Here is a 50,605-nt window from a genome sequence, read left to right on the forward strand (position 1 = left end):
AGTAAGAAATGGATTTATTGGCCATCTAAACTATATATCGATTTATTCCGTGGAACACCGATGCTTGTACAAATCTTGTTAATTCACTTAGCAGTTATTCCAACAATTTTTGGTCATTCTTTAGGTTATATGGTATCAGGGATTACAGCGCTTATTTTAAACTGTGCTGCTTATAATGCGGAAATTTTCCGTGCAGGGATTCAAAGTATTGCAAAAGGGCAAATGGAGGCTGCTCGCTCTCTTGGATTAACGCATAACCAAGCGATGCGTAAGGTCATTTTGCCTCAAGCTTTTAGACGTATGATTCCGCCATTGGGAAATGAATTTATTGCATTATTAAAAGATTCTTCACTCGTAACTGTAATTGCAGCACCAGATATTTTATACGCTAGTAAGGTCGTAGCTGGTGCAAGCTTCCGCTTCTGGGAACCGTATATCGTTGCAGCATTATTATATTTAGTGTTGACATATGGTGTAACGAAGATTGTAGCATTTATCGAGAAACGATTTAGCAATAGTTATGTCCCTCGTAAAGCTAAGGTAGAAGGGCGGGAAGCAAGATGATAAAAATTGATAACCTACACAAATACTTTGGCAAGCTTGAAGTATTAAAAGGAATCGATTATGAAATTCAAGAAAAACAAGTTGTCTGTGTTATTGGGCCATCTGGTTCAGGAAAAAGTACATTTCTCCGTTGTATCAATATGTTAGAAGAAGTAACGGATGGTGCTATTTATATTGAAAATGTAAAAATTAATGATCCAAAAACGAATATCAATGAAATTCGTGCTGAAGTGGGTATGGTGTTCCAACAATTTAACTTATTCCCGCATATGACTGTTATCGATAATGTCACGATGGCACCTATGCAAATTCGTAAAATGAGTCGTACAGACGCAGAAGCTCTAGGACATGAGCTATTAAACAAGGTTGGGCTCGACAGCAAAGCCTATAATTATCCTGAGCAGCTTTCTGGTGGTCAGCAACAGCGTGTGGCGATTGCTCGTGCCTTAGCAATGAAGCCAAAAGCTATTTTATTTGACGAACCAACTTCAGCCCTTGACCCTGAAATGGTAAAAGAGGTGCTCGATGTTATGAAAAATCTAGCAGCTGAAGGGATGACAATGGTTGTTGTGACACATGAAATGGGCTTTGCTCGTGAAGTAGGCGATCGAGTAGTCTTCATGGATGGGGGCTATATTGTAGAAGAAGGGTCTCCAGAGGAACTATTCGGTAATCCACAAAGCGACCGTACGAAAGCGTTTTTAGGAAAAGTATTATAAAGCAGAAAAAGCGAACGACATGCTCGTTCGCTTTTTTGTGCTAAAAACAGCAGAGCATGGTGAATATTCACCATGTTCTGTTCTTATTTAATGAAGGGGATTAGATGTTGTGTCGAATGCATTCAGCATCGTTTGCATATCCTGTTGAGAATACTGAGGCACCTGATAATAGCCGTGTTTGTTTTGATAAATGGATAATTCGTATCCCATTTCAATGCAGTTAGGAATACTATCTGCAACAACGCGACGAACTACAGGGTTTGTTGTCTCCAACGCAGCAGTTGTCATACATTTTGCTGCTCCTTTTTGAGCACCGAGTAAAAATCCAGAGATAGCTTCATCATTAATTTCATTAGCGTTTTGCATTGGCTTTTTTGGTTGACCAGGGTTTAGGCCATATTTGAAATCATTTCCTGTTTCCATCTGGTAGCGTCCTGTTGGAACAGATGGATCGTGTCCTGTTTTAAAGGACTCAACGATCGTATTGTACATACCAAGAGTGAAATTATATTGGCGATCCAAGATGTTGAGTAATTCAGGATCTTTTACATGGGGACGCAAAATAATCGCTTGGTTCATACCTGCAATAATTTCGCCAATTGTTTCATGCATGTCCATCATTTCATGTCCACCATGATTTAGGCTATGTTGTTGATTTAAATTTGTTTGGTTTGATGATTCATTGTAAAACGATTGTGACAAAAAAAACGCCTCCTCAATAATTTTTTGTTGCAGTATTTAGTATGGCGCGTCAATTCGATTTCATACGGTATAAATGTAAAGGTAAAAATGTAGACTAAAGATAGAAGGAAAAGCAAGTCAAGGAGGCTTAAAATTGAAAAAGTTACTTGGACCAATTGGAATAATTGTCATCATTCTTGTTGTAATCGCCTTATTATTTATACCTAAATATAATAGCCTGGTGACAGCTGAGGAAAATGTTGATTCTAAATGGGCACAAGTTGAAAATCAGCTCCAACGTCGCTATGATTTGATTCCCAATCTAGTGGAATCTGTGAAAGGCTATGCGAATCATGAGCAAGAGGTGATAGCAAATATTACGGAGGCACGTGCACAAATGGGAAATGCAAGCTCACCAGAGGAGCAAGCTGTTGCCAATGATGCTTTAACTGGCGCTCTTAGTCGTTTACTAGTAGTTGTAGAAAATTACCCAAACTTAAAGGCAGATGCAAACTTCCGCCAGTTAATGGATGAGCTAGCAGGTACCGAAAATCGTCTGGCTGTAGCACGTGAGGATTACAATAATGAGGTGCAGCAATTTAATAAACAGGTTAAACGTTTCCCAGGGAATTTAATGGCAGGGATGTTTGGCTTTGAACAAAAACAATACTTTAAAGCCGCAGCAGGAGCTGACAAAGCACCATCTATCGATTTTAGTCAATCGGGTACACATTAATGAAACGTTGCATTATACAGATGATCATCGTTTGTTCGGTGCTTCTTTTTTTCTCGAATCTAGCAGAAGCAACGATGCCATCACCGATGAAAAATACGTATATACATGACTTTGCCAATGTAATTTCTGTCAATGTCAACGAAGAGCTAAATCATTATTCCGAGCAGTTGGATCAAGGCACTGGTGCTGAAATCATGGTAGTCACAGTTGATAGTCTTCATGGACAAGAGCCGAAAATGTATGCGACAAAATTGATTCGTTCATGGGGCATTGGTGACAAGGAAAAAAATAACGGTGTCTTGATTTTAGCTACCTTTGGTCAAGGGGAAGGAAATAACGACGTTGTAATTGCCGTGGGCCAGGGATTAGAGGGAGTATTACCAGATGGTAAATTAGGACGCATTTTAGATAATGCATTTTATCCCTCAGCAAGTACTGGTAATTTAGATCAAGCTTTTCAAGCAACCTATTCTGAAGTTTTTCGCGCTGTTGCCCAAGAGTATAATTGGAGCGGTGATTTGCCAGCGCAATCAAAAGAAGAGGATGACATACCCACTTGGTTATTTATCCTAATCATTATCGTTGTTATTATTATCTATTCATTCTTTTCGAAAGGTGGCGGAGGTCCTCGCTCTGGAGGCTATGGCGGTTATCCAGGTAGTTTTGGTGGTGGACATTCGAGTAGAGGGGGCTTTGGCGGATTTGGTGGCGGATCTTCTGCTGGTGGGGGAGCAAGCAGGAAATTTTAATAGAGGTAATGGCGAACTATTCTATTTAGTTCGCTTTCATTTTGGCTGAATAAAAAAACTCTCAATTATTGACAAAAATGCTAGAATTGTTATAATTTAAATATATCGACAATCGATATAACGTAAACTGATATAGGGAGGAATCATTTTGAAAAAAAGATTTTTATCTGCATCGTTAGCGATTATTTTAACAACCTCTGTGGTTATTCCTGCAACCATGCAAGATGTTCGTGCTGCCAATGAAACAAATAGCAGTGTAATAGCACAAGAAGAACGTGTATCAGCGCAGGAATTTTTGAATTTAGCTGTAACAACTTTAACATTCCAGCACGGATCAGATTCAATGCGTCAACAAATTATTGATAAATGGGTAAAGGCTGGAGAATTCACAGATTTAAGTTTGACTATTAAACGTGATGAAGTGGCTCGTATTTTAGTTAGAGCGTTAAATAAAGAAGAAAAAGAGACTTCACTTGCTGAGTATTTAGAGAAGGCCAATAAGATTGGTTTATTTAATGGTTTATCATTAAATACAGAAGCAATTTCAAAACAAGATGCAGTAAAAATTTTAAACAATGCAAAACAAATAAAAAATGGTTCTAATCATGAAGGTGTAAAGGAAATTTCAGTTGAAGACTTCATGAAAAATCCTGGAAATTTCGGTTATGAACTTTCGCCAGATGGCAATTACATTACTTTTTCTTCTGCTTGGGAGAACAGATCCAATGTTTTCGTGAAAAAGATGAATGATGATAGTGAGCCTGTTCGTGTTTCGAATTCAAAAGATCGGGACGTTGCAGGATTTTTCTGGAAGGATAATAATTTACTATACGTAAAGGATAAAGGTGGAGATGAAAACTTCCATATTTATTCTACAACATTTAATGGCTCTGAGGAAAAAGATCTAACACCATATCCAAACGTCACAGTTGGGATATTAAGTGGCCTACAAGGTGTTAAAGATGAAATACTTATCATGATGAATAAGGAAGATGCAACAGTTTTTGACGTCTACAAGCTGAATGTAAAGACTGGTGAAACAACTCATGTTGCAAAAAATCCAGGTAATATTACAAGCTGGCTAGCAGATCGCAATGGAAATGTGCGAATTGCCATAGCCTCAGATGGTGTGGAAGGAACGATTCTTTATCGAGATTCTGAAAAGGATGAATTCAAGCCATTTATTGAAATGGAAGCTGGAGATGAAGTAATGCCACTAGCATTCTCAAAAGACAATCAATACATTTATGCTACATCAAACAAAGGTAGAGACAAAGTAGAAGTTGTGAAATACGACTTAAAAGGTAATGAAGAAGTAATTATGTCTAATGATCAGGTAGATGTTTCGGGTGTCTTATATAGCGCCGAACACGATAAATTGCTATATGGTGCATATATAACAGATAAAACACATTACCAATTCTTTGACGAGAACTTTGAAAAGCTTTTCCGTAAAATTCAAAGCAAGCTGAATGTGCATGAAAGTGAGCTTGGTATCAATGATTACAATAAAGAAATGACAAAATTTATTGTGAGTGTTTCAAGTGATACTGTCTATGGAAAATATTATTATTACGATTCTACGACAGATGAATTAACCGAGTTGGCCACTTTAAGCCCTTGGTTAAATCCGAATGAACTTGCAGAAATGCATCCAATTTCATATAAGAGTCGAGATGGTTTAACAATCAATGGCTATTTAACTTTACCGAAAAATAAAGAAGCGAAAGATCTCCCTCTTATTGTCAATCCTCATGGTGGGCCGTGGGCACGTGATATGTGGGGCTTCAATCCAGAAGTACAATTATTAGCTAATCGTGGCTATGCAGTGCTACAGGTGAATTTCCGTTCGTCAACTGGATATGGTAAAGAGTTCCTTCAAGCTGGTAATAAGCAATGGGGTCTGAAGATTCAAGATGACATCACTGATGGTGTCCAATGGGCAATTGACCAAGGCATTGCAGACCCTGATCGCATCGGTATTTATGGAGCATCCTTTGGTGGTTATGCAACATTAGCGGGTATTACGTATACACCTGATTTATATGCTGCTGCAGTTGATTATGTAGGGGTATCTAACATATTTACATTATTAAATACCATCCCTCCTTACTGGGAAACTATGCGTAACATGTTTTATGAGCGCGTAGGCCATCCAGAGAAAGACAAAGAATTGTTAACTGCTGTTTCACCTGTTTTCCATGCAGATAAAATCAAAACACCATTATTTGTCGCTCAAGGAGCAAATGACCCGCGTGTGAACAAAGCAGAATCCGATCAAATTGTGGAAGCCTTACGCGCTAGAGGTGTGGATGTAGAGTACATGCTAAAAGATAATGAAGGACATGGCTTTGCAAATGAAGAAAATAGAATTGAATTCTATAATGCCATGGTAAAATTCTTCGATAGTCATTTAAAATAACTTAAAACGAAAGGCATTGATGTGTAGCTTACTCACAATCAATGCCTTTTTTAATTACAATAGGTGAATGGGCTTTGGATAGCGCGTTTTACGTTCAAATGATGAAATGCACAGTGCTAGTTCCTCAATACCAGTATAAATGAATGGTTCATCAACCTGAGAAATACTTAAACGAATAAGATTATCCTTTTTAAATTCTGATAGAAACATTCTAGCAGCGTCATCCATCAATATATTTTTTTCCTTTAATAAATGAACTATCTGCCTAGCACTTACATTATCAGGAAGAACAATGGAAAGATAAAAGCCTGATACTGGTTTCGTATAGTTAGTAGGGGGAGGAAGTAATGATTCACAAGCCTCCTGTAAAATGCTCATTTTTCTTACATAAAGCTCTTTAATCTTTTTAATATGACTATTAAACATACCGCTTTTTAAATAAATGTCTAAGGCACCCTGCGAGAGAACAGAGCTATTGAAATCAGCACTAAATTTATATCGTAGGAAATGATTTGTCATTAAAGTGGGAAGGACGACTGTTGCTACTCTTAAACCTGGAAGAAATACCTTTGAAAAGCTTTTAATATAAATAACCCTGCCAGAGGGATTAAAAGAAAACAACGGATCCGCTTTTGTGTCAGGATCTAAATCTCCTAAAAAATCATCCTCCACAATATAAACATCATATTTTTCTGCTAATTCCACAATCTTTCTTTTTTCGTCATTTGTATAGCTATGACCAAGAGGATTATGGAATCTCGGCACAGTATAAAAAAACTTAATGTCATTATTGCGAAAAATATAGTCAAGACGATCTAAATCAATGCCCTTCATTGTTAAATCAATCCCAAAAGTTTTAACTTTTTGCAGATGGGCAGATTCTATAAAACCAAAATAGGTAGGCTGTTCTATTAATATATTATTTTTACCATTCGGAAATGGCATCGTCGCTAGCAAATGTAATGCTTGCTGTGAGCCCGAGACAACAAATAATCGATCAGGTTCAGTAAAGACCTGTAAGTTCTGCAGATACTTAGCCAATTGTACACGTAGTGAGTAAAGCCCTTGCTGATCACTATAACTAAATAATTCTTCTTTATATGTGTCAATAGCTTGATTGATGCAATGCTGAAATTCAATATAGGGCATAATGCTTTTGTCTGGACCAGCAGATAAAAAATCAATAACTTGTTGGTGTGTACTCGGTTGCTCTATATTATTCACAACATAGTAGCCACTTTTGGGTTTGGAAAAAATAAGATGCTCCTTTTCTAACTCATTATACGCTCTTATCACTGTATTTTTACTGCAGGAAAATTGCTCAGATAGTTGTCGTACGGAAGGTAGTTTACTGCCTGCAATGAGCACACCGTTAGCAAGCTGCTCTTTAATGTCCTCTATAACCTCTAAATATTTTGCAATCATCATCTTTCCTCCTTTATCTGTACCAGGACAGTTGGTAGAAAATTCTGTTTATTTTTTAGGTAGCACCACTTACTATGGATTATACCAGGGACAGATGGAGAGGAAAATGAAAGGATGAGAACATGCAGGAAAAAAGAAAAGAAAAAATAGGTTTGCTGTTAGGGTTTGTGGGCGTAATTTGCTTTAGTCTAACGTTACCCGCAACAAGTACAGCTGTACCATATTTTGGGGCGACAATTGTAGGATTGGGGAGAGCTGTCATTGCGGCGTTCATCGTAGCCATTGTTTTACTTGTAAGAAAAGAAAGACTACCTACTGCTAGACAATTTAAAAGCTTGATAATAGTATCCTTTGGGGCTGTATTAGGGTTTCCTTTACTTACATCTTGGGCAATGACAAGGTTACCAGTTTCTCACGGAGCGGTAGAATTAGCACTTTTACCTTTAGCGACTGCGGGCTTTGCTTTATTCAGAGCAGGTGAACGTCCCTCATTTAAGTTTTGGTTATCGAGTGTTATTGGGGCTTTAGCCGTTATTATTTATGCTAGCTTTTTAGGCTTAGGCCAATTACATATGGCAGATCTAGCATTATTAGCAGCAGTTGTAATATTAGGTCTTAGCTATGCAGAAGGAGGACAGTTAGCGAAGGAATTAGGGAGCTGGCAGGTGATTGCTTGGGCTATTTTGATGGCGGCTCCTTTTTTTATTGTCCCTGTCATTTCCCATTTTTCCTTGGAAATGCTACATGCCCCTCTTACAGCGTGGGTTAGCCTGTTATATTTAGCTGTTGTCAGTCAGTTTCTAGCATATGTCGCTTGGTATGGTGGAATGGCTTTAGGAGGTATTGCAAGAGTTAGTCAGATCCAATATTTACAGCCATTTTTAATGATTCTTTTTGCTACGCTATTTTTAAATGAATCCATCTCTTGGTTTACAATTGTCGTGGCAATGATTGTCGTGATTTCCGTCATTGTTGGCAAAAAAACAACCATTACAAATAAGGAAGATAAGACAGCACAAATAAACATCATTAAAGAATAGCAGGCATTTCTTCAATACTACATCGTTTATAATAAAAGAGGAGGTGCTATTTATGAAGATTCAATTTTTTAGTCGGGCGAATTGTCCTTTATGTGTAGAAGGATTACAGACATTAAAGCTTGTTCAGGAAGATGTTCTATTTGATGTTGAAATAATTGATATTGAGCAGGATGATCGCATACATGAAAAATATATGCTAATGATTCCGGTAGTTGAAAAAGATGGTGATGTCATTCAGTATGGTCATTTAGATTATGCCACGTTAATGGAGCGATTAGGCAGTTAATCTGCTTAAGGTATAAAGAGTTATTAACGGTATAAAAGACTTTATTATTTAGGTATTAATCTCACAATTCACAAATTGTTCAATGAAAGCGGTTTGAATTTGAACAGTTTGTGAAGACCTTCACATTAGTCTTTCTTTTACTAAAAATCGGAGTAGAATAGGTATCAAGTAAGAAGTTGTTATAAAACAGTTTAACGAATAGATCACAAATTTTAGTGGTTGTTATATTACAAAAATGAATGATGTGAAGGGAGATTTTACAATGTGGGTTATTACAGTATTTGAGAAAAAGGACGTTCGAATTTTTGAGTTTACTAATAAAACCGAAGCAACAAAAGCTTTAGAAGGTTTTAAAAAGAATGCGATTTTATCCTTTACTAAATAAATACAACAAAGTCTTGTAGCTGTTTTTATAGCTATGAGGCTTTTTTTTATCCAGAACAATACAACTACTTGCACTTTAAAACAATGCATATTATAATAAAACCATAAGTGGGACACAAAATAATTAAGTGGGATAAAAAATAACCCAATACTATTAATTAGGGGAGTAGATAGATATGTTAACTGTTCCAGAGGCACAGCAAAGGCTACTTCCTGAAATGTATCCGCTTCTACAAGCAAGATATCGAATATTGCAAGCCGTTCAACTCATGCAACCAATCGGACGACGTACACTAGCTGATTCACTGAAAATGACAGAAAGAGAAATACGCAAAGAAACTGATATTTTACGTGAACAAGGGTTATTAGATGCGCAAAAGTCGGGTATGGTATGTACAGATGATGGTGAAATAGTCATTGAAAAATTAAGAGCCATCGTTTATGAATGGTCTGGTTTAACCCAGCTTGCAAAAGTGCTTGAAAGACACTTTGGCATCCAACGTGTAGTCGTAGTTCCTGGTGATTACAATGAGGATCATACAATCCTAACCATGCTAGGCAAAGAAGCAGCATTGCAATTTATGTCAACTGCTTTTGAAGAGCAAGTTGTAGCTGTCACTGGCGGAAAATCTGTTGCCTCTCTTGCGCAGTTTTTACATCCTTTAGACGGACAAAAGAATATTACTTTTGTAGCTGCACGCGGGGGGATTGGACATGAAATGCAAATGCAGGCCAATACACTTGTTGCAACATTTGCCATGCAAATGGAAACACAATACCGTACTCTATTTTTACCAGAGCATTTAAGTGAGCAAGCGTATCAAGCGATGCTAACAGAGCCGATGGTTACAGAAATGATGGCCTTCTATGATCAAGCAGATTGCGTCATTCATGGGATTGGCTCCGCAGAGGAAATGGCTATTCGTCGTAACTCATCTCCTGAGGATTTGCGAATTCTTGAGGAAAAAGGTGCTGTGAGTGAGGCTTTTGGCTATTATTTCAATGCCGATGGAGAAATAGTACATCGTATACGCACAATTGGTATCCAGCTTGAGCAGGTACAAAACAGTGAACAGGTCATTGCAGTTGCAGCAGGAAAACAGAAGGTCAATGCAATGCTTTCTTATTTTAAAGTAGCACCTAAGCAAACTATATTTGTAACAGATGAAGCAGCGGCCAAAGCAATTGCTGCTAAAATATCTTCTATAGAAAATAAGCATCTTGAATGATGGAAAAGTTGTAAACATGTCACTCGATCTCAGAAAGTGCTAAAGCATTTTTTGAATGAGCATAAAGTAAATTTTGATGTCTCTACTCATAGAGACAGACATCACACATTATTGGAGGAATTAACAATGGCATTAAAATTAGCGATTAATGGATTTGGACGTATTGGACGTTTAGTATTTCGTGAGGCAATGAAGCATGATGAATTTGAAGTAGTAGCCGTAAACGACTTAACAGATGCTGGTCAGCTTGCGCACTTATTGAAATATGATTCAGTACACGGTATCTATGATGCTGAAGTCAATGCAGATGAAGATTCTTTCGTAGTAAATGGTCAACGTGTAAAAGTATATGCTGAAAAAGATCCTGCACAATTACCATGGGGCGAATTAGGCGTAGATGTAGTGCTTGAATGTACGGGTCGATTCCGTTCAATGGAAGAAGTAGGCAAGCATATTGAAGCAGGGGCGAAAAAAGCGATTCTATCAGCACCAGCAAAAGGGGCAATGCCTACATTTGTAATGGGTGTAAACCATGAGGATTATAACCCAGCAACTGACGATGTGATTTCCAATGCTTCTTGTACAACAAACTGTCTAGCACCAGTAGCTAAAGTGCTTGATGAGAAATTTGGCATTGAACGTGGTATGATGACAACAATTCACTCTTATACAAATGACCAACGAATTCTAGACTTCCCACACTCTGATCCTCGTCGTGCACGTGCTGGAGCGGTGTCTATGATTCCAACAACAACAGGTGCAGCAGTAGCTGTATCAAAAGTATTGCCACAGTTAAAAGGTAAGCTAGATGGATTCTCTATGCGTGTGCCAACACCTAACGTATCATGTGTTGACTTAGTTGTAGAACTAAAAGCAGATGTATCGAAAGAAACAATTAATGCAGCATTAAAAGAAGCTTCTGAAAATGAATTAAAAGGCATTTTAGATTACAATGAGCTACCATTAGTATCAATTGATTATAACGGTAACCATTATTCTTCTACGGTAGACGGCCTTTCAACAATGGTGTTAGAAAACAAAATGGTGAAGGTTTTAGCTTGGTATGATAACGAAATTGGTTACTCTACTCGCTTAATGGACCTAGCTTTATACATTGCTGAACAAGGCTTAAACCATAAATAAGTATCATATTTCGACATTTTGAGTAAAAAGTGTGACATATTACTGCTTTTTATGCACAAAAAGTATAGCCTTTATAATATCGAATAGATATAATATACAAGGGTATTGGGAGTAAGGGATAACCCTTACTCCTTTTTTCTAGATTCAGGAGAAACGCCCACATCTATAGATGGTGATTCATTGATGTAAAATCACCGACTGAATTAAGGTAAAAGCCTCAGCGATTGTCACAGATTTTGAAGAGGAACAAGTTCGGAAAAATCGGGAGGCAAATACACTGAGGCGTAATTGATACATGTTGATTGCAAGACATCGCAGTTAACTTTTGCTACTATAAAAACAAGTATTAGGGTTCATTATCAAAAGTTGGAGAATCATCCTTACACGAGATAGTGACGCTGAAAAAGTACCAAAATGACTATTCAATTTAGTAAGCATGGTGTAGAGCCAAGATGGGTAAAACACAAGAGTGTAAGACTAAAACAAACTTTGAAGGGAGTTTCTTCATGTTAAATAAGAAAACAATGAAAGATATTGATGTAAAGGGTCAACGCGTTTTTATACGTGTAGATTTTAATGTGCCAATGGCAGATGGGGCTATTACCGATGAAACGCGTATACGTGCAGCGATTCCTACAATTGAGTATTTAGTAGAGCAGGGTGCTAAAGTTATCTTAGCTTCTCACTTAGGTCGTCCAAAAGGTGAAGTAAAAGAGGATATGCGTTTAACAGCTGTTGGCATTCGCTTAGCAGAATTAATGGGCAAGCCTGTTACGAAGCTTGATGAATCCATCGGGCAAGCAGTGGAAGAAGCCGTTGCAAACATGCAAGATGGAGACATACTACTGCTTGAAAATGTACGCTTCCATGCTGGTGAAGAGAAAAATGACCCAACATTAGCACAGCAATTTGCTCAGCTAGCAGATATTTATGTTAATGATGCTTTTGGTGCAGCCCACCGAGCTCATGCTTCTACAGAAGGAATTGCTAAGCATATTCCAGCTGTATCTGGATTCTTAATGCAAAAGGAATTAGATGTACTAGGTAAGGCCTTGTCTAACCCTGAGCATCCGTTTACAGCCATTATTGGTGGTGCCAAAGTAAAAGATAAAATTGGTGTCATTGAAAGCCTATTAGAAAAAGTAGATCACTTAATTATTGGTGGTGGTTTATCCTTTACATTTATTAAGGCACAAGGCCACGATATCGGTAAATCATTGCTAGAGGAAGATAAAATTGAGCTAGCAAAGTCCTTTATTGAGAAGGCAAAAGCAAAAGGTGTGCAATTACATATGCCAGTCGATGCTGTTGTGGCAAATGAATTTTCACAGGATGCTGAAACACAAATCGTTGATGTAGATGCTATTCCAGCTGATTGGATGGGGCTAGATATTGGACCTAAAACGGCTGCAAACTATGCAGAAGTTATCAAAAACTCTAAATTAATCATTTGGAATGGACCAATGGGTGTCTTTGAAATGGACAAATTTTCAAACGGCACAAAAACAGTTGCTGATGCAATGGCAACAACAGCTGGCTACACAGTAATCGGTGGCGGTGATTCAGCTGCGGCAGTTGAAAAATTTGAAGTAGCAGATAAGATGGATCACATTTCTACAGGTGGTGGTGCTTCCTTAGAATTAATGGAAGGCAAAGAGCTTCCAGGGATTGTAGCACTAAACGATAAATAAGCTAATCGGAGGCAAAATGATGCGTAAACCAATTATTGCAGGTAACTGGAAAATGTTTAAAACATTTGAAGAGGCTATTCAGTTTGTAGATGCTATACAAGAAAAACTTCCTTCCAATGACAAAGTAGATGCTGTTATTTGCGCACCAGCTCTGTACCTACCTACACTTGTGCAAGTTGCTAGTGAGTCAGAGCTGGCAATTGGTGCACAAACTATGCACTATGAAAATGAAGGTGCTTTTACGGGTGAAATTAGTCCAGCACAGCTAGCAAGTGTGGATGTTGACTATGTCATTTTAGGACACTCTGAACGTCGCGAATACTACAATGAAACAGATGAAGCGATTAATAAGAAGGTAGCTGCAGCACTTGCCCATACTATCGTACCTATTATTTGCTGTGGCGAAACACTAGAAGAACGTGAAGCAGGCACAACAGAGCAAAAAGTGGCAGGCCAAATTAAAGCGGCACTTGCTGGGTTTGACGCACAGCAAGTAGAGCATATGGTCATTGCGTATGAGCCGATTTGGGCGATAGGTACAGGTAAAACGGCTACGGCAGACGATGCAAATCAAGTATGCGGAGCGATTCGAGCAGTAATAGAGGAACTATATAATGCTGAAACTGCGAATGCTGTGCGCATTCAATATGGTGGCAGTGTTAAGCCTGATAACATTCAGGAGCTTTTATCGAAAGAACATATTGATGGTGCTTTAGTTGGTGGAGCAAGCTTACAACCAGAATCTTATTTAACATTATTGGAGGCGGCAGCAAATGCCTAAAAAGCCAGTAGCATTAATTATTTTAGATGGCTTTGCATTTCGAGATGAAACATTCGGGAATGCAGTAGCACAGGCGAATAAGCCAAATTTTGATCGATTTTGGCATCAATTTCCTCATGCGACATTAACAGCAGCAGGAGAAGCCGTTGGATTACCTGAAGGACAGATGGGGAATTCCGAGGTGGGGCACCTAAATATCGGTGCAGGACGTATCGTATATCAAAGCTTAACACGCTTAAATAAATCTATTCGTGATGGAGATTTCTATACGAATCAAGCCTTTTTAGATGCAGTAGCACATGTGAAAGCTCATCAGTCAAAGCTACATGTTATGGGCTTATTATCAGACGGTGGTGTTCATAGTCACTATGAGCATATGTTTGCACTATTAAAGCTAGCTAAACAGCAGGGATTAGAGGAAGTTTATGTACATGGCTTCTTAGATGGTCGTGATGTTGGTCCAACAACAGCATTAGACTATATCGAAGAAACTGAAAAGCAAATGGCTGAAATAGGTATAGGGCAATTTGCTTCGATTCATGGACGTTACTATGCAATGGATCGTGATAAACGTTGGGATCGTGTTGCACTGACTTATAATGTACTGGTGGATGGCGTCGGTCAAACAGCAGAAAGTGCTAAAAGTGGTGTAGCAGCATCCTATGAGCGTGAGGTAACAGATGAATTTGTCATCCCATTTAGCATTCAAGAGCATGGCGAGCCAGTAGCAACAATTGGCGATCAGGATGCAGTGATTTTCTTTAACTTCCGTCCTGATCGTGCAATTCAGCTGTCAACAGTTTTTACAAATGAAGCATTCGATGGCTTTGCTATATCTGCAAATCATCCAAAGAATTTAAAATTTGTGTCCTTCACACACTATAGTGATGAAGTCAACGCACAGGTTGCTTATGAAAATGACAACTTGAAAAATACAATTGGTGAAGTATTAGCGACGAATGGGAAAACACAGTTGCGGATTGCGGAAACTGAAAAATATCCACATGTTACATTCTTTATGAGTGGTGGACGTGAGGAAAAATTCCCTGGTGAAGAACGTATTTTAATTGCTTCTCCAAAGGTGGCGACATACGATTTAAAACCTGAAATGTCTGCCTATGAGGTGACAGAAGCCTTGCTTGCAGAAATTGCGGCTGAAAAATTTGATGGCATTATTCTTAACTTTGCCAACCCTGATATGGTTGGTCATAGTGGAATGCTGGAGCCAACAATTAAAGCCATTGAAGTAGTAGATGAATGCTTAGGGAAAGTAGTAGACGCACTCCTTGCAAAAGGTGGCGCAGCTATTATTACAGCTGACCATGGCAACTCTGATGAAGTGTTAACTTTAGCAGGTGAGCCAATGACAGCTCATACAACAAATCCTGTTCCAGTAATTGTGACAAAATCAAATATAATGTTAAGAAATGGTGGTATTTTAGCCGATTTAGCGCCAACCATGTTAGAATTATTAGAGGTGTCACAGCCTACTGAAATGACAGGACAATCATTAATTGAAAAAGAGGAGAATTAATTATGCCATTTATTACACAAGTTTATGCGCGCGAAGTTTTAGACTCACGTGGGAACCCAACAGTAGAGGTTGAAGTATTTACAGAATCAGGCGCATTTGGCCGCGCAATCGTACCATCAGGTGCATCAACAGGTGAATACGAAGCGGTAGAATTACGCGATGGTGACAAATCTCGTTACCTAGGCAAAGGTGTATTAAAAGCAGTTGAAAATGTAAACACAATTATTGCGGAAGAATTAGAAGGTAACTATTCTGTTCTTGATCAAGTAGTCATCGACAAAGCTTTAATCGAGCTAGATGGCACGGAAAACAAAGGCAAGCTTGGTGCCAACGCAATTCTAGGTGTATCCATGGCAGTTGCACATGCTGCGGCAGATTATTTAGATGTACCTCTTTATCAATATCTTGGTGGGTTCAATTCTAAGCAATTACCAGTACCAATGATGAACATCCTAAACGGTGGTGCTCACGCAGATAACAATGTAGACATTCAGGAATTCATGGTTATGCCTGTTGGTGCAGAATCATTCCGTCATGCATTACGTATTGGCGCTGAGATTTTCCATAGTCTAAAAGCTGTTCTAAAAGCAAAAGGTTACAACACAGCAGTAGGTGATGAAGGTGGTTTCGCACCAAACTTAGGCTCTAACGAAGAAGCAATTACAGTGATCTTAGAAGCGATTGAAAAAGCAGGCTACAAACCAGGTGACGAAGTGAAACTTGCAATGGACGTAGCATCCTCTGAACTATTCAATAAAGAAGATGGCAAATATCACTTAGATGGTGAAGGTGTTGTCAAAACTTCTGAAGAAATGGTTGATTGGTACGAAGAGTTAACAAATAAATACCCAATCATTTCAATTGAAGATGGCTTAGACGAAAACGACTGGGCTGGACACAAGCTATTAACAGACCGTATCGGCAAACGCGTACAATTAGTAGGCGATGACCTATTTGTAACAAATACGAAAAAATTATCAGCAGGTATTGAGCAAGGTGTAGGAAATGCAATCCTAATTAAAGTAAACCAAATCGGTACGTTAACTGAAACATTTGAAGCAATCGAAATGGCCAAACGTGCAGGCTACACAGCGGTTATTTCTCACCGTTCTGGTGAATCAGAAGATGCGACAATCGCTGATATTGCTGTTGCAACAAATGCTGGTCAAATTAAAACAGGTGCTCCATCACGCACAGACCGTGTAGCTAAATACAACCAACTTCTTCGCATCGAAGATCAACTTGGTTCAACAGCAGAGTATCTTGGTTTAAATTCATTCTATAACTTAAAATAAGTATTTGATTGAAGCGAAAATGCTTTGAACTTAGTAAAACAAACACAGCTTTTATATTTGAACCTCTGATTTATAAGTGTGATAAACACTTGTAGATTGGGGGTTTTTTCGTGCTGATTAAAGATTTGTTGAAAGAATTTACATTCGCATTACAGATTAAAAATTATTCAATCAGAACAACAGAAACTTATAACTACAATACAGCTCACTTCATTCAATATCTTAAAAAATATATTCAACAACAATTAATTCTTGGTAAAAAGGCGACTTACCTATATTAACCCATACAAAATTGTATTAGTTGTATTTAACGTACGCAATTTTGCGTTGGTACCTACTGTATACAATGTATATACCATTATCTACGAACAGGGTTTTTCATTGAACCTTATTTCAATATTCTGTTATTATTATCCTAATTACATAATATAAACCAATACATAATGATATAATATTATAAATGACAATGAGGAGTTAATGACATGAAGAGAAAAACAAAATCTGCAATTGTTATCATTGCAATATTGGTCATTTTTGGAGGGATTTTTGGTTACATTAAATCCACTGAACAAATGGAAAAACCTGTTACAAAAAAAGAAAGAGCCACTATTGTTGTTGACGGAGCACCGCTTGAAGATAAAAAAGTTACAAAAGAAGAATTGCTTTATCCTGACAATTTAGTGGAAAGCAAAGTAAATGAAACCATCCATAGCATGTCCCACCAAAAAGTGAAAGCTGCTTCTCAATGGGGTCGTGAGCGAATAACACAAGAAAAAGTTGACCGATTGTTAACTGTAGTTAAAATGAACGATTATAAATATAAAGAACTTTACATTTCAATATTGGAAAGATGGTCGAAAGGTGATTTTTCAAACGCCGTTGATGACCATAACAAAATTTGGGAAATGCAAGGTGGCGATGACACGACAAATTCAGGAAGAGCAACTCGTTTATTATCGCCCGAGGAAGAAGAGCAGTATATTGAACAATTTTACACAGATGAAAAATAGGTGAAGCTTTGAATTGTATGCAAATCTTTCTGTTTGTAATCATTAATATTTATTACACAAAATCCACCAATTATTAAGATACAAAAAAATTATTGATGGAGGGTTTTAGTTATGAACGAAGAAAGAAGCGGCACAAGCAAGCCAATACGGGTGCAGGTTTCAATATCGTAGCGCAAGAGGTAAGGAAGCTTTCTAGTGAAACAGCTACAGCTACAGCAACAGAACAAATTGAAACCTCTCTTAAAACGATTACGAGTAATATTCAAACACTGATGGAAAGCATGGAGCAAATTGAAACAGCCTCCAATGATCAGGCAGAGCAGGTTCAACATTTTAGTGAAGCCATTGAAAAACGAAATGAGAGAACCGAGCAAATGGCGCTTTACATAAAAGGTCTCTTACGATAATAAGAAAGGACAGTCTACTATATTAGACTGTCCTGACTTTTGTTATGGCTGTGACCAATGCTGATCTAGTTCTTGATCGAGATAAACCCAGCCCTTCCAGGCAATATGAATCGTATCCATTATAAAATAGGGATCATATTCATGATCTGAAAAATCAACATAGGCAACATTCGCATCCTTTAATACTTGCTCCATTTTATCGTAATACTTTTGACGGCGCTCCTCAGGATAGCCATTATAATCATACCAATAGCCATTCACTGGAATGGAGACGAATAGTGGCTTGGCACCTGCATCCTTTAAAACATCGATCACTAGTTGGAAATCCTCGTATTCAGGAGAGTTTGAATAATCCTCTTTTTTTCGTATATCCTTAAACTTTGAAAATTTAGCATTTACAAGTCGCTGATAGGCGCGATCTTCAATCATATAGTCATTGGATACACGCTTCTCCCCATATGCCTCTGCATGCTGCAATTGTTGCTCAAAGCTTTGATTGGCAATGAGCTTGTCATTACTTTTTAATGCATGACCTTTACGTGGGAAAAGAGAATAATATAAATCCTTCTTTTCTAGTAACGCCTTGTGAAAACGCCCAGCGACCATGGCCATACGTCCAGTAATTGGCTTTTCCTTGCCATTAGACATTTGATATTGATACATAGTCTTTAAGAGGCGATCACGTTTGACAGTATCAAATTCTAGTAGGCGCTCCATTGCTCTTTTACGAAGATTGGCATCCATCTCCTGATTAAAGGCTAAATCATAAGCATGTAGCATGGAATAATTCGGTGAAAAGTGAAATTCACCCATGCCCTTCTCTGTAAACCACTGTGGAGAGATGATAAAGACCACTTTTTTATCCTTTAAATTCTTTTCTTGTGCTGCGAAATTCAAGAAGTGGGTAATGGACTGCATGCCTCCACGCCCAATCATAAATGTCGAATACGGAGCATCAGTGGCTCGCGTATAATTGTAAGGATGGAACGGATCAAAACGGTTTAATTCCGAGGAGCCGTAAAGTGGCATGGAACTAGGGTCCTGTAACATTCGCTCCTGTAAATATGTGCCCTGAAATACAAGTGGAGACATGTTCGTTTTGGCTTGTTCCACATCCTCATTGGATATCCATGCTTTAATCCAAGCATTAGGAAAAAAGACAAAGCCCGTAAAAAGAGCAAATGCAATAAATAAAGAAAGAAAGCCTTTTTTGATCATTGTCTTTCAGCTAATTTCCCTGCTATTCGATTAGGCGTATTCCATTCTTCACGATTGAAATCAGTAATAGGGACAGAAATATTAAAACGATTTTCAATTTCAACTAATAAATTAATTGTCCCAAACGAATCTAGTAAACCTTCTTCAAATAAGTCTATATCTGGGTTTTCTACAATCATTTCATCTTCACATAACTCGACTAGCATTTCTAAAACTTGTTGTTGATCCATTAATAATTCTCCTTTAGTGAACAGGCTCTTACAGCCCTTTGTTTAAAATAATGTGCCAGAAAAAATATAGAAGCCGAAGCATACAGCGTGAAACGTAATGATTACGCCAATAGTATGCGTCCATTTATTTTTTGGCCAACGCTTATGCTTTTTATTCCAGCGTTCAAATTTATCAAAGCTGATAATCAATAGGGCATGATAGAGTCCATAGACCACAAAGTGCCATTCCAGACCATGCCAAATACCCATTAAAAAGAATAGTAAAAAGAAGCCTATATACGAAATAGCAAATTTATTTTTTAACCATTTTTTCTTTGTCATCCAAAGGACAAAGCGCATATAGACATAATCCCTAAACCAGAAGGAAAGGCTCATATGCCAACGATTCCAAAAATCTTTAATATTGCGGCTGGCGAATGGGCGATTAAAGTTAATCGGTGTTTGGATACCCATTAGTCGGCTAACACCAACAGCAAATGCACTATAGCCAGCAAAATCAAAGAATAAGTAAAAGCTATACATATACATATACGCTAGCTGCCCCTGAAAAGGTGTCAAATAGTTATACGTATGGTTAGGCAAATAAATAAGCGTGTAGTTGTAAATTAAATAAGCCAAAATAAACTTATATAAAAAGCCGACAAAAATATAGTTAATACCACTCAATAGCAGCTTTTGGTACTCCTCCGAGGAAGGCACGGCATGAAAATCCTTTGTAAAACGACGCCAACGATCAATCGGCCCCGATGATACGGTAGGAAAGAATAATAAGAAATAGACTAGCTCTATTACAGAAATTTTCTCTTTCATCAAGCCATCACGGGTTTCTAAAATCATTTGCACCGCTTTAAACGTAATGTAGGACACACCAAGGAAGCCAAATAAATGATGCAATCCGAGAATCGGCAAAACCTTTACAAGAATCAAGGGTAATATGGATAAAAGCACCGCTATTATAAAAATGGTTCCGCTATTTTGCTGAAGTCGATAGCGCTGATAAGCCACAATAAGAACTACCTGAAAGACAGTAAATAATACGAGCGAGATGGTCCCATTCATTGAATGTCCAAAGATTAATGCTAAGACAATGACCGAAACAAAAAGATTATAGCGTTTCGAAGATTTGCCTCGTAATCCTAAGAGGATGGTAGGTAGTAATAAAAGTCCGATGATCACAAAAAATGCTATATTTCCATAAGGCGTCATACTGTCTCCATAACCGCCAATCCTTTACGATCTACCTTACCATTTGGATTTAGTGGTAAAGCGTCCATATATTTAAATGTTTTCGGTATCATATAGGCAGGTAAGTACGCCGATAAAAGTGCCTTCAATTGCTTTGTTGTTTTAAAAGCAGCGTCTGTTAATGGCTCACGTAAAACAATATGGGCACTAAGAGAAATGATTTCCTTCTCCTTATAAACAGGTACAACAACACAGCTTGAAACAGGTGGCAGGTTACTGATTTGTTTTTCAATCTCTTCAATCTCTAAACGATAGCCATGTAATTTCACTTGGAAATCCTTACGACCTGAAAAGAACAAATAACCATCCTGCACAAAGCCTATATCACCTGTTTGATAGATGCGATCGCCATCCACGATCGGGAAAGCTTTAGCTGTTAATTTAGGCGCTCCCAAATACCCTGCGCTAACGGTTGGCCCTGAAATAATAATTTCTCCATCTTCTGCTACAGAAACGTTTGGCTCCGTTATAGGGGCAATCGGTAATTGTTCGAAGCGTCCTACTAGCTCTTTCGTCACCTTTACATAGGATACAGCGACGGTTGTTTCCGTAGGACCATATAAATTATAAATTGTTGCCTGTGGAAAACGGAGCATCAACTCGTTACATACCGCTATCGGTAAAACCTCTCCGCAAAATAAAAAAGTATCCAATGCAGGCATGAGTTTTTGATCCCATTCTTTGTTCATCAAACACATCTTGGCAAAAGAAGGTGTAGAAGTCCATACACGAGTATTTGACGTCGCTAATGAATCAAACAATGCTTTCGGATTAGCAATTTCTTGCTGTGTAATCGCATAAAGTGTGTGTCCACCAACAAGAGCTGGGTAGAGATCCATAACAGATAAATCAAAGGAATAAGGTGCTTGGTTTAAAAATACGCCGTCTTCCTGTAAAGGGAAGTGCTCCTGCATCCACATTACAAAGTGTGTTAGATTACTAGCTGTTATTTGTACCCCTTTTGGTTGACCCGTTGAACCAGAAGTGTAAATAATATAATGGATATCCTCATCATGAACCCATGTTGCGGATGATAGGATCACGTCCTTTGAGGAGGCATCCAGAATATCATGCACTGCCATAACTGGAAGGTTCATCTGCATCTGTAATAGCTCTGTTGTCAATACTAAACCTGCTCCAGAAGCTTCTGTAATGAGCTGTAATCTTTCTGATGGTGTTGACGAATCAACAGGTACATATGGATGGCCAGCCTTTACAGCTCCGATAAACGCAACAATTTGTAGGGGGGACATATGTCCATAAATGACAATAGGTTGTTGTCTCCGCAACTTAAGCTTCATTAAATAATCGGCAAGACGCTCCGATAAATGCCAAAGCTCGCTATAAGTTAAAGAAGCATTGTGTGTCTGATAAGCAGTTTTTTGTGGCTGCTGGATGGCCACACGTTCAATAGCTGCCAAAATACTTAACATTTTTTAATCTCCTTTATTTAAAATTCCGTATATATAAATGGTCCAGCGTTCATATCATGGAAGCCATGTATAAGAAACAACAGTACCAAAACAATCAAATAAAACAGCGTGAAGCCAATGAAGCGTAAATACTCATTATTTTTGATGGATTGCATTTGTCCACCTCCAATGAAAAAAAGTATAGGATTAAACTTTCAAAAAATAGTAATTTACTAGTTAAAAATCCTTACCTTATGTTTTTAACACTGATTTGACGGAATGTGGAGAAAAATGTTGCTGAATTAAGATGAATTCAGTAAATCATAAGATTAATTTAAGGTAAATTTAAGGTTTTGAGGGGATATGTAGAGTTTACAAATTATTGGCTGGTTTACTTATGTAAAAAAAGCACGAACATAAGGGAATAATCTCAACTTATGTTCGCGCTATTATTTTTATTTCACTTGATTAATAACTTTTTTAGATACATAAAATTCAGAGCCATTGTAGACATTGATTGTATCAAATGTATGAGTCTTTGCCGTGTTTGAGGAAGTTTGTTCATACGTCATCGTGTTTTTGTTAACTGGAATTTTCACTGTGATATCTGCTTTTTGTGCAATAAATGTTGGGTTTTCTTTATCCGATAAGTCAATTTTTGTTGTAAATCCTTTTTCCGTAAATGCCTTCGTTGCAGGCACATATAAATCATTTGTTAATGTATTTAAGTCAAAGCCCATAAAGCGTGCCATTGTATGGGCTAAATCAGTGTTTTCTACTAATCCAGTCAATTTAGAAGGACCAAATGAATATAAGAATACATCTTCACCCGTATGGCCACCTGTTGTATAACCAATGTTTGCACGATTGGCTAGCATTTTTACCATTTCATTGCCTAAGTCTTTAGCAGACTGTAATGTTTTAAGCTCGTCCGCTGTTAACGAATCTAAGCCATAAAGAGCAGCGACCTCAACTAAATTAGAGCGATCTTCTTTTAGCTGGCTTAAAGCTCCTTCAATGGTCATTGTAGCTTTTTTTAACGGGTCGATGTAGGCAGAGACTGGAATGCTGGAATAGGTACTAGTTGTGTTAGCGTTCCCCATCGTAATGCCACTATTTCCATGATCAGTTACTGCGATGACTAAAGTATTACCATCTTCCTTCGCAAAATCAACCGCTTCTTTCACTGCATCATCGAATGATAATATATCGCTAATGATACCAATAGTATCGTTGGCATGTGCCGCCCAGTCAACCTTACTACCTTCTACAAAGAGGAAGAAGCCATCCTCATCCTTTTTCAGCGTATTGATTGCTTTATTCGTCATTTCAGCAAGTGTAGGCTCAGATGCTCTTGTTTTGGCACGATCTAAATCATAAGCAAGTGCACTTGGTGCAAAGCTTCCCCAAATTTTTGAGGATTGACTATTAAATAGCTCATCGCGCGTTTTAACGAGATCATAATTTTTTTCATTCAAAACCTTGATTAAGTCTTCGCCATCTTGACGAGCATTTTTTGATGTGCCTGGTGATAGTGATTCCAGACCACCGCCTAAGACAACATCAATATTTTGATAAACCTGCTGCTCTGCAATATCTCCATATTGACTTCTATTGTTGACGTGTGCAGAAAAACCAGCAGGTGTAGCATGTTGAATTTCGGAAGTAGAAATTAATCCAGTGGCCATACCTTGCTGCTTAGCTCCTTCTAGCACATTGGCTACAGGTCGGAAGGCATCTTCCTTAGCGATTTGCGCTAATCCAGGGGAGTTGATCACAGAGGGGAGTACACCTATATATTTATCGTTCGATTTATGCCCAGTTGCTAATGCTGTAGCAGCTGGTGCAGAATCGGTAATGGCAGATTCAGCAGAATATGTGCGCATAGCACCCGATAAAATTTCATCCATTGCTAGGCTTTCACCTTTATACCAACGAGAAAGGGTGACAGCATTATTACTGCTACCATCCATCACAAGCATAATGACATTTGTCGGTTTCTTTCCTTCGGCTGCATGTACCTCTTGCTGTGGGATACTAACTGCGGATAAAGTCACTGCACTTGCTAAAAACAATGAAGTCCATTTTTTTGCGTATTTCATGATTTTCCTCCTTTAGGTGAATTCAACTGTAAGTGTAAAGGAAGGGTGTAAAGCTAGCGTTAAAGGTTTGTTAATGAAATATGGTAATTATGTAAATAATAAGGAAGGGAGAATCTGTGTAAAAATCCCACAGATTCTTTTGGGGCATTACAAATTTTCCTGATGTTGTGCGCCATCAATTGTTTCATAATGTAAAATGTCTTCTTCGATGTACAAGTTGAGGACTTCATCTTCAAGTAAGACTTCTTCAGAGCCGTCCTGGACATTAATTTTTGTTAAATAACCGGCATTGTCATAGTCACTGCAATAAATGGAATCATTATAAGTAGCTAAATAATAGCATGCCGTTTCTGTAATTTGATTGTTTTCATTTGTGTCTAAATTATAGGAATAAACCATATTATCATGGATACTATTATAATAAATCACATCATCCACCGTATTGGCATACCACATATCATGCATAAAATCATAATTGTTATTTGTAGCAGTAAAATAATTTTCATTTACCCATAAATGATCTTGGCTTAGTTTTTCATCACTGACTAAAAAGTATTCATAGGAAATCGCATAAGGCTCAGTTGAATCCACGTCATTCCACGTTGTATCAAGATGGTACCAATTGCCATCGATACTGACTAAATTCCAAGCATGCAGCTGATCCTCACTATAGCCATATACGTATTTCGCTTCTACATCCGAAGCTAATAGTAGGCGATAAGCTAGTAGAGCATAGGCTTGACATACCGCAGTTTCCTCGTCTATCAGCTCAAAAACCGTCTGTCCCTCAGTAGAGCCTTGTTCTGTATAAGTGGCTAACTGTACGACCGTATCATTAATGATTTTAGTACGTTCAAAATCTGTCATATGTGTCGTAATATACTGGTCAGCAAAAGCTTCTACATATTGATCGACCTTTTGCTCCTTTTTGGCATCTGTTAAGTAATCAATCGACAACTCTACCAAATAGCCATTATCTATTTCCCAAGCCGTCCATTCATAAGTAAGAAAATAACCAGCTGTATAGGGATCAACGAAGGAAAGCAGGCTATTTAAGTCATTCAGCTGCACCTCAAAATCTTCGAAGTTTAGCTTCCCAGTATAAGGGACTTCAAAGTGCTGTTCAAACTTTGCTACTTGTTTTTCAACTTTTTTAGTGAATTGTAGTAAGGCAGGATCATCCTTAAATAATGAGGTTGAGAAAAGATCATTAGGTGAAAAAGAGGCAGATAGCGCTTTACTTTCTGGTTTCTTTATATCATTCTCTGTATCTTCTGCTAAGGTTGTAGTTGTTACATCCTCTTCCTCAAGAAGTAGGTCAATGGCCTTTGAGCATGCCGTAAGAAAGGGAATCATGCAGCATAGTACTAGCAGCGCTGTTATTTTTTTATTCATTTTCCCACCCTCCAAAAAAGTTCATTTTTGCCATTATAATTTAATTTATAGGGAGTGACATCCACAAATAGTAGCATAAGTCGACAAGGGTGGAAGCATGAGGCGGAGAATTTCCAGCAAAACATAAAGCGAAGTTTGTCATCACAACCTTTTTTTGTTATAATGTAGTATGTTGTGATGTTTCAAAGTTCGGGAGGTGCAGTGAATGCATACAGTAGTATTAGTTTCATTAGTTATCGTATCATTGGCGTTAATCGTTGTGGTATTACTTCAATCTAGTAAAAGTGCAGGCTTATCAGGTGCCATCTCGGGTGGAGCTGAGCAACTATTTGGAAAGCAAAAAGCACGTGGTATGGATTTAATCCTTCACCGTGCAACAATTTTGTTAGCTATAGTGTTCTTTTTATTAGCAATCGCTATTACAAAAATCTAATAGTTGAAGATATATCGCCTAACCGAATTGGTTGGGCGTTTTCTTTTATCATAGTTAAATGGTAATTTATCTCTCAGTAGTAAAAAATGAATTGTAACACAATAACCAATGTCATCTGCTAGGCATCATCGAGATGACGAGAATGGGTATAGTATGTATAAGTGTTTTAGAGTGAAGGAGTGCTTACAGTGAACAAATCATTATCACAGCCATTTTTCTTTCAGGCAGGACCACGTGCTGTTTTATTATTACACGGCTTCACAGGAAGCTCTGCAGATGTACGAATGCTTGGTAGATTTTTAGAGAAAAAAGGGTATACTACATTAGCACCTCACTATAAAGGTCACGGTGTGGAACCAGAAGAACTAATCACAACAGGTCCAGCAGACTGGTGGCAGGATGTTATTGCCGCCTACAAACAGTTACGGGATGCTGGCTATCAGGAAATAGCCGTTGCTGGGCTTTCATTAGGTGGTGTTATGGCATTAAACGTTGCATTAAATAATCCTGTTAAAGGCATTGTGACAATGTGTGCCCCTATGACAATGCGTACAACCGACGTTATGTTTGAGGGGGTCTTGAAATATGCAAGGGACTATAAAAAGTTCCAAGGGAAACAGGAAGAACAAATTGATGCTGAAGTTACAAGCATTGCTGACAAAGGCATGCCATCTCTACAGCAGCTTCGAGAATTTATAGCCCGCACTCGTCAAGAAATTGACATGATTTATGCGCCTATCTTCGTCGTACAAGCTACAAATGATGAAGTAATAGAGACAGAATCTGCCAACATTATATATAATCAAACTGAGTCACTTGAAAAGCACATCAAGTGGTATGAAAACTCAAAACATGTTATTACATTAGATCAAGAAAAAGATCAATTACATGAGGACATTTATCGCTTTTTAGAAAGCCTAAATTGGGCACAATAATATAAATAGGATTTTCTCATGAAGGAGGGAATATGTATGAAAGACCAAAAAGATACACTACAAAGTCGTTTACTCGATTTTTTCAGCACAGATGATTATAAACCACTAACAGTCGGTGAAATCGAGGATGAATTCGGCTTTGAGGATGCGGAGGAGTTCAAGGAGCTTGTGAAAACACTTGTCCGCATGGAAGGGCAAGGCTTAGTTGTGCGTTCCCGCTCCAATCGCTATGGCCTACCAGAACGTATGAATTTGCTAAGAGGTAAATTTATCGGACATGCGAAGGGCTTTGGCTTCGTGACACCTGACGTCGAGGGCATGGATGATGTGTTCATTCCCCCGCATGAAATTAACGGTGCCATTAACGGAGACATTGTTCTGATTCGTGTTTTAAAGGAATCATTCGGTGATCGACGCGAGGGAACGGTAACAAAGGTTGTCGAGCGTGGTCAAACAAGCTTTGTCGGCACATTCCAGGCTAACCGTGGCTTCGGCTTTGTTGTTCTAGACGATAAAAAGCTACCAATGGATATCTTTATTGCCAAAGGAGATACATTAGGAGCTGTCGATGGACATAAGGTTGTTGTTGAGGTAGCAACATGGCCAGAGGATTTAAAATCTGCTACAGGCTATATTACAAAAATTTTAGGACATAAAAATGATCCGGGTGTGGATATTTTATCCATTTTGTATAAGCATGACATTCCACCTGAATTCCCAGATGAAGTCATTGCTGCTGCACAGCGTGTGCCAGATGAAATTACCGAGGCCGATTTAGTAGGGCGTCGTGATTTACGTCATGAAACGATTGTGACAATTGATGGAGCAGATGCAAAGGATTTAGATGATGCCGTAACCGTAACGAAAAATGTAGATGGAACGTATAAGCTTGGCGTACATATTGCAGACGTAAGTTATTATGTAACGCAAGGCTCGGTCATTGACATTGAAGCTTACGATCGTGCGACAAGTGTTTATTTAACAGACCGTGTCATTCCAATGATTCCACATCGTTTATCAAACGGCATTTGTTCATTAAATCCACAGGTTGACCGTTTAACACTCTCTTGTGAAATGATTATTGATGCGAATGGTAATGTGGTTGCACATGAAATTTTCCAAAGTGTCATTAAAACGACTGAACGTATGACGTATAAGGACGTTTACAAGATTTTAGAGGAGCAGGATGAGGCACTAATTGAACGCTATGAGCCACTTGTTCCAATGTTTAAAAACATGGCTGAGCTGTCGGGTATTTTACGCCGTAAACGCGAAATGCGAGGAGCCATTGACTTTGACTTCAAAGAATCCAAGGTGATCGTAAACGAAGAAGGATGGCCAGTTGATATAGAATTACGTGAACGAACAGTAGCGGAGAAATTAATTGAAGATTTCATGCTAGCTGCCAATGAAACAGTGGCAGAGCACTTCCACTGGATGAATGTACCGTTTCTATACCGTATTCACGAAGATCCAAAGCCTGAAAAGCTTCAACGCTTCTTTGAATTTGTCACGAACTTCGGTATTTTGATTAAAGGCACTGGTAATACCGTTCATCCTAAGGCATTACAGGATGTTTTGAAGGCCATTGAAGGGATGCCAGAGGAGCCTGTTATCTCAACGATGCTCCTACGTTCAATGCAGCAGGCGAAGTACTACCCTGAAAGTCTTGGACACTTTGGCTTATCAACGGATTTCTATACACACTTCACATCACCAATTCGTCGTTATCCTGACTTAGTTGTACACCGTTTAATTCGTACGTATTTAATTAACAAGGATACATCGAGAGAAACCATTGCACAGTGGAGTATGGCAATGGATGAAATTGCTGACCACACGTCTGAGCGTGAACGTCGTGCTGTTGATGCAGAACGTGATACAGACGCACTGAAAAAAGCACAATATATGTCCGACAAAATTGGCGAAGAATTCGAAGGGATTGTTTCTTCCATTACAAACTTCGGTATTTTCGTGGAGCTACCAAACACCATCGAAGGGCTTGTCCATATTAGCAATATGACTGATGATTACTACCGCTTCGATGATCGTCAAATGATTATGATCGGGGAACGAACGAATCGCCAATTCCGTATTGGGGATGAAGTGACAGTTCGTGTGGCAAATGTCATTATTGAGGAGTCATCCATTGACTTTGAAATCGTTGGAATGGTAACTTCATATGGACGAACACGCAAAGCAGCACCAACTGTTATTCTTGCACGTAAAAATTATAGCGATAACAAAGGTGGACGCAGTCGCCGAAGCACACGCAGTGATGAGGAAAAAGGCGGACGTGGTGGCAATCGTAGAGGCGGTCGTCAAGAGGATGACCGTGGAACTCGTAGCTCATCAAAGCAAGGTGAACGACGCGAAAGTGACCGTGATCCACGTGGACGCCGCAAAGATGACTCAAGCCCAGGTCCAAAAAAACGCGTGAAGCAAAAGCAAAAGTTCTATGAGGGCATTGCCAAAAAAGGCAAAAAGAAAAAAACAAAACGTAAATAAGCCTAAGCGAAAGTATTCATTGAAAGGGTACTTTCGCTTAAGCTCAACCTTTTAAGTAGAGGGTGAAAGATATGGCAAAAGGTTCTGGTAAAGTATTAGCACAAAACAAAAAAGCAGGCCACGACTACTTCATCGAAGAAACAATCGAAGCAGGCATGGTCCTAACAGGTACAGAAATCAAATCCATCCGTGCAGGCAAAGTCCAACTGAAAGACTCCTTTGTCCGCGTCCGCAATGGTGAAGCATGGATCAACAATATGCACGTTAGCGCCTTCGAACAAGGCAACCGTTTCAACCACGATCCACTACGCACCCGCAAGTTGCTGCTCCACAAAAAGCAAATCGGCGAGCTAGTCGGTGCCGTAAAACGTGACGGCTACACAATCGTTCCATTGAAAATGTACATCAAGGATGGCTATGCCAAGCTCCTTATCGGCATTGGTAAAGGGAAAAAAGATTACGATAAGCGCAGCGACATGCGCAAAAAAGAAGCCAAACGCGAGATGGAACGTGCCTTCAAGGAACGCCAGCGTTAAAAAGGCTGATGAGAAAGCAGGCAAGTGCCACTTTCTCATCAGCTTTTTATATTTTATGGAAGAATAGTGTAAATTTTAGAAGTTGATTGGAATTTGTCCGATAACTTCTATTTTTTTTGGTCTTATAACACAAAAAAATTAAAATTTATTACACTTTTTTATCTTACAAGACATATGTTTAGAAAATTCTAACAATTAAAATTGTAGTAATAAATATCTCAATTCGAGGTGAGCATTATGAATAAAACAGTAATCGAAAAAATTACGCATATTGTTGGTGAAAAATACGTAAAAAGCTCAACTGCACAGCTCTTAGCTTATTCCTATGATGCAACAGCAAACTTCCAGCGCTTACCTGATCTTGTTATTTCGCCAGGGAATGCAGAGGAAATTGCGGAGGTTTTAAAAGTATGTAATGAATATAAGATTTCAATTATTCCTCGAGGCTCTGGGACAAACCTTGCAGCAGGAACGGTGCCTTATGAGGGAGGGGTAGTGATTTTATTTAATAGAATGGATCAAATTGTAAATTTTGATAAGGAAAATTTAACGATTACAGTACAGCCAGGTATTATATCCGAGAATCTTTGTATATTTGTTGAATCACATGGTTTATTTTACCCTCCTGATCCAAGCTCAATGAAAATTTCTACAATTGGTGGCAATGTCAGTGAAAACTCAGGTGGCCTGCGGGGGTTAAAATACGGTGTAACAAAGGATTATGTGAAAGGGTTACAAATTGTTTTACCGAACGGAGATATTCTAGAAACAGGTGGCAAACTAGCAAAGGACGTAGCAGGCTATGACCTCACCTCATTATTTGTTGGAGCAGAGGGAACATTAGGTGTAGTAACAGCCATTACCTTAAAGCTTATCCCTTTACCGCAATATAAAATGACGAGCATCGCATACTTTGAATCTTTAGAGGATGCAGCGAGAACAGTCTCTAGTATTATTGCACATAAAATCATTCCAGTAACGCTAGAATTTCTTGATAAAAAAACAATTAGCGCTGTCGAGCAATATATGAAAATAGGTCTCTCAACAGATGTTGAAGCAATGCTCCTACTCGAGCAGGATGGTGAAATGTATCAAGTAGAACAAGATGTCAAAGAAATGGTACGAATTGCGGAAGAAAATGGTGCTTTTTTTACGCAAATTGCAAAAGATGCACAGGAAGCGGAGCAAATTAAAACAGCAAGACGTGTCGCATTATCAGCATTAGCAAAATTAAAACCGACAGTTATTTTAGAGGATGCCACAGTACCTCGATCAGAGCTGGCCAAAATGGTGAAGAGAATTAATGATATTTCCGAAAAGTACAAGGTCAATATTGCCACATTTGGTCATGCAGGCGATGGAAATTTGCATCCTACATGCTTAACAGACCTGCGAGATGAAGATGAGATGCACCGTGTGGAAGCGGCATTTGCGGAAATTTTTGAGGCAGCACTTTCGCTAGGTGGCACGATTACAGGGGAGCACGGTGTAGGTGAAATGAAGGCACCTTATTTAGAATGGAAGATTGGTCCTGTTGGTATTACTGTAATGAAAAACATTAAGCAAGCCTTTGATCCAAACAATATTATGAATCCTGGCAAAGTTTTTGCAAAAGAGACGAAGAAAAGAGTGGTGGTAGATGGTGGCAACTAATGTTCAGCAGCAAATGCAACAATCCTTCGAGACGCATATCGATGAAAATTTATTACTGGACTGTATGAGATGCGGTTTCTGTTTGCCAAGCTGTCCGACATATCTTCATACAGAGCAGGATGAGGCCCAATCACCTCGTGGGCGTATTGCCTTAATGAAGGCGGTGCGTGATGGAATAGTACCCTTTGATGCGTCCATTGAGAAGTCATTTGATTTATGTTTAGGATGTCGTGCTTGTGAGCCAGCATGTCCGGCTGGCGTACAGTATGGTGCTTTGATTGAGCAAACGCGTGAGGCGGTACAAGAAGTGAAGCACGCATCCCTCGTAGAAAAAACAACACGTACAATTGTTTTTAATAATCTTTTCGTCAAACAAAAAAATATGCAACATGCCGTCAGCCTACTGCATCTTTATCAAAAAACAGGCCTACAAAAGGCTGTGCGAAAAATTGGCTTTTTAAATTTATTCCCCAAGCATGTAAAAACAATGGAGGCATCTCTACCACCCATAGCAAGAAAAATACAGCCATTCAAACAGGTGAAACCAGCTACGATGAAGGTGGCCTTTTTTACAGGCTGTTTAATGGATACGCTTTATAAGGAAACAAACGATAAAACAGTATTCTTGCTACAAATGCTTGGTGTGGATGTTATTATTCCAGATAATCAAAGTTGCTGTGGGGCTCTGCATGGACATAGTGGGGAGCTAAAGCGTGGTAAGCAAAACTTAATTCGTAATGTAGAGCTATTTGATTCAGATGATTACACTTATATTGTTAATAATGCTGGTGGCTGTGGAGCTTTCTTGAAGGAGTATGAAAAGCATTTACAGAGTGATGATCAGTATCGTGAAAAGGCAATTCGATTTTCTGAGAAGACAATTGATATTTCAAGCCTGCTTGTCAAAGCTGGTCTGCTTGATTATTTAGCCACCTTGCCACAGCAAGCAAAGCAAACACTTGTAACGTATCAGGATTCCTGTCATTTACGCAATGTCAATAAAGTCTTCAATGAGCCAAGAATGATTTTACAGGCACTACCGAATGTCCTTTTCACAGAACTGCCAAATGCCAACACATGTTGTGGTTCAGCAGGAATATATAATTTATTGCAACCTGCATCAGCTAATGACATTTTAGCTACAAAAATGGCAACGATTAAGGCGCTACAGCCCACAGTTATCGTTACGGCCAATCCTGGTTGCTTGTTACAAATTCAATCTGGTATCCATAAGGAAAAGCTAGAATCAAGCATGTATGCCTCACATATTGTTGATTTTATCTACAAGAGCATAGAAAACTGTAGTAAAATAGCTAAAATATACTAAATTTTCGGCATAATCAGTATATTAATCTTTATGGGGGGTGGCACAATGTTTGATTTGCAAATAATTGGCACAAAAATTGTAAGAGAGCTTGGTGAGTTGATTGATCAAAATGTTGTTGTAATCGATCATAATGGATTTATTATTGCCAGCACAGACATGTCGAGGATGAATCAATTTCATGAAGGTGCTTTAATAGCCATGAAAAACAAAGAAGTCATGCATATGACGAAGGAGCTGTCGATTCAATTGAAGGGTGTGCGTGAGGGTCTTGTCATGCCATTAGTTATTGAAGATACATCAATTGGAGTAATTGGTGTTACTGGCCAACCTGTGGAAATAGAAAAATATGGTAAACTTGTTCAGAAAATCACGCAGTTTTTTGTGGAAGATTTTTTAATGCACCGTAAAAAAGAACGAGAGACTAAAATGTTTGAGCTCTTCCTGCTAGATTTATTAAATGGTCAGGTAAATCAATTGTTGCTAGAGCAACGAGCAGAAATGTTAAATATTGATACAGAGCTCTACAATCGAATTATTATAATTCAATTGAATAGGAGAATCGATGAGAAGGGGGTGGATTATTTGCGTGCAATTCAAATAATCCATCCTCAATTACATATTTTTCAATGGAGCTTTGATAAGCTAGTGTTGCTTGTCCCAAAAATCACGCGTATTCATTTAGAGCAAACACTTCATTCATTTAACCGCAAACTTATAAAGCTATATGATGACGATATATTTATAGGTGTCGGCAACTCACACTCCTTCTTTGAGCTAAATGCATCCTACAATGAAGCAAATATAGCGTTAACGGTTGCTATAGAAAATAGACAAATAGTATTTGAAGAGGATTTGAAATTAGAGTTACTATTGTCCGACCTTGATGAACAAAAGGTTGGCCATTTCATCGGCAGAACAATTGGCTCTTTATTAGAGGAAGAAGAACTAATATACAATCTAGAAATGTGGCTAAAAAGTAAAGGGGGCTTACAGGAAATTGCTGATGCCCTTCATATTCATAAAAATACATTAAAATATCGCTTAAAAAAAATAGAAAAGCTTTTAAAGATTGATATTAATAATAATGAAAATAAATTGGAATTAATGATTGCTATTTTGCTGTTTCGAAAAAGAAAAAGCGTTTAATGAAATACTTAAAATGCTGTTATTTGTATGATTTTTATTTATTAGAGACAAAAATCACTCAATTATCATGTAACTTTTTATCCCCTAGGAATATATATTTAGATTTTTCGGAATTATAAAATAATTATAGAATCTAATATAAAAAGAGTAGGGGGATATTTTATGAGGAAATTTTTAAAAGGGAGAAATCTTCTCTTGGCTATGCTCTTGATCGTATCAGCAATACTAGCTGCCTGTGGTGGTAGCAGTAGCGGGGATGCTGATGATAAAGAAAAGTCATATAAATTAAAAATGTCTGTCACAGTATCTGATTCATCAACATGGTATGAGGCAGCAAAAAAACTGGCAGATGATATGGATAAGGAAACAGATGGTCGCATTAAAATTGAAGTATTTACAAATGAACAATTATCTGGGGGAGATTCGGGTAAGGCTGTTGAAGGCTTAGCAAAGGGTTCAATCGATTTAACATTTAACTCTACGATTATTTATTCGATTTTAGATCAACGTTTTGGTGTGACAAGTGCACCTTTTTTACTTAAGGATCATTCAGAGGTAGATAAAGTGTTTAATGGAGAAGGGGGAGAAAAGCTTAAAGAACTTTTAGCTGAAAAGGGTGTACAAGCTTTAGGCTATGGAGAGAATGGTTTCCGTCAAATAACGAATAGTAAGCGTGAAATTAAGCTACCAGAAGATTTAAAGGGATTAAAGATTCGTATACCTGGTATTACCATGTACACAGATTTATACCGTTCATTAGGAACAGATCCTGCAACAATGACATTCTCAGAAGTGTTTACAGCATTGCAGCAAGGAACGATTGATGGGCAAGAAAATCCTATTGATGTTATTGCTTCGTCAAAGCTTGACGAAGTTCAGGATTACTTAACATTGTGGAACTATTCATATGATCCATTAGTGTTAGGTATGAATAAAAAGCTCTATGATTCTTTAAGTGATGCAGACCGTGAATTATTTGATCGACTAGGTAAAGAGGCAGCTGCATATCAAGTGAAAATTGCACGTGAAAAAGAAGCATCACAAATTGAAGATTTAAAAGCTAAAGGAATGAATGTTTATACGCCAACAGATGCAGAATTGGAAGCGTTTAAAAAAGCTGTTCAGCCTATTTATGATAAATATACGGATATTTGGGGAGAAGATTTATTGAAAGCGTTTACGCCATAAGGGGGAAACATATGAAATTCTTAGACTATTTTGAAGAGATTATATTAAGCGTTACATTTGCAGCGATTACATTTATAACATTTGTAAACATTGTTTCTCGTAATTTAGTCAACTTATCCCTTTCTTTTACAGAAGAAATCACAGTTAATTTGTTAGTATTGCTTACATTTGTTGGTACAGCATTGGGTGTGCGTAGATACGCACACCTTGGTTTTACCTTATTGTTCGATAAAGGGAATAAGCTGACAAAAAAGGCGATTGTCATTATTTCATCAGTAGCAAGTGGCGTATTGTTTGCCGTATTACTTTATTACGGCATTGATATGGTATTGTTCCAAATGGAGATTAATCAAACAACACCGGCATTAGGAATGCCGCAGTGGATTTTATCTTCGGCCTTACCTTTAGGTGCATTACTATGTTTAATTCGTACAGTTCAAGCGATGGTTGAAGAATATAAAGCGGTAAGTAATGAAGGGAATGGAGCGGAAGGAGATGAGCTAGCATGATAGCATTATTACTTTTTGGCTCCTTTATCGTGCTTGTATTTTTAAGGGTGCCGATCGCTGCTTCCTTAGCGGTGGCCTCAATGGTAGTCCTATTTACATCACAAGGGCTATCAGGATTTGAAGCATTAACAGATATTATGTATACGAGCGTGGCAAAGTTTACGCTATTAGCGATTCCATTCTTTATTTTAGCGGGTGTCATTATGGACCATATCGGAATTTCTAAGCGTTTAATCGATTTTGCACAAACATTAGTTGGACATCGTAAAGGTGGCATTGTACTTGTAACGGTATTAGTAGCGATTTTCTTCGCTGCTATTTCAGGGTCTGGTCCAGCCACAGTTGCTGCCATTGGAGGTATTCTCATTCCGGCAATGGTGAAAAACGGCTACCGTAAAGAAACTGCTGGGGGATTAGTGGCGAGTGCGGGTGCGATAGGTATTATTATTCCCCCATCGATTGCCTTCATTATTTTTGCAGTAGTAGCAGGAGATCAAATCCCTATTACAATTAACCGTCTTTTTATGGCAGGGGTTATACCAGGTATTTTAGTAGGAATCGGTTTATTTATTGCTGGAATGTACGTTCGTAAACGGGACATTAAAAAAGGTATTTTTAATGACACTGTGGAAGCAGTTAAGCGAAAAAGTACAGGAAAAGAACGCTGGGATGCATTTATTAAGGCACTTCCTGGATTAATGATTCCTGTCATTATTTTAGGTGGAATCTATGGAGGGTTTTTCACACCAACAGAAGCGGCAGTTATTGCGGTTGTATATGGACTAATTGTAGGATTGTTTATCCATCGAAAAGGCTACATAAAAATGATGTATCGTATTTTTATTGAATCGGCGTTACAAACAGCAGTTGTAATGATTATCGTAAGTGCCGCCTCTGTCTTTGCCTATATTGTCACAACAGAGCAAATTGCCTCAACTATTTCAGATACCGTTTTAGGTTTAACAGATAATAAAATCATTATTTTACTACTAGTAAATATTATTCTATTAATTGCTGGTGCATTTATCGATGCCATTTCTGCGTTTTATATATTTGTCCCGATATTACTTCCAATTATGTTAATGCTCGATGTAGACCCGGCTGTATTTGGCGTGTTTATGACGATTAACTTAGCAATCGGCTTATTTACACCACCTGTTGGCTTGAATTTATATGTTGCTGCCAGTATTTCAAAGGCTAATATCGTTCAAATTTCAAAAGGGGTGGTCCCGTTTATTGTTGCTTCGGTTATCGTTTTATTACTTGTAACCTATATACCTTCTCTATCAACATTTTTACCAGATTTATTAAATATTAAATAGCAAAGGGGAACACCATGATGACATTAAAAGATGATGTAGCGATTGTTACAGGAGCGGCAAGTGGGATTGGACAAGCCGTTGCGGTCCAGCTTTCAAAGCAAGGGGTACATGTTGTTTTAGTTGACTTAAATTCCTGTGAGAAAACAATTGAAAAACTAGCACATGATAGCTATTTAGAATGCTTAGGAGATATTCGTGATGCAGAGTTTGTGAAAGCAACAGTCAATCGCACAGTTGAAAAGTATGGAGAGATTCATATCTTGGTGAACAATGCTGGGACATGTAGCCGAAAAAATATTGAAACAATGACTTTTGAGGAATGGTCGCGTGATCTTGATACGAACTTAAAAGCAACGTTTATGTTTACCCAGGCATGTGTTTACCCACATATGAAGGATGCACAATATGGTCGGATTATTAATATTAGCTCAGTTTCAGGTTTAAACGGCGGTGTTACCTCTGGCGAAGATGGTACAGGTCGCTCAGGTCCAGCTTATGCTGCATCAAAAGGAGGGGTTATTGCCCTTACGAAATGGGTAGCAAAAGAGCTTGGCCCACTTAATATTACTTGTAACTCTGTGGCACCAGGCGCAACCTTAACAGGTATTACAACAGGGGTTCCATACAATTTAGATCAGCAGGTTATTAAGCGTATCGGCACACCTGATGATATTGCAAGTGCTGTCTTATACTTTGCATCGAGGGAGGCTAGCTATGCAACTGCTCAGGTGTTAAAGGTAGATGGAGGGATTAGTATTGGATAATTCTCGTTGGCAAGCTTTGTATGACCGACCTACGGATAGAATTATCGGAAGATTGAAAGCAGGAACGGATTTATTTACAGGGATAAAAGAGGTTTGCAATCACTTTGGGGTAAAGGGAGGGCAATTTCAATGCATGGGATCCCTAAAGCAGGCTACCTATGTCCAAGTTCAAAGAGGTGAAAAGCAAGGGACCATTGTTTATTCACCAAAACGGCAAACTACCTCTCCGGTCGAACTTATTTCTGGTTTAGGGTTTATTGGGATAGATATGGAGACGAATGATTTAGATATTCATTTCCATGGATCTTTTGTCGATTGTGATCAACATTTTACTGGTGGTCATTTTCTTGAAGGAGAAAATGAAATCGCTATCACAGTCGAATTCATCCTCTATCCATTAAGAGAGGCGATACCGAAAAGACGGAAGGATCAACAATTTGGGGTTCTAATTTTTCATTTTGATGAATAGGGGGAAGATAAATGAGTACAATTGGCCAATTAGCACTGAAATCGGCTCGAGCGTATCCAGATAAAATAGCAGTTAAATTCAAAGATCGTGCGATTTCCTATGCCGATTTGATGGAACGGGCCTATGCTCTAACAGCTTATTTTAAAAGCCTGAACTTACAAAAAGGAGAGCGCGTAGGTATTTTAATGTCAAATCGATTAGAGCATATAGAGCTTGATGTAGCTGTTTCTTTATATGGTCTTATTAAAGTCCCACTTAATTACCGCTTGCATCCGAAAGAACATGAGTATCAGGTGAAGGATTCAGGTATGAGTTTGATGATTGGTGAAAAATCATTAATTGATCCGCTACAAATTGACTTTCCAATTCTTTATTGTGGAGAACCGTATGAGCTAGTAGTGAAACAGTTTAAAGGGCAGTCCCATGAAAATGAAGTGGAAGAAAATGATACGATGGCCATTATGTATACTTCAGGGACGACAGGTAATCCGAAAGGCGTTATGCTATCACATCGCAATATGGTTAGTGGAGCCCTATCCTTAGCAATAGCGTGTGAAGTTGACTATACGGATATGCTCGGTCACGTCGCACCACTGACACACGGGGCAAACTTTTTAAGTCATGTGGCATGGCTCTATGGCTTAACACAAGTTATTTACGATAAATTTGAGCCAGAGCAATTTGTTCATTTATTAGAGCAGGACCGTATTTCAATCATTTTCCTAGTCCCAACGATGGTCAACCTTATGATTCAGCACGATCAGTTCAACCCACAGAAGCTTCGTACCATTAAATCGATTAATATGGCAGGCTCACCGATCGCTGCCGCTAAGTTGCAAGAGGCACTAGATAAAGTAGGAACAAAATTTGTAGAAACCTATGGTCAAGTAGAGGGACCGATGTGCATTTCGATGATGCCACGCGAGGATTTACCATCTCGCCTTGATTCATGTGGTAGAGTTGGACCATTTGTTGATGTGAAAATCGTGGATGCTGAGGGCAATGAATGTCCAGTAGGAGAAATAGGCGAAATTACGGCAAAGGGCCCGCTTATTATGCAAGGCTATTGGAATAACGAAAAGGCGACTGCCGAAACATTGCGTGATGGCTGGCTTCATACAGGTGATTTAGGCAAGCTAGATGCGCATGGCTACCTATCGATCGTGGACCGTAAAAAGGAGGTCATTATTTCAGGTGGTGTAAATATCTATCCGCGAGAAGTAGAGGAAGTGTTGAACAAGCATGAATTCGTCAAGGAAACATGTGTAATTGGTATTCCAGATGACAAATGGGGCGAATCCATTGTCGCCTATGTCGTGCCAAACGGCCGTGGGGAAATTGAGAAGGATGCCTTAATCGAGCTTTGTCAGCAACATTTAGCGAGCTTTAAAAAGCCAAAAGAAATTTTCTTAGTAGAAGCCCTACCAAAAAGCTCCTATGGGAAGATTTTAAAACGTGAGCTAGTAAAACAGCATATGGAGGTGACACAATGACGGTATATGTTCATAGTGTAAGCATGACGAAGTTCGGTAACAATGAAAATGCTTCATTAAAGGATTTAATGCTCACTGCTAGTAAAGAGGCGCTAGATGAGGCAAGAGACTTAAAAATCGATGCGGTTTTTGTTGGCAACTATATGGGAGGTAGCTTAGCCAATCAAGAAATTCTAGGTGCGATCGTAGCAAATGACCTAGGGCTCGGACCCATTCCTACAGCCAAATTAGAAGGTGCCTGTGCATCAGGTGGTATTGCATTACGACAAGGCATTTTAGGTATATTAAGTGGCGAATATGAAAGCGTTTTAGTTGTCGGTGTAGAAAAAATGAAGCATGCCCCAACCGCCACGGTGACGCAATTTATTAACTCTGCAATGGATCAGACGACAAACGAACGTTATGCGGGTCTAACTTTCCCAGGATTTTTTGGCGTAGTCGCAAACCGCTACTTCCATGAGACAGGTGCAAATAAATCCCATTTAGCAAAATTAGCGTTGAAAAACCGTGAAAATGCATTACAAAATCCATTAGCCCAATTCCAAAAACCAGCAACACTCGAAGAAATAATGAATGCACGTATGATTACAGATCCACTTGGTTTATTCGATTGTTCACCTATTACAGATGGAGCAGCAGCAGTTGTGTTATCTCGTAAGCCATCGGATATTAAAATAGTAGCATCTGCACAGGCTTCAGGACCGACAATGATGCAGGATGCCATTGATTTACTATCATTACCAGCGATTCGCATTTCAGGTCAGCAAGCCTATGAAAAAGCAGGGATTGGTCCTGAGGATATTGATGTTGTGGAAATTCACGATTGCTTCTCCATGACAGAAATGCTAGCCATTGAAGAGCTTGGTTTTTTCCCGAAATTAGAAGGCTGGCTAGCTATTGAGCAAGGAAAAACGCGCGTGAACGGAGAAAAGCCTGTCAATACAAGCGGAGGTCTATTATCGAGAGGACATCCTATTGGCGCAACAGGTGTGGCGCAGTTTTACCAATTAGTACTCCAATTACGTGGACACGCACCAAACCAGCTAGAAAAACGACCGCGGTTAGCACTTGCACAAAATTTAGGTGGTACTGGTTCTTATTCGGTTGTCCACATATTAGAAAGGGTGTAGCAGATGAAGATTTATGAATGCTGTGGTGTAGAGTCAGTAACGAAAAAAGTGTATTGCAGCACCTGCCGCCAAGAAATTAAAAACGAACGAGAAGTCCCAGATGAGGGAACCGTGTACAGCTTTACGGTCATTCATATTGCACCAGCAGAATATGCCCATTTGGCACCGTATACTGTGGCACTAGTACAGCTAAAGGATTCAACAGCCAAGCTAACAGTGCGCATTCAAGAAAATGTCCAAATCGGTGACCTCGTACAGCTTGATGAAATGAAAGATGGAACATACATTTATCAAAAGGTGAGAACTGCTTAAGGATGAGTATGAAGTATGGTAGGCTGTTTGGAAGGCGATGTCTTTCCTGGCGGCCTACTTTCTTATGAATAGTCTACTAGACTTATTATAAATGCTCCTTTTATTGAGGCAAATTTCAATTTGGGTCCTGCTGCAGGTGTTAGCCTGTTGTCTCATAGAACATAGAGAGGCTTCTTATCTTGCGATCGAATAAAACAGGAGGTGATGACTTGGCAAATGCAAAGGTTTATTCCATTTTAGTTTTCGTTATGTTTCTTTGGGGCATGAACGTTACATGGCTAAAAGTGATTGTTTCCAATGGCGATCCATTAACGATACAAACGGCGCGTATTTTTCTTGCAGCTATTACGATTTTTATTATTTTAAAGCTAACGAAGCAGCCGCTTTATAGAAAGGGGATGCCATTTAAGTACATATTCATTGGTTGTTTTTTCGGCGTCATTTGTCACCATGTCTTTTTAGCATATGGCATCGTTCAAACAACAGCCATGAAAACAGCCATTATTAGTGGTCTCAGCCCACTTTTCACGGCTCTCATTGCCGTACTATTTAAAGACACGGTTATGACAAAATCTAAATTAATTGGCTTTGCACTGGGTGGAGTTGGCGTGCTATTCGCAGTGGTAGACGACATTACTGAGCTGACCAACCTACAGCTAGGTGATTTTCTCGTCTTTATGTCATTCTTTTTGCAGGCCTTTAGCTTTATTGCCATTCGCCGAGCCACGGAAGTCATCTCTCCCATGCTGATGACAGGCTGGATGCTTCTCATAGGCTCATCACTCTTATTAATTTTCACATTCGCTACAAGCCTTCGAAGCTACGGGGCTTTTGTATCCTTCAGCCCGTTCATATGGCTCGTATTTTTCATGTCCGCCATTTTAGCCACTTCGATCGGACATACACTATATAACTTATGTATAAAACACATTGGTGCAGCGGAATCCGCTATTTTTGTGAATTTTAATACCATATTCGCACTCATTGGAGCAGCCTTATTTTTACATGAAATCATTACACTGCAACAATTTATCGGCAGTTTAATTATTATTTCAGGCGTTATAATCGGCACAAGCAATTTAGAGGAAAGACTTCTTCAAAGGAAAAAAAATCGCGATAAACTAGAATGTTAGAAAAGTAGAGATGCTCAACTTTTCCTAGGCTTCTATAAGAACGCTGATCCAACTTATAAAATGTCTCTACTTGATGTTTTAAGCTATTTATTTTATAATAGTAACACATGCCAGTGAGCATCTACTCATACGATGTTCATTTACAACCTGCCTTGTGCAGCGTTGTCCGAACGGTTTATAACCGGATTATATCCGGGGACGTTACGGATTCGACAGGGATGGTTCAAGCTTTGGTCGCGCGTCGGAGGGCTCGGCTCCGTCATCAACGACAGTTATATAATAACTGGCAAACAACAAAACTTAGCTTTCGCAGCGTAAGCTCGTAAGCGCTCTGCCTCTCTATCGCCCATGTAGAGAACGTGGGGCCCAACTTTAGTGGGATACGGTCGATGGTGCCACCTGAGTCATCGGCAAGAGATTTCCAGGTTAGCGTACAGGACGCCTGTTTGTCGGCATAATGTTACGTGAATCGTAAATAGGCAAACTACACGCGTAGAAGCTGAAGTATTGGAGTTTCTGGACGCGGGTTCGACTCCCGCCGTCTCCATAATACGATTTCATTGGATTTCAATGAACGTCAAAACCCTTGTATATCAAGGGTTTTTTATTTTGTCTATGTCATATAGTTTCATTGAGTATCAAACGAACGTAGTCAAAAACGTAGTCAAAGCGTAGTCGCTCAACTACATTTCAATGTAGCTGGCGAACTTCTGTATAGCTTCTTCTTTTGCTTTCTTCGTAACGTGTGCATAGATGTTCATTGTCGTTTGAACGTCACTATGCCCTAAACGATCCTGAACTTCCTTTATACTAGCACCCGCTTCAAATAACAATGAACAATGTGTATGTCGTAAACCATGCGTCGTAATAGCACCTAGATTGTACTTCTGTTGTACATGTAATATCCACTTACGAGTTTTCGTTGGCTGTAAATATTCATTTTGTTCATTACTAAACACAAGCTGCTTAGGTTGCATTGTATTGAAGCCTAGTATTAAATAATCCTGCTTCTGCTTTTTCTTCCACTCTTTTAATATTGCCATTGTTTTATCGTCCATTTTAATAGTACGAGCAACACCTGTTTTTGTAGATTTTACATATAGCTGATTTTCTTTTCCTCTTGAAATGGCCTTATTAATGCGTAGCTCGTTTGTTGTGAAGTTTAAGTCATTCCACGTCAGTGCCAATGCTTCACCTTTACGCATACCGCTAAACGCTAGTAAACGGAATAGGGCAAATGCTTTGTAGTTACTCTCTTGTTCTAAGCATGTAAGGAATTGAACAAGCTGCTCACGTGTGTAGAAGTTTTCATCTTCATCATCATTGGTAACGCTAGTTTTCTTGGTTAGATTAGTAGGCATTTCTACAAGTGCAAAAGGGTTAGTTTGAATGAATCCACGCTTCATAGCAAAATCTAATACTTTAGCGGCGTATGATTTAACTATACGGAACTTCTTCAATTTTCCCGCCCACTTATTGATATGCTTTTGACATATGTCCACCGTAATCTTTTCAATTTTGTAATTCCCCATGACAGGCAAAATGTGATTTTTAAAAATGCCAGTTGTTTTCACGAATGTACTTTCCTCAACCGTATTTTCATACTGAACAACCCACAAATCGTAAACCTCTTGATATGTTTCAGCACGCTCTTTTTTGTACGTACCATTTGCTACATCAAGCTTTAAACGTGCAAGTGCTAATTCAGCTTCTTTACGTGTTTTAAAGCCACGTTTCATTGTGCGCTTCTGTTTCCCCGTTAATGGATCAATCCCTAAATAGGCTGGGAACTCATATCGTGTTTCACCGTTTTTCAGCTTATAGCTTTTGATGGGTGATACTTTCTTTTTCGTCATAGTATTTCCTCCTGAATCAGTTGCGGGGGCAAATGATTAAAAAGAGGATTTACCTCATGATTATTATAACGAATCACAAGATAAATCCCACTATTAATTAAAAGCTATGTTCTTGAAAGAAGCGGTCAATTTCTTTACGTGATATACGCTTAATCCCTTCAATCTCACATACTTGTAAGCCGTACTGACGATACTTTAATAGCGTGTTATACGATACACCAGCGTATTTAGCTCCTTCCTTTAATGAAAGCCACCCACTATCAACAAATTCATGCTGTGCGGCTTGTAATGCCTTTTGTACGGCTTTTATAACTATTTCTTCAATCTCAGTAGTTGTTAAAATTACATTCATTTTTTACATACTCCTCTTTCATTTAATCCCCGCAATTTAATTGCTGTTATAGATTTATACGAGGCGAAAAGGGCATTGTTAATTACAATTTGATGCTTGTTTTTAAATCATAGTCTATAAGAATATCCCCTTTTTTTACTTTTAACTAAGTAAGCTTTTAAAAATAGAGGATAGAATATGTTAAAATTATCTAAACGACACACACTTGAAATTAGACAAGAAGTGCTCGTGTATTTCAACCTATATAAAAGAGTATTTTCGATGAAAGATATAAAGACAGTATTTACTATCTAGGAGGTTTTTAATTTGCATACTCACGGTGAAGTACAAAATGAAACAGTACGTGAATGTATCGTAATGAATTCAGATTACGACAAATCAGCAAAAGTTATCGAGTTTTCAAGAATAGAAAACTATGTTGTAAAAAAGTTTACTGCGCTAAATGTGAAGAATGGCAAGAAACAGATAGCCGATATTTTATAACTGATATATTCTGCCTACTTGTTGTACAAATTGGGTTAACACGCCACTTAAATCAAAAAGCACTTAATAGGAGGAGGGGTTATAATGGCTATGCATGGTGAAGTCCGTAATACTTATGAACGTGAGTATCTCGTGAAGAATGAAACGCCTGAGAAAACAGCAAAGGTGATTGAACTATCAAGATTAGAAACATACATAGTGAAGGAAGTTTATTGTGGTAAATGTGAAGATTGGATGGAAACAGATAGTCGTGACATCATAACTGATTATCTATGTCCTAATTGCTGTACTAATTGGGAATGATATTACCCCCCACTTTAAATCAAAAAGCACTCAAAATGATAATACATATGCACGCCATTATAAAATGACAACAGCTCAAAGCAGTTACTAGAACATTTGTATGTTTTAGTAACTGCTTTTAGTTTTGTGCTGAAATAGATGAAATGAAAAAACTTTTAAAAATGATTTAACTCTGCTAAACAGTCCTCGTATAAGTTTATGTGAGCGGTTTAGACAGTTTTATTAGTTAGTAACTCTATAAGTAATTTAACTTTGCTAAATGGTTCTCGTATAAGTCATATGTGAGCGAATATAAGAACTTTATATAGTGAATTTACAAAACGATTTAACTATGTAATGTAGCTTGCGTATAAGGAAATGAAGGAGATGAAGCAACATGAAAATTTACAACTAGAAAGTATCATTCAAATACGCTGTAATCTTCATTTAAATTATGTTTGATAAAAACTTTAAAAATAATTTAACTCTGCTAAATAGACCTCGTATAAGTCATTAACGGAGGTGAAGCAGCATGGAAGTTTACAACTAGAAAAGTATTATCGACTAAATGAGCGTAACCTTTCAATGGAAATGAGTTGTTACAGCTTGTCAAATCAAATTCAATCACTGAACGAATAAAAAGTAACGTTTTAATAGGAATCTTCTAAATACCCCCCGGTGCCTACTAAATCAAGTATTAGAGTGGGATTTGGCGGGAGCTATGTGATACCTATGAGAAAATATTCGTGAAAAGTGGTGCGAATTTGAAAATAATATTTAACTTTGCTAAACGCCTTGCGTATATGGCAAATAAGGGTGAATAACCCTATAAAAACTTTTATGAGGAGAATTAACATTATGGACATTAAACAAAAAAACTTACTAAAAGATTGGTTTAGCCAATCAGAAGGGTATGTCGAGTTTCGATTAATTAGAGGGGAAGATGTAGAGCAGCGTTTTATTGCTGTAGAAGATGTAAATGATAAGTTACTTGAAGGCTTAATTGTAAAAGGCAAAGAAGAGAAGTTCCACGTTTATTTCGGTGTAACAACACGTAAAACGAAATCTGGTAAAGAAGCGGACGTTTTACATGTACCAGGCTTATGGTTAGATATCGATCCAAAGCACGCAACATATGAAGAGGCGATGCAAATAGTAGATTCACTACCTACACCGCCTACTGCTAAGGTTTCCAGTGGAAATGGTATCCATGCATATTTTAAATTTAATGAACCATTTGAAGTAGTAGATGATAATGCCTTCAAGTTCATTAAAGAGCTTAGTTTAAAGCTGCATACATTTGCTAAAGCAGATAATACAGCAGATTTAGCACGTTTGTTACGAGTGCCAAATAGTTTAAATGTGAAAAACTTAATGGACGTTAAGCTTTGTTCACTAGTGGAATATACAGGTGCTACTTATAGTTTAGACAGTTTTTCGTATTTAGATGATGTGGAAATTCAAGAAGTAAGTAAATTAGTAGAAGCGATTGAAATAAATAGAGTCACACCGATTAGCATTGATGATTTGAAGGGCTCGTATTACCTAAAAGATTTAATAGTAAAAGGTCCACAGCCTGATGAGGATCGTTCAAAGAAAATCTTCCATGTGGTAATCGAGTTACTAGAGGCTAAGCATACACCTGATGAAATTGCATTTGTATTGTTAAATGACGAATGGGCAATTGGCGAGAAAATTAGTGACCGTCCTAAAGCTGCTCAATTAAAGTACATTGAAGGGGTTATTAAAAGTGCAACGAAAGCTTTAAAAGACGGACGGCACAAAGAGGACGTAGAGAAGCTACTTGATAGCGTTGATTCAAACGAATGTTCCATCTACGAACATGATAAATGTTACTATGAAAAGCAAAGCCGATTATCCAACTTCATTTTTGTACCAGTGGAAAGAGTACATGCAAATAAAGATGAGTATTTGAAAGGTCATATAGCTTTAAGTAATGGCGAAACATTAAATAATACTATATTAACAGCTAGAGCGTTTATTAGTAAGAAAAGCTTTATTGAGGAAATCAACAGCACTAAAACTAGCTGGCTCGGTGGAGACAAGCATTTACAGTATTTAAAAGAGTTATTTATGACCAAAGAAATTGTAGACAGATATGCAGTTAGTAAAATTGGTATCTATAAGAATCTTTTTATTACACCTAATCAAGTTATTGACAGTAATGGAATTGTTGAAAATAGTAAGTATCTTTATATGCCAAAAATTATGGATGGTGAGATGGATTTTGATTTATCAATGGATATGCTTTCGTTTGATGATTGGAAGGACCTTGCTAAAGAAGTATTACCGTTACTAGTACAAGTTAATGAAGAAGCGGTTATTAATACAATCATTGGATGGCACTTTATTACACCTGTATCTGCTTTATTACGCAAATATACAGAGAATGCTTTTCCACAATTAATGGTATGGGGGACACAAAGTGCAGGTAAAACGAGTACAGCGCAGCTTTTTGGTAAATTATTTGGTAATCCAGAAGTACGTTCTTGTACCCGTCCAATCTTCTCAGTTACAAGGGAGGTGGACTTGTTAAATGGGATTCCTCTTTACTTGGATGAATTTAGACCATATAATATGTCGGCCTCGAACTGGAAAAGTTTAAAGAATTTAGGTTTAAATGCATATAAAGGTACAATGGATGGCCGGGGTAAGAATTCCCAAGGCACAATTAAATATGGCACTTCGGCACCAATCGTATGGTTGGGGGAAACGAGCTTTGAAGAGTCTAATATGTTAGAACGATTAATTATTGCTCAACTTACACCTAATACATTAAGGAAAAATGAAAGCTATAAAAAGGCATATAAAAAGCTTAACTCTTTGAAATTGTCTGGCTTTATGCTTGGTTATGTACAGTGGTTACTAAATAAGATTGAACGTGAAGATATTTTACTAGGTACGTTATATGAGCATTATAAAGAAATGCTTGATTGTAAATATGATTTACATGAACGTCCATTAGCAAATCTAGCTATGGTATTAGTTGGAGTACATTTGTTTAATGAATTGGCTAATGAGTTGCAAATTGATTGTACTATTGATCAATATGGTGTGATTGAAGAACAAGTGAAGCATTTTAGTGGTAACAAGATTCATAATGCCTTACAAAATTTATTCAAGCATACAGCAGCGATTGTACAAAGGAATAATAACGAGTTTAAGAAAGGAACGCATTATGAATATAATGCTGCACAAAATAAGCTAACTATTGCTAGAGAAATGTGGCTCCCAGCAGTAAGAAAATTCATGAAGGAACATGATTATGTAGATGAACGCTTTTCTGATAAGCAAATTGAAAATTTATTAAAAGAAAATCAGTCACAATCAGGCTTTGTATTGCATACATCGTCTCCAAGAACTATTGGAGGGAAATCCAATCGAAGCTATGTTATTGATACACAAAGACTAGAGGAAGAATTAGATATTCAGAAGGAGGTTTGGGAAGTACGTTTACATTTCTAGAAACACATAATAAGAATAGAAAAGGCTGTAGTTCACAATAGATGTGGCTACAGCTTTTTCGTTATTACTACACAAGAAATAGGAGCTGAAATTACATTCGTATCAGGGTGTTTATAGTACCAACTACAATAACTACAATATATAGATATATGTAATATGAATAGTTATACACAAAGATTTTATTACTGTACATACTTTAAGATAATAAGTAGTAATTGTAGTTCTATTTCATATTTATTACCGTAGAAATCCAATAGAAATCTACGGTAAGTTCGTATAAATCTACTTAAGTTACCGTAGAAATCTACGATAACTTAAGTAACTTATACGTCAGATCCAATAGAAATGTATTTTATTGACTTAGTGTTTTTCTCTAGATAGCAAAAAATGCAGAGGTGTGGTGCGTTTTCAAAAGTTGTAGATGCACCAATACGCAATAAATTGCTCTCATAAAGTTATTACGCAACAGTTACTCATTATCTTTCCAAGCGATTAAAGACTCAATAAACATTAAAACAGCTTTTTGATCTTTCTTAGAACGACTTTCTAACAGATGTACAATTTTCTCCAACTCAAAGCTAAGCATTTTTGGATGGGTTTCTTCTTTATCATCAAATAGCTCTTCTAAGGTAATTTCTAACGCAGTACATACTTTTGCAACGCTCTCAATTGTAGCGTTCTTTTCTCCACGTTCAAGTTGTCCAATATATGTGTTATGCAAGGAAGCACGATATGCTAGTTCTTCTTGGCTTAATCCACGTTCTTTACGTAAGAAGCGGATTCTCTCCCCAACCACTTTTGTTAAATCCGTCATGTAATCACCTCATCATTAGGATTGACGAGAAATGATTCAATAACCATATACTATAGATATTGTTTTTGAGTGGAGGTAGTATTAGTACAGCCAGAAAAATATTTGAGGAGTGATAGAATAATGGATCACGAACAATTTGATGCTTGGACAATATGGGAACATGAACAAACGCTAGAAAATTTACAACAAAGTTATAAATGTAAAGAATTTAGAAAAGATTTGAAGCGAGGGTGGGGCTTTAAGTGTAGCAATTGTGATGAAAAGGTATCTAGTAAGACTCATCATGAATACTGGGGTTTTACAATATCGTTTTCACAGCAACCTGTACCGGATTTATACCGCTTCTGTTCAAAAGAATGTGGGGATGTTATTTATAATGGTTTATATCAAAAGCACTTAAAAGCAATAGAATTAATTAAACAAAAGTATCGTTAATTTCGTTTTTAATTTTGTCAAAAGGGATATATTGCTAGGAGAATTAGTGAAATAGAAATGTCATTTGGTAATTAGTCCCATTAAATAGGGTAATTTATACGTTGCGTATGTTATGATAGATGAAATTGCTTTTATAATAAATTTATTTTAAAGAAGCTGATTTCATTGAAAGTGAGTTTTAGGAGGATAAACTTCTATAACAATTATTGTTATATCAGACTGTAGACAAACTCAATGAATTTTGAGTTTGCCTACAGTCTTTTTTCTTTTACAATAAAATAAAGTAAAGCCGTTGATTTCCACTACGGGCGGACGCTTTCCGCGGGCGGGGTCGAGCTGCT

At 38.0% G+C, this 50,605-nt stretch carries 48 protein-coding genes and 1 other RNA gene (1 of these 49 running past the window's edge); 37 read left to right on the forward strand and 12 right to left on the reverse strand.

Annotated elements, in window-relative coordinates; translation table 11 throughout:
• Window positions 1–564, forward strand: the 3' portion of a protein-coding gene (locus JIN86_RS19615) for an amino acid ABC transporter permease (protein ID WP_004228035.1). Its footprint begins 147 nt before the window's first position; only the last 564 of its 711 coding nucleotides appear in the window; its start codon lies off the left edge, out of view; its stop codon occupies window positions 562–564.
• Window positions 561–1,283, forward strand: a complete 723-nt coding sequence (locus tag JIN86_RS19620; RefSeq protein WP_004228036.1) for an amino acid ABC transporter ATP-binding protein — start codon at window positions 561–563, stop codon at window positions 1,281–1,283. The genes JIN86_RS19615 and JIN86_RS19620 overlap by 4 nt, the downstream gene beginning before the upstream one ends.
• Before the next feature lie 87 nt (window positions 1,284–1,370).
• On the opposite strand, the gene JIN86_RS19625 is transcribed toward JIN86_RS19620, so the two are convergent.
• On the reverse strand, window positions 1,371–1,985 hold the full coding sequence (locus tag JIN86_RS19625) for a spore coat protein (protein WP_004228038.1): 615 nt from the start codon (window positions 1,983–1,985) through the stop codon (window positions 1,371–1,373).
• A gap of 133 nt (window positions 1,986–2,118) precedes the next feature.
• Here JIN86_RS19625 and JIN86_RS19630 point away from each other — a divergent pair, with 133 nt between their 5' ends.
• The 3 genes from JIN86_RS19630 to JIN86_RS19640 all read left to right on the forward strand — a co-directional run bounded on the left by JIN86_RS19630 (window position 2,119) and on the right by JIN86_RS19640 (window position 5,871).
• The gene (locus tag JIN86_RS19630) at window positions 2,119–2,700 is read left to right on the forward strand and encodes a LemA family protein (RefSeq protein WP_004228041.1); all 582 of its coding nucleotides are present in this window, start codon (window positions 2,119–2,121) and stop codon (window positions 2,698–2,700) included.
• Window positions 2,700–3,449 (forward strand): TPM domain-containing protein, encoded by a 750-nt coding sequence (locus JIN86_RS19635; RefSeq protein ID WP_004228043.1) that lies wholly within the window; start codon window positions 2,700–2,702, stop codon window positions 3,447–3,449. Before JIN86_RS19630 ends, JIN86_RS19635 begins: the two co-directional genes overlap by 1 nt.
• A 148-nt stretch (window positions 3,450–3,597) precedes the next feature.
• Window positions 3,598–5,871, forward strand: a complete 2,274-nt coding sequence (locus JIN86_RS19640; RefSeq protein WP_202342662.1) for a S9 family peptidase — start codon at window positions 3,598–3,600, stop codon at window positions 5,869–5,871.
• Between the two features lie 54 nt (window positions 5,872–5,925).
• Here JIN86_RS19640 and JIN86_RS19645 read toward each other — a convergent pair whose 3' ends face one another.
• A complete protein-coding gene (locus JIN86_RS19645) occupies window positions 5,926–7,296 on the reverse strand; it encodes an aminotransferase-like domain-containing protein (RefSeq protein WP_202342663.1) in 1,371 nt (456 codons plus the stop codon).
• A 122-nt stretch (window positions 7,297–7,418) separates the two neighbouring features.
• Between JIN86_RS19645 and JIN86_RS19650 the strand changes: the two genes are divergently transcribed.
• From JIN86_RS19650 to JIN86_RS19695, 11 genes are all read left to right on the forward strand, one after another.
• Window positions 7,419–8,336: a DMT family transporter gene (locus JIN86_RS19650; protein WP_202342664.1), complete on the forward strand. Its 918-nt coding sequence runs from the start codon at window positions 7,419–7,421 to the stop codon at window positions 8,334–8,336.
• Between the two features lie 52 nt (window positions 8,337–8,388).
• On the forward strand, window positions 8,389–8,622 hold the full coding sequence (locus JIN86_RS19655; RefSeq protein WP_202342665.1) for a glutaredoxin family protein: 234 nt from the start codon (window positions 8,389–8,391) through the stop codon (window positions 8,620–8,622).
• 262 nt (window positions 8,623–8,884) lie between these two features.
• Window positions 8,885–9,007, forward strand: a complete 123-nt coding sequence (locus JIN86_RS23825; protein WP_004228055.1) for a hypothetical protein — start codon at window positions 8,885–8,887, stop codon at window positions 9,005–9,007.
• Window positions 9,008–9,182: 175 nt separating this feature from the next.
• Window positions 9,183–10,235: a sugar-binding transcriptional regulator gene (locus JIN86_RS19660; protein ID WP_004228058.1), complete on the forward strand. Its 1,053-nt coding sequence runs from the start codon at window positions 9,183–9,185 to the stop codon at window positions 10,233–10,235.
• Between the two features lie 126 nt (window positions 10,236–10,361).
• Window positions 10,362–11,378: a type I glyceraldehyde-3-phosphate dehydrogenase gene (gene gap, locus JIN86_RS19665; RefSeq protein WP_004228061.1), complete on the forward strand. Its 1,017-nt coding sequence runs from the start codon at window positions 10,362–10,364 to the stop codon at window positions 11,376–11,378.
• 506 nt (window positions 11,379–11,884) lie between these two features.
• On the forward strand, window positions 11,885–13,069 hold the full coding sequence (locus tag JIN86_RS19670) for a phosphoglycerate kinase (protein ID WP_036219403.1): 1,185 nt from the start codon (window positions 11,885–11,887) through the stop codon (window positions 13,067–13,069).
• 19 nt (window positions 13,070–13,088) lie between these two features.
• Window positions 13,089–13,850, forward strand: coding sequence for a triose-phosphate isomerase (gene tpiA / locus JIN86_RS19675; protein ID WP_004228066.1), 762 nt, complete (start codon window positions 13,089–13,091; stop codon window positions 13,848–13,850).
• Window positions 13,843–15,384 (forward strand): 2,3-bisphosphoglycerate-independent phosphoglycerate mutase, encoded by a 1,542-nt coding sequence (gpmI, locus tag JIN86_RS19680; RefSeq protein ID WP_202342666.1) that lies wholly within the window; start codon window positions 13,843–13,845, stop codon window positions 15,382–15,384. Before tpiA ends, gpmI begins: the two co-directional genes overlap by 8 nt.
• A 2-nt stretch (window positions 15,385–15,386) precedes the next feature.
• Window positions 15,387–16,679, forward strand: coding sequence for a phosphopyruvate hydratase (eno, locus tag JIN86_RS19685; protein WP_004228070.1), 1,293 nt, complete (start codon window positions 15,387–15,389; stop codon window positions 16,677–16,679).
• A 482-nt stretch (window positions 16,680–17,161) separates the two neighbouring features.
• Entirely contained in the window at window positions 17,162–17,689 is a 528-nt protein-coding gene (locus tag JIN86_RS19690) for a DUF6241 domain-containing protein (protein ID WP_004228076.1), read from the forward strand.
• A gap of 95 nt (window positions 17,690–17,784) precedes the next feature.
• Window positions 17,785–18,096 (forward strand): methyl-accepting chemotaxis protein, encoded by a 312-nt coding sequence (locus tag JIN86_RS19695; RefSeq protein ID WP_202342667.1) that lies wholly within the window; start codon window positions 17,785–17,787, stop codon window positions 18,094–18,096.
• Between the two features lie 42 nt (window positions 18,097–18,138).
• Here JIN86_RS19695 and dltD read toward each other — a convergent pair whose 3' ends face one another.
• The 7 genes from dltD to JIN86_RS19730 form a co-directional block, all read right to left on the reverse strand.
• Window positions 18,139–19,314, reverse strand: coding sequence for a D-alanyl-lipoteichoic acid biosynthesis protein DltD (gene dltD / locus JIN86_RS19700; protein ID WP_004228081.1), 1,176 nt, complete (start codon window positions 19,312–19,314; stop codon window positions 18,139–18,141).
• Entirely contained in the window at window positions 19,311–19,544 is a 234-nt protein-coding gene (gene dltC, locus JIN86_RS19705; RefSeq protein ID WP_004228083.1) for a D-alanine--poly(phosphoribitol) ligase subunit 2, read from the reverse strand. Before dltC ends, dltD begins: the two co-directional genes overlap by 4 nt.
• 42 nt (window positions 19,545–19,586) lie before the next feature.
• Window positions 19,587–20,750 carry a D-alanyl-lipoteichoic acid biosynthesis protein DltB gene (gene dltB, locus JIN86_RS19710; protein ID WP_202342668.1) on the reverse strand — a complete coding sequence of 388 codons (1,164 nt, stop codon included), beginning with the start codon at window positions 20,748–20,750 and terminating at the stop codon, window positions 19,587–19,589.
• Window positions 20,747–22,222, reverse strand: coding sequence for a D-alanine--poly(phosphoribitol) ligase subunit DltA (dltA, locus tag JIN86_RS19715; RefSeq protein ID WP_202342669.1), 1,476 nt, complete (start codon window positions 22,220–22,222; stop codon window positions 20,747–20,749). Before dltA ends, dltB begins: the two co-directional genes overlap by 4 nt.
• Before the next feature lie 17 nt (window positions 22,223–22,239).
• A complete protein-coding gene (locus JIN86_RS19720; protein ID WP_004228095.1) occupies window positions 22,240–22,377 on the reverse strand; it encodes a teichoic acid D-Ala incorporation-associated protein DltX in 138 nt (45 codons plus the stop codon).
• 279 nt (window positions 22,378–22,656) lie between these two features.
• Entirely contained in the window at window positions 22,657–24,303 is a 1,647-nt protein-coding gene (locus JIN86_RS19725; protein ID WP_202342670.1) for an alkaline phosphatase, read from the reverse strand.
• Window positions 24,304–24,450: 147 nt separating this feature from the next.
• Entirely contained in the window at window positions 24,451–25,698 is a 1,248-nt protein-coding gene (locus tag JIN86_RS19730; RefSeq protein WP_202342671.1) for a transglutaminase domain-containing protein, read from the reverse strand.
• A gap of 205 nt (window positions 25,699–25,903) precedes the next feature.
• On the opposite strand from JIN86_RS19730, the gene secG reads away from it, so the two are divergent.
• From secG to ssrA, 17 genes are all read left to right on the forward strand, one after another.
• Complete coding sequence (gene secG / locus JIN86_RS19735) at window positions 25,904–26,131, forward strand: preprotein translocase subunit SecG (protein WP_202342672.1); 228 nt, start codon at window positions 25,904–25,906, stop codon at window positions 26,129–26,131.
• 188 nt (window positions 26,132–26,319) lie between these two features.
• Complete coding sequence (locus JIN86_RS19740) at window positions 26,320–27,066, forward strand: alpha/beta hydrolase (protein WP_202342673.1); 747 nt, start codon at window positions 26,320–26,322, stop codon at window positions 27,064–27,066.
• Window positions 27,067–27,102: 36 nt separating this feature from the next.
• Window positions 27,103–29,574 carry a ribonuclease R gene (rnr, locus tag JIN86_RS19745; RefSeq protein ID WP_202342674.1) on the forward strand — a complete coding sequence of 824 codons (2,472 nt, stop codon included), beginning with the start codon at window positions 27,103–27,105 and terminating at the stop codon, window positions 29,572–29,574.
• Window positions 29,575–29,645: 71 nt separating this feature from the next.
• On the forward strand, window positions 29,646–30,110 hold the full coding sequence (smpB, locus tag JIN86_RS19750) for an SsrA-binding protein SmpB (RefSeq protein ID WP_009373233.1): 465 nt from the start codon (window positions 29,646–29,648) through the stop codon (window positions 30,108–30,110).
• A gap of 237 nt (window positions 30,111–30,347) precedes the next feature.
• On the forward strand, window positions 30,348–31,763 hold the full coding sequence (locus JIN86_RS19755) for an FAD-binding oxidoreductase (protein ID WP_202342675.1): 1,416 nt from the start codon (window positions 30,348–30,350) through the stop codon (window positions 31,761–31,763).
• A complete protein-coding gene (locus tag JIN86_RS19760) occupies window positions 31,750–33,090 on the forward strand; it encodes a (Fe-S)-binding protein (protein ID WP_237497365.1) in 1,341 nt (446 codons plus the stop codon). Before JIN86_RS19755 ends, JIN86_RS19760 begins: the two co-directional genes overlap by 14 nt.
• Before the next feature lie 45 nt (window positions 33,091–33,135).
• Window positions 33,136–34,236 (forward strand): CdaR family transcriptional regulator, encoded by a 1,101-nt coding sequence (locus tag JIN86_RS19765; RefSeq protein WP_202342676.1) that lies wholly within the window; start codon window positions 33,136–33,138, stop codon window positions 34,234–34,236.
• Window positions 34,237–34,398: 162 nt separating this feature from the next.
• Window positions 34,399–35,424 carry a DctP family TRAP transporter solute-binding subunit gene (locus JIN86_RS19770; RefSeq protein WP_009373225.1) on the forward strand — a complete coding sequence of 342 codons (1,026 nt, stop codon included), beginning with the start codon at window positions 34,399–34,401 and terminating at the stop codon, window positions 35,422–35,424.
• 11 nt (window positions 35,425–35,435) lie between these two features.
• On the forward strand, window positions 35,436–35,933 hold the full coding sequence (locus JIN86_RS19775) for a TRAP transporter small permease (RefSeq protein ID WP_112116600.1): 498 nt from the start codon (window positions 35,436–35,438) through the stop codon (window positions 35,931–35,933).
• The gene (locus JIN86_RS19780) at window positions 35,930–37,255 is read left to right on the forward strand and encodes a TRAP transporter large permease (RefSeq protein WP_202342677.1); all 1,326 of its coding nucleotides are present in this window, start codon (window positions 35,930–35,932) and stop codon (window positions 37,253–37,255) included. The genes JIN86_RS19775 and JIN86_RS19780 overlap by 4 nt, the downstream gene beginning before the upstream one ends.
• A 14-nt stretch (window positions 37,256–37,269) precedes the next feature.
• Window positions 37,270–38,019, forward strand: coding sequence for an SDR family NAD(P)-dependent oxidoreductase (locus JIN86_RS19785; RefSeq protein ID WP_009373217.1), 750 nt, complete (start codon window positions 37,270–37,272; stop codon window positions 38,017–38,019).
• Complete coding sequence (locus JIN86_RS19790) at window positions 38,012–38,488, forward strand: PCC domain-containing protein (RefSeq protein WP_009373214.1); 477 nt, start codon at window positions 38,012–38,014, stop codon at window positions 38,486–38,488. The genes JIN86_RS19785 and JIN86_RS19790 overlap by 8 nt, the downstream gene beginning before the upstream one ends.
• A gap of 11 nt (window positions 38,489–38,499) precedes the next feature.
• Complete coding sequence (locus JIN86_RS19795; RefSeq protein ID WP_202342678.1) at window positions 38,500–39,981, forward strand: class I adenylate-forming enzyme family protein; 1,482 nt, start codon at window positions 38,500–38,502, stop codon at window positions 39,979–39,981.
• Complete coding sequence (locus tag JIN86_RS19800; protein ID WP_202342679.1) at window positions 39,978–41,111, forward strand: thiolase C-terminal domain-containing protein; 1,134 nt, start codon at window positions 39,978–39,980, stop codon at window positions 41,109–41,111. Before JIN86_RS19795 ends, JIN86_RS19800 begins: the two co-directional genes overlap by 4 nt.
• Window positions 41,112–41,114: 3 nt before the next feature.
• Window positions 41,115–41,423, forward strand: coding sequence for a Zn-ribbon domain-containing OB-fold protein (locus JIN86_RS19805; RefSeq protein WP_009373207.1), 309 nt, complete (start codon window positions 41,115–41,117; stop codon window positions 41,421–41,423).
• 209 nt (window positions 41,424–41,632) lie between these two features.
• Window positions 41,633–42,556: a DMT family transporter gene (locus JIN86_RS19810; protein WP_202342680.1), complete on the forward strand. Its 924-nt coding sequence runs from the start codon at window positions 41,633–41,635 to the stop codon at window positions 42,554–42,556.
• Between the two features lie 194 nt (window positions 42,557–42,750).
• Window positions 42,751–43,106: a transfer-messenger RNA gene (gene ssrA, locus JIN86_RS19815) on the forward strand.
• Window positions 43,107–43,239: 133 nt separating this feature from the next.
• Here ssrA and JIN86_RS19820 read toward each other — a convergent pair.
• Together JIN86_RS19820 and JIN86_RS19825 are read right to left on the reverse strand one after the other, a co-directional pair.
• Window positions 43,240–44,412, reverse strand: coding sequence for a site-specific integrase (locus JIN86_RS19820; protein WP_202342681.1), 1,173 nt, complete (start codon window positions 44,410–44,412; stop codon window positions 43,240–43,242).
• Between the two features lie 97 nt (window positions 44,413–44,509).
• On the reverse strand, window positions 44,510–44,764 hold the full coding sequence (locus JIN86_RS19825) for a helix-turn-helix domain-containing protein (protein WP_202342682.1): 255 nt from the start codon (window positions 44,762–44,764) through the stop codon (window positions 44,510–44,512).
• Window positions 44,765–45,070: 306 nt separating this feature from the next.
• On the opposite strand from JIN86_RS19825, the gene JIN86_RS19830 reads away from it, so the two are divergent.
• The 3 genes from JIN86_RS19830 (at window position 45,071) to JIN86_RS19840 (ending at window position 49,015) form a co-directional block, all read left to right on the forward strand.
• Window positions 45,071–45,247, forward strand: a complete 177-nt coding sequence (locus tag JIN86_RS19830) for a hypothetical protein (protein WP_202342683.1) — start codon at window positions 45,071–45,073, stop codon at window positions 45,245–45,247.
• Window positions 45,248–45,331: 84 nt separating this feature from the next.
• A complete protein-coding gene (locus tag JIN86_RS19835; protein ID WP_202342684.1) occupies window positions 45,332–45,550 on the forward strand; it encodes a hypothetical protein in 219 nt (72 codons plus the stop codon).
• An 837-nt stretch (window positions 45,551–46,387) separates the two neighbouring features.
• The gene (locus tag JIN86_RS19840) at window positions 46,388–49,015 is read left to right on the forward strand and encodes a hypothetical protein (RefSeq protein ID WP_202342685.1); all 2,628 of its coding nucleotides are present in this window, start codon (window positions 46,388–46,390) and stop codon (window positions 49,013–49,015) included.
• A gap of 469 nt (window positions 49,016–49,484) precedes the next feature.
• Here JIN86_RS19840 and JIN86_RS19845 read toward each other — a convergent pair whose 3' ends face one another.
• Window positions 49,485–49,829, reverse strand: a complete 345-nt coding sequence (locus tag JIN86_RS19845) for a helix-turn-helix domain-containing protein (RefSeq protein ID WP_202342686.1) — start codon at window positions 49,827–49,829, stop codon at window positions 49,485–49,487.
• Window positions 49,830–49,949: 120 nt separating this feature from the next.
• Here JIN86_RS19845 and JIN86_RS19850 point away from each other — a divergent pair, with 120 nt between their 5' ends.
• Window positions 49,950–50,264, forward strand: a complete 315-nt coding sequence (locus JIN86_RS19850; protein ID WP_202342687.1) for a hypothetical protein — start codon at window positions 49,950–49,952, stop codon at window positions 50,262–50,264.
• Window positions 50,265–50,605: the final 341 nt, after the last annotated feature.

The sequence above is a fragment of the Lysinibacillus sp. HST-98 genome (genome assembly GCF_016757845.1).
Lineage (GTDB): Bacteria > Bacillota > Bacilli > Bacillales_A > Planococcaceae > Lysinibacillus > Lysinibacillus capsici.

What these genes read in the sequence shown, in the direction of transcription:
- JIN86_RS19725 (WP_202342670.1), bottom strand. Translation starts at nt 24,303, where the DNA reads ATGAAATACGCAAAAAAATGGACTTCATTGTTTTTAGCAAGTGCAGTG.
- JIN86_RS19825 (WP_202342682.1), bottom strand. Translation starts at nt 44,764, where the DNA reads ATGAATGTAATTTTAACAACTACTGAGATTGAAGAAATAGTTATAAAA.
- dltD (WP_004228081.1), bottom strand. Translation starts at nt 19,314, where the DNA reads ATGATCAAAAAAGGCTTTCTTTCTTTATTTATTGCATTTGCTCTTTTT.
- JIN86_RS19655 (WP_202342665.1), top strand. Translation starts at nt 8,389, where the DNA reads ATGAAGATTCAATTTTTTAGTCGGGCGAATTGTCCTTTATGTGTAGAA.
- JIN86_RS19695 (WP_202342667.1), top strand. Translation starts at nt 17,785, where the DNA reads ATGGAGGGTTTTAGTTATGAACGAAGAAAGAAGCGGCACAAGCAAGCC.
- JIN86_RS19845 (WP_202342686.1), bottom strand. Translation starts at nt 49,829, where the DNA reads ATGACGGATTTAACAAAAGTGGTTGGGGAGAGAATCCGCTTCTTACGT.
- JIN86_RS19840 (WP_202342685.1), top strand. Translation starts at nt 46,388, where the DNA reads ATGGACATTAAACAAAAAAACTTACTAAAAGATTGGTTTAGCCAATCA.
- dltA (WP_202342669.1), bottom strand. Translation starts at nt 22,222, where the DNA reads ATGTTAAGTATTTTGGCAGCTATTGAACGTGTGGCCATCCAGCAGCCA.
- gpmI (WP_202342666.1), top strand. Translation starts at nt 13,843, where the DNA reads ATGCCTAAAAAGCCAGTAGCATTAATTATTTTAGATGGCTTTGCATTT.
- dltB (WP_202342668.1), bottom strand. Translation starts at nt 20,750, where the DNA reads ATGACGCCTTATGGAAATATAGCATTTTTTGTGATCATCGGACTTTTA.
- JIN86_RS19775 (WP_112116600.1), top strand. Translation starts at nt 35,436, where the DNA reads ATGAAATTCTTAGACTATTTTGAAGAGATTATATTAAGCGTTACATTT.
- JIN86_RS19620 (WP_004228036.1), top strand. Translation starts at nt 561, where the DNA reads ATGATAAAAATTGATAACCTACACAAATACTTTGGCAAGCTTGAAGTA.
- JIN86_RS19660 (WP_004228058.1), top strand. Translation starts at nt 9,183, where the DNA reads ATGTTAACTGTTCCAGAGGCACAGCAAAGGCTACTTCCTGAAATGTAT.
- JIN86_RS19755 (WP_202342675.1), top strand. Translation starts at nt 30,348, where the DNA reads ATGAATAAAACAGTAATCGAAAAAATTACGCATATTGTTGGTGAAAAA.
- JIN86_RS19645 (WP_202342663.1), bottom strand. Translation starts at nt 7,296, where the DNA reads ATGATTGCAAAATATTTAGAGGTTATAGAGGACATTAAAGAGCAGCTT.
- gap (WP_004228061.1), top strand. Translation starts at nt 10,362, where the DNA reads ATGGCATTAAAATTAGCGATTAATGGATTTGGACGTATTGGACGTTTA.
- JIN86_RS19650 (WP_202342664.1), top strand. Translation starts at nt 7,419, where the DNA reads ATGCAGGAAAAAAGAAAAGAAAAAATAGGTTTGCTGTTAGGGTTTGTG.
- smpB (WP_009373233.1), top strand. Translation starts at nt 29,646, where the DNA reads ATGGCAAAAGGTTCTGGTAAAGTATTAGCACAAAACAAAAAAGCAGGC.
- secG (WP_202342672.1), top strand. Translation starts at nt 25,904, where the DNA reads ATGCATACAGTAGTATTAGTTTCATTAGTTATCGTATCATTGGCGTTA.
- JIN86_RS19800 (WP_202342679.1), top strand. Translation starts at nt 39,978, where the DNA reads ATGACGGTATATGTTCATAGTGTAAGCATGACGAAGTTCGGTAACAAT.
- JIN86_RS19795 (WP_202342678.1), top strand. Translation starts at nt 38,500, where the DNA reads ATGAGTACAATTGGCCAATTAGCACTGAAATCGGCTCGAGCGTATCCA.
- eno (WP_004228070.1), top strand. Translation starts at nt 15,387, where the DNA reads ATGCCATTTATTACACAAGTTTATGCGCGCGAAGTTTTAGACTCACGT.
- JIN86_RS19760 (WP_237497365.1), top strand. Translation starts at nt 31,750, where the DNA reads ATGGTGGCAACTAATGTTCAGCAGCAAATGCAACAATCCTTCGAGACG.
- JIN86_RS19765 (WP_202342676.1), top strand. Translation starts at nt 33,136, where the DNA reads ATGTTTGATTTGCAAATAATTGGCACAAAAATTGTAAGAGAGCTTGGT.
- tpiA (WP_004228066.1), top strand. Translation starts at nt 13,089, where the DNA reads ATGCGTAAACCAATTATTGCAGGTAACTGGAAAATGTTTAAAACATTT.
- dltC (WP_004228083.1), bottom strand. Translation starts at nt 19,544, where the DNA reads ATGGATCAACAACAAGTTTTAGAAATGCTAGTCGAGTTATGTGAAGAT.
- JIN86_RS19805 (WP_009373207.1), top strand. Translation starts at nt 41,115, where the DNA reads ATGAAGATTTATGAATGCTGTGGTGTAGAGTCAGTAACGAAAAAAGTG.
- JIN86_RS19780 (WP_202342677.1), top strand. Translation starts at nt 35,930, where the DNA reads ATGATAGCATTATTACTTTTTGGCTCCTTTATCGTGCTTGTATTTTTA.
- JIN86_RS19785 (WP_009373217.1), top strand. Translation starts at nt 37,270, where the DNA reads ATGATGACATTAAAAGATGATGTAGCGATTGTTACAGGAGCGGCAAGT.
- JIN86_RS19770 (WP_009373225.1), top strand. Translation starts at nt 34,399, where the DNA reads ATGAGGAAATTTTTAAAAGGGAGAAATCTTCTCTTGGCTATGCTCTTG.
- JIN86_RS23825 (WP_004228055.1), top strand. Translation starts at nt 8,885, where the DNA reads ATGTGGGTTATTACAGTATTTGAGAAAAAGGACGTTCGAATTTTTGAG.
- JIN86_RS19690 (WP_004228076.1), top strand. Translation starts at nt 17,162, where the DNA reads ATGAAGAGAAAAACAAAATCTGCAATTGTTATCATTGCAATATTGGTC.
- JIN86_RS19835 (WP_202342684.1), top strand. Translation starts at nt 45,332, where the DNA reads ATGGCTATGCATGGTGAAGTCCGTAATACTTATGAACGTGAGTATCTC.
- JIN86_RS19720 (WP_004228095.1), bottom strand. Translation starts at nt 22,377, where the DNA reads ATGCAATCCATCAAAAATAATGAGTATTTACGCTTCATTGGCTTCACG.
- rnr (WP_202342674.1), top strand. Translation starts at nt 27,103, where the DNA reads ATGAAAGACCAAAAAGATACACTACAAAGTCGTTTACTCGATTTTTTC.
- JIN86_RS19820 (WP_202342681.1), bottom strand. Translation starts at nt 44,412, where the DNA reads ATGACGAAAAAGAAAGTATCACCCATCAAAAGCTATAAGCTGAAAAAC.
- JIN86_RS19635 (WP_004228043.1), top strand. Translation starts at nt 2,700, where the DNA reads ATGAAACGTTGCATTATACAGATGATCATCGTTTGTTCGGTGCTTCTT.
- JIN86_RS19670 (WP_036219403.1), top strand. Translation starts at nt 11,885, where the DNA reads ATGTTAAATAAGAAAACAATGAAAGATATTGATGTAAAGGGTCAACGC.
- JIN86_RS19850 (WP_202342687.1), top strand. Translation starts at nt 49,950, where the DNA reads ATGGATCACGAACAATTTGATGCTTGGACAATATGGGAACATGAACAA.
- JIN86_RS19730 (WP_202342671.1), bottom strand. Translation starts at nt 25,698, where the DNA reads ATGAATAAAAAAATAACAGCGCTGCTAGTACTATGCTGCATGATTCCC.